At 30.4% G+C, this 57,671-nt stretch carries 41 protein-coding genes and 2 pseudogenes (2 of these 43 only partly in view); 9 read left to right on the top strand and 34 right to left on the bottom strand.

The features are described from left to right. From MOV50_RS12260 to glyS, 13 genes are all read right to left on the bottom strand, one after another. Window positions 1-6,600 carry the 5' portion of a hemagglutinin repeat-containing protein gene (locus tag MOV50_RS12260; RefSeq protein WP_321778186.1) on the bottom strand. It extends 1,500 nt beyond the left edge of the window, so 6,600 of the gene's 8,100 nt are visible here — the first part of the coding sequence; it begins with the start codon at window positions 6,598-6,600; the stop codon falls past the left edge of the window. A 23-nt stretch (window positions 6,601-6,623) separates the two neighbouring features. Next, window positions 6,624-6,980 carry a DUF86 domain-containing protein gene (locus tag MOV50_RS12255; protein WP_321778185.1) on the bottom strand — a complete coding sequence of 119 codons (357 nt, stop codon included), beginning with the start codon at window positions 6,978-6,980 and terminating at the stop codon, window positions 6,624-6,626. Further along, a complete protein-coding gene (locus MOV50_RS12250; protein ID WP_321778184.1) occupies window positions 6,970-7,272 on the bottom strand; it encodes a nucleotidyltransferase family protein in 303 nt (100 codons plus the stop codon). The genes MOV50_RS12255 and MOV50_RS12250 overlap by 11 nt, the downstream gene beginning before the upstream one ends. A gap of 54 nt (window positions 7,273-7,326) precedes the next feature. After that, on the bottom strand, window positions 7,327-7,686 hold the full coding sequence (locus MOV50_RS12245) for a hypothetical protein (RefSeq protein WP_321778183.1): 360 nt from the start codon (window positions 7,684-7,686) through the stop codon (window positions 7,327-7,329). Further along, window positions 7,676-9,697 (bottom strand): hemagglutinin repeat-containing protein, encoded by a 2,022-nt coding sequence (locus MOV50_RS12240; RefSeq protein ID WP_321778182.1) that lies wholly within the window; start codon window positions 9,695-9,697, stop codon window positions 7,676-7,678. Before MOV50_RS12240 ends, MOV50_RS12245 begins: the two co-directional genes overlap by 11 nt. A 33-nt stretch (window positions 9,698-9,730) precedes the next feature. Further along, window positions 9,731-10,936, bottom strand: coding sequence for an IS3 family transposase (locus MOV50_RS12235; RefSeq protein WP_321777475.1), 1,206 nt, complete (start codon window positions 10,934-10,936; stop codon window positions 9,731-9,733). A 72-nt stretch (window positions 10,937-11,008) separates the two neighbouring features. Then, window positions 11,009-11,440, bottom strand: coding sequence for a hypothetical protein (locus MOV50_RS12230; protein ID WP_321778181.1), 432 nt, complete (start codon window positions 11,438-11,440; stop codon window positions 11,009-11,011). Between the two features lie 48 nt (window positions 11,441-11,488). Beyond that, the gene (locus tag MOV50_RS12225; protein WP_321778180.1) at window positions 11,489-12,016 is read right to left on the bottom strand and encodes a hypothetical protein; all 528 of its coding nucleotides are present in this window, start codon (window positions 12,014-12,016) and stop codon (window positions 11,489-11,491) included. Continuing rightward, a complete protein-coding gene (locus MOV50_RS12220) occupies window positions 12,003-19,130 on the bottom strand; it encodes a hemagglutinin repeat-containing protein (protein WP_321778179.1) in 7,128 nt (2,375 codons plus the stop codon). The genes MOV50_RS12225 and MOV50_RS12220 overlap by 14 nt, the downstream gene beginning before the upstream one ends. A gap of 8 nt (window positions 19,131-19,138) precedes the next feature. After that, window positions 19,139-20,674: a ShlB/FhaC/HecB family hemolysin secretion/activation protein gene (locus MOV50_RS12215; RefSeq protein WP_321778178.1), complete on the bottom strand. Its 1,536-nt coding sequence runs from the start codon at window positions 20,672-20,674 to the stop codon at window positions 19,139-19,141. 133 nt (window positions 20,675-20,807) lie between these two features. Then, the gene (locus tag MOV50_RS12210) at window positions 20,808-21,929 is read right to left on the bottom strand and encodes an FAD-dependent oxidoreductase (protein ID WP_321778177.1); all 1,122 of its coding nucleotides are present in this window, start codon (window positions 21,927-21,929) and stop codon (window positions 20,808-20,810) included. Next, window positions 21,922-23,016, bottom strand: a complete 1,095-nt coding sequence (locus MOV50_RS12205; RefSeq protein ID WP_321778176.1) for an FkbM family methyltransferase — start codon at window positions 23,014-23,016, stop codon at window positions 21,922-21,924. The genes MOV50_RS12210 and MOV50_RS12205 overlap by 8 nt, the downstream gene beginning before the upstream one ends. After that, the gene (glyS, locus tag MOV50_RS12200) at window positions 23,009-25,027 is read right to left on the bottom strand and encodes a glycine--tRNA ligase subunit beta (protein WP_321778175.1); all 2,019 of its coding nucleotides are present in this window, start codon (window positions 25,025-25,027) and stop codon (window positions 23,009-23,011) included. Before glyS ends, MOV50_RS12205 begins: the two co-directional genes overlap by 8 nt. A 162-nt stretch (window positions 25,028-25,189) precedes the next feature. On the opposite strand from glyS, the gene MOV50_RS12195 reads away from it, so the two are divergent. Next, window positions 25,190-25,576 carry a class II SORL domain-containing protein gene (locus MOV50_RS12195; RefSeq protein WP_321778174.1) on the top strand — a complete coding sequence of 129 codons (387 nt, stop codon included), beginning with the start codon at window positions 25,190-25,192 and terminating at the stop codon, window positions 25,574-25,576. Between the two features lie 29 nt (window positions 25,577-25,605). On the opposite strand, the gene MOV50_RS12190 is transcribed toward MOV50_RS12195, so the two are convergent. From MOV50_RS12190 to MOV50_RS12180, 3 genes are read right to left on the bottom strand one after another with little or no spacing between them, the layout of a single operon-like run. Next, entirely contained in the window at window positions 25,606-27,333 is a 1,728-nt protein-coding gene (locus tag MOV50_RS12190; protein ID WP_321778173.1) for an EAL domain-containing protein, read from the bottom strand. A 2-nt stretch (window positions 27,334-27,335) separates the two neighbouring features. After that, the gene (locus tag MOV50_RS12185; RefSeq protein WP_321778172.1) at window positions 27,336-30,110 is read right to left on the bottom strand and encodes a methyl-accepting chemotaxis protein; all 2,775 of its coding nucleotides are present in this window, start codon (window positions 30,108-30,110) and stop codon (window positions 27,336-27,338) included. Between the two features lie 59 nt (window positions 30,111-30,169). Continuing rightward, entirely contained in the window at window positions 30,170-31,735 is a 1,566-nt protein-coding gene (locus tag MOV50_RS12180; RefSeq protein WP_321778171.1) for a GGDEF domain-containing phosphodiesterase, read from the bottom strand. 105 nt (window positions 31,736-31,840) lie between these two features. Between MOV50_RS12180 and MOV50_RS12175 the strand changes: the two genes are divergently transcribed. The 3 genes from MOV50_RS12175 to MOV50_RS12165 all read left to right on the top strand — a co-directional run bounded on the left by MOV50_RS12175 (window position 31,841) and on the right by MOV50_RS12165 (window position 33,755). Then, on the top strand, window positions 31,841-32,497 hold the full coding sequence (locus tag MOV50_RS12175) for a uracil-DNA glycosylase (RefSeq protein WP_321778170.1): 657 nt from the start codon (window positions 31,841-31,843) through the stop codon (window positions 32,495-32,497). After that, window positions 32,494-33,138, top strand: a complete 645-nt coding sequence (locus tag MOV50_RS12170) for a hypothetical protein (protein ID WP_321778169.1) — start codon at window positions 32,494-32,496, stop codon at window positions 33,136-33,138. Before MOV50_RS12175 ends, MOV50_RS12170 begins: the two co-directional genes overlap by 4 nt. A gap of 77 nt (window positions 33,139-33,215) precedes the next feature. Further along, complete coding sequence (locus MOV50_RS12165) at window positions 33,216-33,755, top strand: hypothetical protein (RefSeq protein WP_321778168.1); 540 nt, start codon at window positions 33,216-33,218, stop codon at window positions 33,753-33,755. On the opposite strand, the gene MOV50_RS12160 is transcribed toward MOV50_RS12165, so the two are convergent. From MOV50_RS12160 to MOV50_RS12125, 8 genes are all read right to left on the bottom strand, one after another. Continuing rightward, a complete protein-coding gene (locus tag MOV50_RS12160; RefSeq protein WP_321778167.1) occupies window positions 33,741-34,118 on the bottom strand; it encodes a YbgC/FadM family acyl-CoA thioesterase in 378 nt (125 codons plus the stop codon). The genes MOV50_RS12165 and MOV50_RS12160 overlap by 15 nt on opposite strands. A 97-nt stretch (window positions 34,119-34,215) precedes the next feature. Then, a complete protein-coding gene (locus MOV50_RS12155; RefSeq protein ID WP_321778166.1) occupies window positions 34,216-35,289 on the bottom strand; it encodes a type II secretion system F family protein in 1,074 nt (357 codons plus the stop codon). Continuing rightward, window positions 35,286-36,941 (bottom strand): GspE/PulE family protein, encoded by a 1,656-nt coding sequence (locus MOV50_RS12150; RefSeq protein ID WP_321778165.1) that lies wholly within the window; start codon window positions 36,939-36,941, stop codon window positions 35,286-35,288. The genes MOV50_RS12155 and MOV50_RS12150 overlap by 4 nt, the downstream gene beginning before the upstream one ends. Before the next feature lie 5 nt (window positions 36,942-36,946). Then, complete coding sequence (locus MOV50_RS12145) at window positions 36,947-37,348, bottom strand: SH3 domain-containing protein (protein ID WP_321778164.1); 402 nt, start codon at window positions 37,346-37,348, stop codon at window positions 36,947-36,949. After that, the gene (locus tag MOV50_RS12140) at window positions 37,345-39,102 is read right to left on the bottom strand and encodes a FecR domain-containing protein (RefSeq protein ID WP_321778163.1); all 1,758 of its coding nucleotides are present in this window, start codon (window positions 39,100-39,102) and stop codon (window positions 37,345-37,347) included. Before MOV50_RS12140 ends, MOV50_RS12145 begins: the two co-directional genes overlap by 4 nt. After that, window positions 39,089-39,451 carry a hypothetical protein gene (locus MOV50_RS12135; RefSeq protein WP_321778162.1) on the bottom strand — a complete coding sequence of 121 codons (363 nt, stop codon included), beginning with the start codon at window positions 39,449-39,451 and terminating at the stop codon, window positions 39,089-39,091. The genes MOV50_RS12140 and MOV50_RS12135 overlap by 14 nt, the downstream gene beginning before the upstream one ends. A 3-nt stretch (window positions 39,452-39,454) precedes the next feature. After that, window positions 39,455-40,000 (bottom strand): hypothetical protein, encoded by a 546-nt coding sequence (locus tag MOV50_RS12130; protein ID WP_321778161.1) that lies wholly within the window; start codon window positions 39,998-40,000, stop codon window positions 39,455-39,457. Then, window positions 39,997-41,805, bottom strand: coding sequence for a hypothetical protein (locus MOV50_RS12125; RefSeq protein ID WP_321778160.1), 1,809 nt, complete (start codon window positions 41,803-41,805; stop codon window positions 39,997-39,999). Before MOV50_RS12125 ends, MOV50_RS12130 begins: the two co-directional genes overlap by 4 nt. Window positions 41,806-42,210: 405 nt before the next feature. Between MOV50_RS12125 and MOV50_RS12115 the strand changes: the two are divergent. Together MOV50_RS12115 and MOV50_RS12110 are read left to right on the top strand one after the other, a co-directional pair. Next, a pseudogene (locus MOV50_RS12115) lies at window positions 42,211-43,417 on the top strand (IS3 family transposase). Between the two features lie 115 nt (window positions 43,418-43,532). Next, window positions 43,533-44,400, top strand: a pseudogene (locus MOV50_RS12110) (IS30 family transposase). Between the two features lie 90 nt (window positions 44,401-44,490). Here MOV50_RS12110 and MOV50_RS12105 read toward each other — a convergent pair. The 9 genes from MOV50_RS12105 to MOV50_RS12065 form a co-directional block, all read right to left on the bottom strand. Then, window positions 44,491-45,708, bottom strand: coding sequence for a hypothetical protein (locus tag MOV50_RS12105; protein WP_321778157.1), 1,218 nt, complete (start codon window positions 45,706-45,708; stop codon window positions 44,491-44,493). A 48-nt stretch (window positions 45,709-45,756) separates the two neighbouring features. Next, on the bottom strand, window positions 45,757-46,386 hold the full coding sequence (locus tag MOV50_RS12100; RefSeq protein ID WP_321778156.1) for an HAD family hydrolase: 630 nt from the start codon (window positions 46,384-46,386) through the stop codon (window positions 45,757-45,759). Then, complete coding sequence (locus MOV50_RS12095) at window positions 46,387-46,815, bottom strand: hypothetical protein (RefSeq protein ID WP_321778155.1); 429 nt, start codon at window positions 46,813-46,815, stop codon at window positions 46,387-46,389. It lies immediately after the preceding gene. A gap of 21 nt (window positions 46,816-46,836) precedes the next feature. Continuing rightward, window positions 46,837-47,784 carry a ferrochelatase gene (gene hemH, locus MOV50_RS12090; RefSeq protein WP_321778154.1) on the bottom strand — a complete coding sequence of 316 codons (948 nt, stop codon included), beginning with the start codon at window positions 47,782-47,784 and terminating at the stop codon, window positions 46,837-46,839. A 19-nt stretch (window positions 47,785-47,803) separates the two neighbouring features. Then, a complete protein-coding gene (locus MOV50_RS12085) occupies window positions 47,804-48,781 on the bottom strand; it encodes a DarT ssDNA thymidine ADP-ribosyltransferase family protein (RefSeq protein ID WP_321778153.1) in 978 nt (325 codons plus the stop codon). Further along, window positions 48,778-49,680, bottom strand: coding sequence for a macro domain-containing protein (locus MOV50_RS12080; protein WP_321778152.1), 903 nt, complete (start codon window positions 49,678-49,680; stop codon window positions 48,778-48,780). Before MOV50_RS12080 ends, MOV50_RS12085 begins: the two co-directional genes overlap by 4 nt. A gap of 32 nt (window positions 49,681-49,712) precedes the next feature. Beyond that, window positions 49,713-50,417, bottom strand: a complete 705-nt coding sequence (locus MOV50_RS12075) for a DUF2461 domain-containing protein (protein ID WP_321778151.1) — start codon at window positions 50,415-50,417, stop codon at window positions 49,713-49,715. Between the two features lie 10 nt (window positions 50,418-50,427). After that, complete coding sequence (ccsA, locus tag MOV50_RS12070) at window positions 50,428-53,550, bottom strand: cytochrome c biogenesis protein (RefSeq protein WP_321778150.1); 3,123 nt, start codon at window positions 53,548-53,550, stop codon at window positions 50,428-50,430. Between the two features lie 61 nt (window positions 53,551-53,611). Next, entirely contained in the window at window positions 53,612-54,319 is a 708-nt protein-coding gene (locus tag MOV50_RS12065) for an SIR2 family NAD-dependent protein deacylase (RefSeq protein ID WP_321778149.1), read from the bottom strand. Window positions 54,320-54,481: 162 nt separating this feature from the next. On the opposite strand from MOV50_RS12065, the gene MOV50_RS12060 reads away from it, so the two are divergent. From MOV50_RS12060 to MOV50_RS12050, 3 genes are read left to right on the top strand one after another with little or no spacing between them, the layout of a single operon-like run. Beyond that, window positions 54,482-55,765 (top strand): diguanylate cyclase, encoded by a 1,284-nt coding sequence (locus MOV50_RS12060; RefSeq protein WP_321778148.1) that lies wholly within the window; start codon window positions 54,482-54,484, stop codon window positions 55,763-55,765. Beyond that, on the top strand, window positions 55,762-56,061 hold the full coding sequence (locus tag MOV50_RS12055) for a hypothetical protein (RefSeq protein ID WP_321778147.1): 300 nt from the start codon (window positions 55,762-55,764) through the stop codon (window positions 56,059-56,061). Before MOV50_RS12060 ends, MOV50_RS12055 begins: the two co-directional genes overlap by 4 nt. 4 nt (window positions 56,062-56,065) lie before the next feature. Continuing rightward, complete coding sequence (locus MOV50_RS12050) at window positions 56,066-57,526, top strand: sensor histidine kinase (protein WP_321778146.1); 1,461 nt, start codon at window positions 56,066-56,068, stop codon at window positions 57,524-57,526. On the opposite strand, the gene MOV50_RS12045 is transcribed toward MOV50_RS12050, so the two are convergent. Further along, window positions 57,510-57,671, bottom strand: partial view of a DUF2249 domain-containing protein gene (locus MOV50_RS12045; RefSeq protein WP_321778145.1) — the 3' portion only. It continues 126 nt past the right edge of the window; 162 of the gene's 288 nt are visible here — the last part of the coding sequence; its start codon lies off the right edge, out of view; its stop codon occupies window positions 57,510-57,512. The two genes, MOV50_RS12050 and MOV50_RS12045, sit on opposite strands and share 17 nt — an antisense overlap.

The raw sequence follows: 57,671 nt of genomic DNA, 5'->3' as shown, positions 1-57,671 counted from the left end.
TGCAAAGTCTGATGTCTCATTTCCTACTGAGTTTACTAGGTCTGAACTTGTATCGTTAATATTATCAGCGACATACATCTTATTTGTTTGCTCTGATGTAAAACCTTTGTAAGATGCATCTAGCATTAGTTTTACTTCACCTGCATCTAGTCCCATCTCATCTGTTAGATAGTTACTTAGTGATGTTAAGGCTTGTTCTTTTTGAGTTTGTGTAGCATTTGGGTTTCTTAATATATCTACATTCTCTTTATTTTTTTCATCATTTACGAACTTCTTTGTTCCGCTGTAGTAGTCTAGTTTATTAGTGAGGTTTTGCAGTAGTGAAGTTTCTCCGTTTGAACTATCTCCTGTTAGTGATACAGACTCTTTTGTAGCTATATCAGTTATAGATTTACCTGCTAAAATACTGATATCTATATCTTCTTTTATCTCCTTCCTACCCTCACTAGTAACAAGCCTAGTATCAAGTTCCCCCTTAAGACCTTTATGACTAGAGATGTTGTAAATATCTACTTCATTGTTACTTGCATCTCTGTTTAGCATTTTTGTATCAGAATCTTCTTTGTTTGCTATTTGTATATTTCCACTTCCTAGAGTTGCAAGTGTTTTTGTTTTTGAGTTGGTTCTGTTGTTTGAGTAGTCTAGTGCTATTGTACTTACTCCATCTATCTCTGTTGTTCCACCTTCTATACCTTTGTTTATATTTTTAGAATTACTTGTTGTTACTCCTGATTGTATTCCTATAGACATACTTTTAGAGTTGTATGTGTTATTAAGGCTAGATGCTGTTAGAGTTTCTGTTTTTAGGTTTAAGTTACCGTTGTCATTTCCTTGTGCATCTAGTGCTGCTATAGTTGCACCTTTTAGTTTAGTGTTTTTTGCTGTAGTTATATCTACCTTGTTACCTGTTAAGCTTGTAAGTACTGTTTGTTTAGATCTAGAGTTAGCTTTACTTTGGTTTGCTCCTAAGCTACTTAGACTTCCCCCTCCATATCCTGCACTTACTCCTATGGAGTGACTTCTTGTTTTAGCTGTGTTTTGGACAGAAGCTACTTCTAGGTTTTTAGTGTTTATAACTAGAGTGTCTTTTGCTTTTACCTCGGCACCTTTTATGCTTGTTTTTTCTTTAGTGTTTATATTTATGTTATTTGCTTGAAGGTTTGAGTTTGTTTGAGTTGCTTGTTCATTTGTAGTCTCTGAGTTATCTACACTACCGCTCATGCTAAAGCCTGAACTTCCTATGCTTATGTTTAGGTGTTGGTGCTGTGTGTCTTTGCTTTTATCATAGTTGTCTTTAGATGCTAGTATATCTGTTGAAGTGGCATCTATGTTTATGTTGTTTTTTGCTTGTAGAGTACTTCCTTGTACTGTTGCTTTATTTTTTGCTCTTAGTGTGATGCTCTCACCCATTACACCAGAAGCTATGCTTTTTTGAGCATATTCTTCTAGTTGTGTTTGTACAGCATCTATATCTAGTTCTATAGATGCACTTAGTGCTGTACCGTATGTTTGAGAAGCAGCGGTTGCTGTTTTTGTGATTTGGACTACAAGGGCTAGTTGTTTGGTAGTGAATGTTACTATGGCTAGGGCTATATTTGCTTTATAGTATTTATCATCTTCTTTTAGGTCATCTAGTAGTTCTTCAAACTCTTCTACATCTACTAGTTCTATATAGCCTACATTGTTTTTGTAATCTTGTTTTACTTTAGCAAATAAACCCTCTTGTTTTTTTACTTCATCTTTATAATCATCATAATTATCTTTTGCATTATCTATTGTCTTTTTTGCTTCTTGGACTGCTAATATTGCTTTATGAAGTGCAACATATTCTGTTTTTATTACAAACTTTGCTACTGCTACTCCATGTATCTCATCTGACTCTATCTCACTTGTTTCTTTGGTTTCTTTTATTGTTATGTCTTCACTCGCTGTTAGGACTACATCTTTTTTAGCTTCTAGGTCTGAGCCTTCTACTAATATACTTTTTTCACTTGTTAGGTCTATATCTTTATCCGAGGAAATATTTGACTTAGTAGCGGTTGTATCTATGGTTGTCTTTTTTATTTTATCTAGGGTTGCACGACCAAGCTCTACTTCTAGTTGTCCATCTCCTAGTTCTAGTTCTGGTATTCCTCCAGAATATATATGTATATTTAGGTTATCTACTGACTTTGTGCTTGTGTTTTTAGCGGCTGCTATTTTTAACTCACCGTCTGTTTGCATAGTAGTACTTCCACCACTACTTAAATCACTTCCTATGATATTTGTATCATTTTTACTTTTTAGAATTAAGTTTGCGTTTGATGATATAGTAGAGCCTATAGCATTTGAAAAGTCTTCTTGTTCATCTTTTAGAGTTAGGTCTATCTCTGTTTCTAGTCCTTCATCTGATGTTATTTTTAGCTCTAGATAACCGCTTGTTTCTTTATAGCTGTGGTTGTCTTTGTTATAGGCTGATAATATATTTATGTTGTTACTTGCTTCTAGGCTTGTACTTCCTCCTGAAGCTAGGTTTGAACCTTTTATATTTATGTCACCACTATTTGCTTTTAGTGAGAGGTTCTCTTTTGCTTTTAGATTTGAAGCTACATTGTTTATAGAGTTGGTTTGGTCTTGTGTCTTAGAGTAAGAAGCTTTTATGTTTATGATATCATCATCATCTTCACTCGAACCTGCCTGACCTAGTGTAGCCATACTTAAACCAAGGTTACCAATCCCTTCTACAGCTTGGTTAAATGTTAAAGATATTTTTTCATGTTGTTCCCATGTTTTATGTTCTTCTTTAGCTGTTTGTATGTTTATCTCACTAGCATCTATATCTATACTTTTTTGAGCTTCTAAGTTTGAACCTTCTATGTTTGCAGTGTTTGATTTTAGAGTTATGTTTGAAGCTTTTAAGTTTGAAGACTGGGCTGTTTTATCAAGTGCACCTATGTTGTCCATGCTAGTACTAAAAATATCACTGCCACTAAGCATACTTGTTTTTATAGTTTTAGAATCTTTATAGTCTATGTTGTAACCAGCTTTTATATTTATATCTTTTGCGCTATCTAAGGCAAGAGTTTCTTTAGCATCTAGGTTTGAACCAACTACAGCTATATCATCTTTAGTAGTTGTTAAATTTACATTAGTTGCATTTAATGATGCAGCAACATTTCTAGAAGTAGACTTTTTATTTGTAGTAGAACTTGAACTTAAAAAGCCTTCAGTTGTCTCTTTTGTTTCTTTGTATGTAAAGTTATTAACAGCTAAAACATCTATTTTTTTTGCTTTAATATTTAAGTTATCACTTGTATTTATATTTGAGCCTTTGATACTTGTCATATCTTTAGAGTTTATATTTATATTTTTAGCATTTATGTTAGATGCTAAGTGTGTCGTAGACTTTTCTTTGACATAGTTTTTAGAGTTTCCTGCTGAAAAGTCCTTTTTATCTACAGTTGTTACTATCTCAACATCTTTAGCTTCAATATTTATATCTTTAGCTTCTAACTTACTACCTTGAATTAATACTTTATCCTTAGCTTCTATATTTAAAGAGTTTGATGCTTGTATACTTGAAGCTTCACCAATCAGAACTTTATTATCTGTACCATTTAGTCTACTGTAAGAAACATTTTTGGTATAGCGTTTGTTTATAATAGAGCCATCGGTAGAAGCTAAGTTTATATTTTTAGCTTTTATATTTGCACTTATATTTGATATATCATTAGTTGCTTTTAGAGTTATATCTTCATTTGCTTTTATATTTCCATCTATATTTGTAATACTATCTGATGCCTCTATATTTAAACTTTTTCCAGCTTCAAGTCTTCCTGAATTTTTAAGAGTTGCTACTTTTAAGTTTAGACTATCTCCTGCAATTATTTGAGAACCTTGAAGTTTGAAATTATTTGCATTTGCTATATATACAACTGGAACGAGTACTTTTTCTCCTTGTACTATTTGTTCCTCCATCCAGACTATATCTTGTGTAAGTGCATTTATCTGAGCTTTACTTAGTGATATTCCTGGGCTTAGTTCTAGTGACTTATTTGCTTGTATTGCATTATCCATCAAGTATTTAAATTGCTCATTATCATTTTTAATATCACTGTTTAGAAACCTTCTTCCTGTTTGAGCAAATATACTCTTTCTTATAAGAGTATTTTCATAAAGAGCATCTCCTAGTCGTTTAGTTGTAGCTTCTGAATCATACTCAATATGACTCATAATATAATCACTACTAATAAAGTTTTCATAGAGTGCAAATTCTGGGTTTGTTTCTATTAAAAAAGTAGATAAAGGATTTTTAGTTTTTACAAATAAACCAAACTTATCTTTTGGAATAGATATGATAGTAGTTCCATCTGAATTCTTATAAGTAATATCATTCTCGTCTTCATTTACATCTGTGGAACTAGGAATGACTGCATTTTCTTTATAGCCGTTGCTGACTGTTCCTGAACTTCCTGTTATATTTTTACCTGCTTGTATCGTTGAAAATATTTTTTCAAGTACTTTTGATGATTTATCTGTTGGAAGTGCTGCCCATTTATATTTTGATTTTGGAAACAATCCTCCAGATTTCCCCCACTCATAATAATACTCTCCTGTTTTAGTATTGTGTCTATATAGTGTTTCTGAGAGATTATCTATAGTTCCAGTTGGGTTTAAAAAGTTTATATCTTCTGATGCTGATATTTCACTATAGTAGTTTTTTAAATTATCAACATTTATATTTAAGTTTTTTCCTGATGCGAGTTTTGAGAACTTCTTAGGAGAAGAGATAAGTTCATCTTCTGTAATTGTATTTGTGAATTTTCTTTGAGTTTCCTTTGGAAGACTTGTCTGTTGCAGAGTGAAATAACTAAGACCCAATAAAGATGTGTTTTTTTGAACATTAAGATTAAATTGTTTGTAAATTTTGTTTAACTTTGAATGAACATCATTATCATCATAATAATAACCTATAGGTTTCTTTTTATCATTATTTGCAAAATTTAATCCACTCCTATCTTTGTATGTGAAGAATGTCTGATGTAAATAAAGGTTCTTGGTTCTAATGAGTTCAGATTCTGGATAAAATATCCCATTTATCAGCAATCCTCTTGGTCCCACAGGTGTTCCGTAGTATGTATGTTCATCATCATAGAATAGTCTTCCACTAGCATATTTCCATTCATCTTTTACAGTGTTATAGTACTTACCCTCATTTTTTAATTCGTTATAAACATCAGAAGTATATTTTAAAGTGTATATTGTTCTAGAGCCTCCTTGCCCATCATCTTGATAGTAAAGATGGTCATAATATTCATTATTATTTCCATTTAAAAACAGTTCTATATCATAACTACCAATACTCTTAGTTCCTATTACAGCTTTCTCACCACTATTCTCAAAAGTATTTGCGTATAGATTCATATCACCATTAAGTGTCTGAATAGAAGCTCTGTCATTTATAATTTTAACTGTTTTTTCATCTAAAATATTTGCTGACATTGTTAAGTTATTTACAGCAAATATATTTGCATCTTCATTATTTAAAAGAGTATCTTTAGTATAAAGAAACATATCATTCCCACTAAACATAGTTCTATTATTTGTTAAATTATCAGAAGTTATAGTTAAATCGTTTGAGCTGTTTATGAGAGCGTTGTTTGAGATGTTTTTTGCTTTTAGTGTTATATCTACACCTGATTTTATTGTATCTTCTATTGTTATATCTGCATCTTTAGCATCTATATTCATATCTGTTTTTGCTTTTACATTTTGTAGTTTTATATCTCCATCATTGGTGATATATATCTCACCAGTAGATGCCAAGACTTCAGGTGGTAGGTTTACTCCTAAACCTTTATCTGTTCCTACAAGAGAGATTCTGTTTGCGTACATTCCACCTAGTGTAGATGAATCTAGTAGAAATAAAGTCACTTCATTACTATTTGTAGAAGATATGATTTGTTTAGTATTAGCATCTATACTATTTTTACCTAGTTTAATTTCTAAGTTTTTTGCATGTATATCAGCATTTAGTTTTAGAAAGTGAGTATATATATAAGTGCTATCTGAACCCATGGCATCTAGTCCACTACCTTCTATACTTATATCTCCTCCAAGTATGTTAAAAGATTCTAAATTTCCTCTGTTTATAATAGGGGTTCCTGTACTAAGAGTTACACTAGAGGTATTTATAAATCCTGCTCCATTTATACTAATTCCATTTGGATTTGCTATGACTAGGTCTGCTCTTTTTCCTGCTACTTCGGTATAACCATTTAGTCTACTTCTAGAGGTACTTGTTACTTCATTTAGTATTACTTTTGCATTTGAAGTTAGGTTTTTATTACCAAATATAAAACCACCTAGTTGAGTATTTACAGTTGTATCTCTGGAGTTATTTAGGATAAGACCTTGCGTCTGGACATTGTACTCTCTAAACTTATTGTGAGAGAGTCCTGATGCATTAGGATTTGCTATATTTACTACAGGTACATTATTTCTTGCTTTGTCAAGTGTGGTGTTTGTACTTCCATCTGTTTGGATAGAAGCAGCGTGTAGTGGTAAGAAGATTAAAGTGTATGAGATTAGTAGTGATATGGTTTGGGTTAGTTTTTTCATTTTATGAGTTTATCTTTTTAGATTTACCATTTAGTAGGTTCAAACTCTTCACTAAGAAGGGTTATTTTTTCCTTTAAAGGTAATATTTTATTTTTAATAATATCCCATATTTCGTCAGCATCTATACCAAAATAGTCATGTGCAATTATATTTCTAAAGTCTTTTATTTTTTGCCAAGGAATTTCATTATGTTTAGTCTTAAATCTTTTGTCTAGTCTGTTAATAGACTCCCCTATAATAACAAATTGCATCATGGAGGCATCAAAACTTTTCTGATCATGATAAAAATCATCTGCATTAGAAAAATCCTGAGAATATAACTCTACTTTTTCAATAGCTTCAACAAGTGATAAAAGTTCAAATTTTACTTTAATAGACATAAATAGTATCTTTCAAAATTTCATTTTTAGCATAAGGTTTTAAGTACTTTTCTCGTGCTATATCAACATTTCTATCAAATGCTTTCGTAAGGTATTTTGAAAGAGATTTTTTTAAATCATAAATATTTTTTGCGTCTTGTTCAATCTCTATTAACAGGTCAATATCACTATCAATTTTTTGCTCATTTCTAGCAAACGAACCAAACAAACCTATTTTTGTAAGAGAATAATGTTTTTTAATATATAATTGATTTAATTTTAAAAAATCTAGAATTTCTTGTCTTGTATTCATATGATTATTTTATCATAATTAATACTATTAGCAAAATATAAATTAAATCTATATTTAAATATCATCCAATTCTTCTGGATACTTTTTATAATATTCGTCTATTTCTATTGTCTTTATATTGCAAGTTGGACAGATGCCATCTTTTAGTGTTTCGTATCGGTAGCTTATTTTGCAGTTTTGGCATTTGGAGAATTCTATGTTTTGTTTATACTTTGTGTGGCTCTTAAAAGTTGTATAAAACCAAATAAGTCCAAAAAGTATTAAACTTGCACTTACAATAATATATAAATTGTATTGACTAAAGTCATACACGCGAAAAGCATCTTTCGCTTGTCTATCTATATATATAATAACCCCCAATATTATAGACATAAAGCTAAAAATATAATCAAAAAGTTTTGAACTATTTTTCATTTTCGTTCTCTGAATTTAATACTTCTATTGTCTTATCATATATTTTACTACCTAGTAAAGTTCCATAACCAACCTTACTAGCCGATGGTACTCCTGGCAAATAACTCTCAACAGCATCAAGCCCACCTTTAGTATACTTTGTTGGGTTTTCTAAAAATTTATTGGAAATTTTGTAGTATCCATTTTTAATAACAGGAATCACTTTGTTTTTGATTAGATTATCCACTTTTATTCCAACTTCTAAATCTAACTTATGTACTTCTTTGATAATTTTCTTACTAATAACTGTTGTTCCACCTACAGCTGTCACAACCTCTAAAAACTCTAAATTACCATCATCAATTTTATTATTAAAATTTTGTATATTGTTTGCGACTTCTTCTCTTGTTACTCCATAATGTATTAACTCTTTAGTATCTTTTTTAATGGTATTTACTAGCTTTAGAGCTTCTTGAGAGTCTGATTTTCCTTGTTTAGTTAAAGTTTCTAATCTCTCTATATTCCTTTCATTATTTTTTTGAAATCTATCATAATCACCTATTGATAATGTAGAAAACTCAACATTATTAGAATCAGTTATTACTCTTTTTATAAACTTAGCATTATTACTACTCAACAACTTCTTATCCTTAGCCGTCTGAACATGCTTATTTGTATTAAGTTTTGAGTTTAGATTTATACTGTTGTATGTACTTGAACTAAACTCCATTCCATCAGCAGAATAGCTTCCCATTGTATCTGCATATGCTTCATTTAGTTTTTCAGTTCCTCTATCTCTTGTTGTACCTTGAGATATTCTAGCATGTGTTACTTCATGTCCCATAGTTTTTGCGTAGTCTGTTGCATTTCTTTGAGCATTATCATTTATATCTATTGTTGATTTTTTACCATCACTTGAGTACTGAGAAGCTTTTACGAACTTATTGGTAGCAATTATATTTGCTTCTTCTATGTTTATACCATAAGTATCAGCATAGATTTTTGCGTATTGTTTTATAGCTTCTTGTTTTTGCTCTATTGTAGAACCTTCACCTTTTAGTGTTTCTATACCTTTACCATCGTTTTGAAGTGCAAACTGTTTTTGAATCTCAAGGTCTTTTAGAACTTCATCCAAGTGCTGAACTGTATCTTTTAACTCAAACTCATCTTTAGTAGCAACATCAGCTAAAGATTGTCCTGTTCTTTTTGTTTTTTCTAGGTCTTCTTTTATACTATTTAGTCCATCTTTTGTAAGAAGCCTAGTATCCAACTCCCCCTTAAGACCTTTATGACTAGAGATGTTGTAAATATCTACTTCATTGTTACTTGCATCTCTGTTTAGCATTTTTGTATCAGAATCTTCTTTGTTTGCTATTTGTATATTTCCACTTCCTAGAGTTGCAAGTGTTTTTGTTTTTGAGTTGGTTCTGTTGTTTGAGTAGTCTAGTGCTATTGTACTTACTCCATCTATCTCTGTTGTTCCACCTTCTATACCTTTGTTTATATTTTTAGAATTACTTGTTGTTACTCCTGATTGTATTCCTATAGACATACTTTTAGAGTTGTATGTGTTATTAAGGCTAGATGCTGTTAGAGTTTCTGTTTTTAGGTTTAAGTTACCGTTGTCATTTCCTTGTGCATCTAGTGCTGCTATAGTTGCACCTTTTAGTTTAGTGTTTTTTGCTGTAGTTATATCTACCTTGTTTCCTGTTAAGCTTGTAAGTATTGTCTGTTTAGATCTAGAGTTAGCTTTACTTTGGTTTGCTCCTAAGCTACTTAGACTTCCTCCTCCATATCCTGCACTTACTCCTATAGAGTGACTTCTTGTTTTAGCTGTGTCTTGTACAGATGCTACCTCTAGGTTTTTAGTGTTTATAACTAGAGAGTCTTTTGCTTTTACCTCGGCACCTTTTATGCTTGTTTTTTCTTTAGTGTTTATATTTATGTTATTTGCTTGAAGGTTTGAGTTTGTTTGAGTTGCTTGTTCATTTGTAGTCTCTGAGTTATCTACTATAATGGTTCCCTTTTTCAAGACCAGTAAAACAAGTTTTCTTATTTTACCTCTTTACGATACCAGTGGTAACAGTTTTGCTCCTTTAGGATCTAAATTATTGACAGCTTTATAATAAACTTCATTTGGAGTTTTATATCCAATCGCCGAATGTAATCTTTTTTTGTTGTAAGAGTTCATATATATTTTTATTGCTCGATTGAGAGATTTTATATTCTTATATTCATTCAGATAAATTTCTTCATACTTAATACTTCGCCAGAATCTTTCGATGCAAATATTATCAGTAGCTCTACCTTTTCCATCCATTGAAATTTTAATGTTGTGTTTTTTGAGAATATCAACATGAACTTTTGAAGTATATTGACTTCCCTGGTCTGTGTTAAATATCTCTGGTTTAGGATAAAATGCGAGTGCTTCATTTAACACACTTTTAACTAAGGAAATATCCATTGTGTTAGAAAGTTTCCATGAGAGTATTTTTTTACTATGCCAATCTATTATTGCGGCTAAATATACAAAGCCTTTTTCCAGTTTGATATAAGTAATATCTGTACTCCAGACTTGATTAGTTTTTTCAATTACAACACGTCCAGCATAATCTCTAAAATCTTTTAGGAGATATGGATACTTATAATGTTCTTTGTTTGCTGTAGTGGTCTTAGGCTTAGGATACAAGGCTTCTATACCCATATACTTCATAGCTTTCTTAACGAACTTTTTCCCTATGCTATACCCATCTCTTAAAAGTTGAGCATGAATTCTTCTACTTCCATATGATGGAAAGTCTGAATATATATTATTTATAGCATCTAATATTTTCAAGTCTTTACCTCTACTAAACGGTTTAGTTGGAGTATAGTACAAACTCGACTTACTTACCTGTAGCAATTGACACTGCTTATTCTGTGATAATTTATGCTTAGCATCAAGTAGAGTTTTTCTCTCTTTAGATGAGGCCAAGCTTTTTAGCTTTTCCACAAGAAAATCCTTCTCAACAATTGTCTCTCCAAGTTTTTTTGCAATTGCATCTTTTTCATATTTAAGAGTATCAATTTCATCTTTGTATTCTTTTACAACAGTACTTTTATCAAATGCTAATGACATATTCTCAAGAAACTGTTTTTTCCAATTTCTTAAACTTAGAGGTAGGACTTCATATCCACTAGCTATTTCATTAACAGTTTTTTCACCCTCTAAAACTTCCAGTACTACTTTTGCTTTAAAATTTGCACTATAACTTTTTCTTTTTGCATTCATATTTAATTCCTATATTCTCTATTTCAATTTTATCATTTTTGAAATAAGAAAACAAATTTTACTGGTTCAGTTTTAGGGGTTCATTATAATATTTGCTTTATAGTATTTATCATCTTCTTTTAGGTCATCTAGTAGTTCTTCAAACTCTTCTACATCTACTAGTTCTATATAGCCTACATTGTTTTTGTAATCTTGTTTTACTTTAGCAAATAAACCCTCTTGTTTTTTTACTTCATCTTTATAATCATCATAATTATCTTTTGCATTATCTATTGTCTTTTTTGCTTCTTGGACTGCTAATATTGCTTTATGAAGTGCAACATATTCTGTTTTTATTACAAACTTTGCTACTGCTACTCCATGTATCTCATCTGACTCTATCTCACTTGTTTCTTTAGTTTCTTTTATTGTTATGTTGGAGGTAGCATCTAGGTTTGGTAGGTATGCGTAGCAGTAGTTGTTTAAAAGGAAAAGTATTATTAATGCTGTTTTTAGTGGTTGCATTTTTTAAGTTTTTCCCTTTATTTATTTTTTTTAAAAGTGGAGATTCACTCACTGTGCCGAATCTTGTGATGTATTTTCAACTCCATTATAAATCTCATTAAATTTATCATTACCACCTTTAATTAATTCTCTAAATTCCATATTGTTTTTCAATCTATCAAATATTTTTTCTGTATTTAATCCCATATTTTTTAAAATAATAATTTTGTTTTCAATATTTGCATATTTATAATTATTCATTTGTTCTTCTGTTTGAAAAATGGAGTGTTGTTTAAGTGTAGTATTCATATCATTTCCATTCTTTTTAGAATCATTATTAAATATTATTGGTATAGAAAAAATGATAAATCCCACTAGGAATAAAGAACTATATTCAAATGTTATTTTAAAAACATGTATAGTAAAGAAAAAAAGTACTAAAAAAACTATAACATATAAACTAATAATAATATATACATTTGTAATATTATTTTCATCGCACAAAGAAAAAACTACTAAACTAAGTAAGCCAGCAAGAACGACAAAAAAGATACCTTTTGATATTTCAAAAAGTGTTTTTAAATTAATTTGTTCCATCATCATCCTTTTTAGATAAATTAGTATTTATAACTTCTTCAATTATATCTTTAGGTTGACTATTTAAAACTTGTTTTATAATTATAGGCGTGCCATATATTATTGTTCTATCAATTACTTTATCAGTTTTTTCATCCAATCGTTTAGTTAATTTTTTAATTTTGCTTTTACTTTTACTATTTGACTTAACATCATCTAATTGTTTTTTTACTGTTTCTCTAGCTTTTATTTTTCCTTTCAAATTATTCATATTTGTTGATGTTTTTGTACCAGTAGAACCTACACCAGCTGATACAGCAGTTTGAACTAAATCAATATTATTGTAAATCTTTTTCATGGTTTCTTCTGGATTGTTTTTATATTCTTCTAAAAGTTGTGGATTTTCTACAACTTGAGTTATTACCTGTCTTGTCAGGTCAACACTAGCAGTCCAGCTAGCGTTTTTAATAGAAAATGCTAATGATTTTTTAGTAATAGATTCTATGACATTTTTAACTACTTCTCTTCCACCTAAAGCTAGTTCACTAGCTTGTAAAGCATTTACCGTATTATCAACAATATTGTTAACCTTATCAACCTTATTTTTCTGCTCAGCATAAACAGTATCAAACTTTTTATCTCCATTTTTTAAAAGGGCTTTAAAGTCTGAATTGTTACCAAGACTTTTTTTAATTTCTTTTGGTGTTAATCCTACAGCTACAAGAGCATTTATTTTTTCCTCTATTGGAGTTTTTGGATTACTTAATATATTCATTCTATCAACATCACTTAGTGACCAATAAGCTTCAAAATCAACCTTATCTCCATTTTCTTTTACTCTATTTTTAAAGTTAGTATTATTTGTATTTAACACTACTTTATCCTTAGCCGTCTGAACATGCTTATTTGTATTAAGTTTTGAGTTTAGATTTATACTGTTGTATGTACTTGAACTAAACTCCATTCCATCAGCAGAGTAGCTTCCCATAGTATTAGCATAAGCTTCGTTTAGTTTATCATCTTTTCTATCTCTTGTAGTTCCTTGTGATATTCTAGCATGTGTTACTTCATGTCCCATAGTTTTTGCGTAGTCTTTTGCATTTCTTTGAGCATTGTCATTTATATCTATTGTTGATTTTTTACCATCATTTGAGTAGTGAGTACCTTTTATGAGCTTATTGGTAGCAATTATATTTGCTTCTTCTATATTTATACCGTAAGTATCAGCATAGATTTTTGCATATTGTTTTATAGCTTCTTGTTTTTGCTCTATTGTAGAGTTCTCTCCTTGGAGTGTCTCTATACCTTTGCCATCGTTTTGAAGTGCAAACTGTTTTTGAATTTCAAGGTCTTTTAGAACTTCATCCAAGTGTTGAACTGTATCTTTTAATTTAAACTCATCTTTTGTAGCAACATCAGCTAAAGATTGTCCTGTTCTTTTTGTTTTTTCTAGGTCTTCTTTTATACTGTTTCGCCCATCTTTTGTAAGAAGCCTAGTATCCAACTCCCCCTTAAGACCTTTATGACTAGAGATGTTGTAAATATCTACTTCATTGTTACTTGCATCTCTGTTTAGCATTTTTGTATCAGAATCTTCTTTGTTTGCTATTTGTATATTTCCACTTCCTAGAGTTGCAAGTGTTTTTGTTTTTGAGTTGGTTCTGTTGTTTGAGTAGTCTAGTGCTATTGTACTTACTCCATCTATCTCTGTTGTTCCACCTTCTATACCTTTGTTTATATTTTTAGAATTACTTGTTGTTACTCCTGATTGTATTCCTATAGACATACTTTTAGAGTTGTATGTGTTATTAAGGCTAGATGCTGTTAGAGTTTCTGTTTTTAGGTTTAAGTTACCGTTGTCATTTCCTTGTGCATCTAGTGCTGCTATAGTTGCACCTTTTAGTTTAGTGTTTTTTGCTGTAGTTATATCTACCTTGTTTCCTGTTAAGCTTGTAAGTATTGTCTGTTTAGATCTAGAGTTAGCTTTACTTTGGTTTGCTCCTAAGCTACTTAGACTTCCTCCTCCATATCCTGCACTTACTCCTATAGAGTGACTTCTTGTTTTAGCTGTGTCTTGTACAGATGCTACCTCTAGGTTTTTAGTGTTTATAACTAGAGAGTCTTTTGCTTTTACCTCGGCACCTTTTATGCTTGTTTTTTCTTTAGTGTTTATATTTATGTTATTTGCTTGAAGGTTTGAGTTTGTTTGAGTTGCTTGTTCATTTGTAGTCTCTGAGTTATCTACACTACCGCTCATGCTAAAGCCTGAACTTCCTATGCTTATGTTTAGGTGTTGGTGCTGTGTGTCTTTGCTTTTATCATAGTTGTCTTTAGATGCTAGTATATCTGTTGAAGTGGCATCTATGTTTATGTTGTTTTTTGCTTGTAGAGTACTTCCTTGTACTGTTGCTTTATTTTTTGCTCTTAGTGTGATGCTCTCACCCATTACACCAGAAGCTATGCTTTTTTGAGCATATTCTTCTAGTTGTGTTTGTACAGCATCTATATCTAGTTCTATAGATGCACTTAGTGCTGTACCGTATGTTTGAGAAGCAGCGGTTGCTGTTTTTGTGATTTGGACTACAAGGGCTAGTTGTTTGGTAGTGAATGTTACTATGGCTAGGGCTATATTTGCTTTATAGTATTTATCATCTTCTTTTAGGTCATCTAGTAGTTCTTCAAACTCTTCTACATCTACTAGTTCTATATAGCCTACATTGTTTTTGTAATCTTGTTTTACTTTAGCAAATAAACCCTCTTGTTTTTTTACTTCATCTTTATAATCATCATAATTATCTTTTGCATTATCTATTGTCTTTTTTGCTTCTTGGACTGCTAATATTGCTTTATGAAGTGCAACATATTCTGTTTTTATTACAAACTTTGCTACTGCTACTCCATGTATCTCATCTGACTCTATCTCACTTGTTTCTTTGGTTTCTTTTATTGTTATGTCTTCACTCGCTGTTAGGACTACATCTTTTTTAGCTTCTAGGTCTGAGCCTTCTACTAATATACTTTTTTCACTTGTTAGGTCTATATCTTTATCCGAGGAAATATTTGACTTAGTAGCGGTTGTATCTATGGTTGTCTTTTTTATTTTATCTAGGGTTGCACGACCAAGCTCTACTTCTAGTTGTCCATCTCCTAGTTCTAGTTCTGGTATTCCTCCAGAATATATATGTATATTTAGGTTATCTACTGACTTTGTGCTTGTGTTTTTAGCGGCTGCTATTTTTAACTCACCGTCTGTTTGCATAGTAGTACTTCCACCACTACTTAAATCACTTCCTATGATATTTGTATCATTTTTACTTTTTAGAATTAAGTTTGCGTTTGATGATATAGTAGAGCCTATAGCATTTGAAAAGTCTTCTTGTTCATCTTTTAGAGTTAGGTCTATCTCTGTTTCTAGTCCTTCATCTGATGTTATTTTTAGCTCTAGATAACCGCTTGTTTCTTTATAGCTGTGGTTGTCTTTGTTATAGGCTGATAATATATTTATGTTGTTACTTGCTTCTAGGCTTGTACTTCCTCCTGAAGCTAGGTTTGAACCTTTTATATTTATGTCACCACTATTTGCTTTTAGTGAGAGGTTCTCTTTTGCTTTTAGATTTGAAGCTACATTGTTTATAGAGTTGGTTTGGTCTTGTGTCTTAGAGTAAGAAGCTTTTATGTTTATGATATCATCATCATCTTCACTCGAACCTGCCTGACCTAGTGTAGCCATACTTAAACCAAGGTTACCAATCCCTTCTACAGCTTGGTTAAATGTTAAAGATATTTTTTCATGTTGTTCCCATGTTTTATGTTCTTCTTTAGCTGTTTGTATGTTTATCTCACTAGCATCTATATCTATACTTTTTTGAGCTTCTAAGTTTGAACCTTCTATGTTTGCAGTGTTTGATTTTAGAGTTATGTTTGAAGCTTTTAAGTTTGAAGACTGGGCTGTTTTATCAAGTGCACCTATGTTGTCCATGCTAGTACTAAAAATATCACTGCCACTAAGCATACTTGTTTTTATAGTTTTAGAATCTTTATAGTCTATGTTGTAACCAGCTTTTATATTTATATACCCCAGAGCACCCTCTCTGGCTTCGCCATTCACCTTGTCTTTTGCGCTATCTAAGGCAAGAGTTTCTTTAGCATCTAGGTTTGAACCTATAATATTTATACCATCTCCCGTTGCCGTTAGTGTTACATTAGCTCCGCTAAGATTTGAGGCTTGGTTTCTTGAAGTTGCTTTTTTAGTTGTGGTTGATTCAGAGCTAAAAAAACCTTTTGATGACGATTTAGTCTCTTCATAAGTTGAGTTATTAACAGCTAGTACATCTATCTTTTTAGCTTTTACATTTAAGTCATTAGTTGCATTTAGGTTTGAGCCTTTTATGCTTGAGGTTTCTTTTGCTACTATATTTATGTTGTCCGCATTTATATTTGAAGCTAGGTGTGTAGTAGATTTTTCTTTTATGGAATAATTTGAACCTTTAAGAAAAAAATCTTTTTTATTTACTGTTGTAACTATATCTACATTTTTAGCTTCAATATTTATATCTTTAGCTTCTAACTTACTACCTTGAACTAATACTTTATCCTTAGCTTCTATATTTAAAGAGTTTGATGCTTGTATACTTGAAGAAGCTCCTATGAGATTTTTAGTGTAGCGTTTGTTTATAATAGACCCATCGGCAGAAGCTAAGTTTATATTTTTAGCTTTTATATTTGCACTTATATTTGATATATCATTAGTTGCTTTTAGAGTTATATCTTCATTTGCTTTTATATTTCCATCTATATTTGTAATACTATCTGATGCCTCTATATTTAAACTTTTTCCAGCTTCAAGTCTTCCTGAATTTTTAAGAGTTGCTACTTTTAAGTTTAGACTATCTCCTGCAATTATTTGAGAACCTTGGAGTTTAAAGTTATTTGCATTTGCTATATATACAACTGGAACAAGAACCTTTTCTCCTTGTACTATTTGTTCTTCCATCCAGACTATATCTTGTGTAAGTGCATTTATCTGAGCTTTACTTAGTGATATTCCTGGGCTTAGTTCTAGTGACTTATTTGCTTGTATTGCATTATCCATCAAGTATTTAAATTGCTCGTTATCATTTTTAATATCACTGTTTAGAAACCTTCTTCCTGTTTGAGCAAATATACTCTTTCTTATAAGAGTATTTTCATAAAGAGCATCTCCTATTTTTTTACTTGTTGCTTGTGAATCATAGTTAATATGACTCATCATATAGTCACTACTAATGAAGTTTTCATAAAGAGCAAACTCTGGGTTAGTTTCTATTAAAACTTTTGAAGCTGGGTCTGTAGTTTTTACAAACAGACCATGATTGTCTTTTGGGATAGAGATTATCTGAGTATTGTCTTTTGAGTTTGTATATGTTATGCTCTCTCCATCTTCACTTACGATTGTTGAACTGGGGATAACCGCATCTTCCTTAAAGCCATTATTAAGTGTATCAGCGACACCGGTAATCTTTTCACCTGCTTGAATGGTTGAAAAGATTGTATCAATTGTATTTATTGATGTATTTTTTACATCATAATAAACAGTTTTATACTTATCTTTTTTTACCGGCCAACAACCACCCCAACCACATTTAACACCCCAAGAATAGCCATCTTTTACTCGTTTGCTTTTAGTAGTTGTTGTTACTGTTTTTTCAAATAAATCTACACTACTATTGTTTAATGTATTAGTATTAAAATTTATATCGTTACTTGCATAAATTAGAGAATAATCATTCAATAAATTATTAACATCTAAATTTAGGTTATGTCCACTTAATATTTCTGCCTGAATATTTTCACTATCTAAAGAATCTATCCAGGTTTCAACATTGGTATTTTTACTATACTCCGTTTTTATTGTTGGCTCATCAGTTATATTTTCTAAAGATTCTGAGTGTATATTTATATCACCTTCTAAAGTAAATATATTCGCTTTATAGTTTTTCACTAAGTGTGTTTTATTATTTGAGTCATCTTTTGCTATTTTTAGATTATTTACAGCAAATATATTTGCATCTTCATTATTTAAAAGAGTATCTTTAGTATAAAGAAACATATCATTCCCACTAAACATAGTTCTATTATTTGTTAAATTATCAGAAGTTATAGTTAAATCGTTTGAGCTGTTTATGAGAGCGTTGTTTGAGATGTTTTTTGCTTTTAGTGTTATATCTACACCTGATTTTATTGTATCTTCTATTGTTATATCTGCATCTTTAGCATCTATATTCATATCTGTTTTTGCTTTTACATTTTGTAGTTTTATATCTCCATCATTGGTGATATATATCTCACCAGTAGATGCCAAGACTTCAGGTGGTAGGTTTACTCCTAGACCTTTATCTGTTCCCACAAGAGAGATTCTGTTTGCGTACATTCCACCTAGTGTAGATGAATCTAGTAGAAATAAAGTCACTTCATTACTATTTGTAGAAGATGTTATTTGTTTAGTATTAGCATCTATACTATTTTTACCTAGTTTAATTTCTAAGTTTTTTGCATGTATATCAGCGTTTAGTTTTAAAAAGTGAGTATATATATAAGTGCTATCTGAACCCATGGAATCTAGTCCACTACCTTCTATACTTATATCTCCTCCAAGTATGTTAAAAGATTCTAAATTTCCTCTGTTTATAATAGGGGTTCCTGTACTAAGAGTTACACTAGAGGTATTTATAAATCCTGCTCCATTTATACTAATTCCATTTGGATTTGCTATGACTAGGTCTGCTCTTTTTCCTGCTACTTCGGTATAACCATTTAGTCTACTTCTAGAGGTACTTGTTACTTCATTTAGTATTACTTTTGCATTTGAAGTTAGGTTTTTATTACCAAATATAAAACCACCTAGTTGAGTATTTACAGTTGTATCTCTGGAGTTATTTAGGATAAGACCTTGCGTCTGGACATTGTACTCTCTAAACTTATTGTGAGAGAGTCCTGATGCATTAGGATTTGCTATATTTACTACAGGTACATCATTTCTTGCTTTGTCAAGTGTGGTGTTTGTACTTCCATCTGTTTGGATAGAAGCAGCGTGTAGTGGTAAGAAGATTAAAGTGTATGAGATTAGTAGTGATATGGTTTGGGTTAGTTTTTTCATTTATTTTCCTAAAATTTTAGTGTTAAGTTATAACGAAATAGTGTTTCTATCTCTGAATTTTTAACTTTTTTCAAAGCTCTACTCCAAGTAAAGTCTGTACTTATTTTCTGTGAATATGTTTTAAATCCTATGGCAGCACCTATTAACTTACCACAGGCTATATTGTTATCTCTACACTCTACATAACCATAATCAACCCCGATGAAAGGTGAAATAGTTGTTACATAAAGAGGATATAAATCTGGGCGGAATGTTTTAAGTAAATCATTTTTAATGTAACCCCCACTATCTCCATAGTAAGATGATGAATAACCTCTTACTGTATAGTAACTTCCAACTCTTAGCTTGTTGTTATCATAAAGATAATCTCCTGAGTATTGTAGATGAAGATTTGAGTTTATTTGGTAAGTTGTATTTGAGATGTTATAGTACAAGTATGTACTCAAAGTATGTTTGGAGAATTGAAGTTTTGCTTTTTCATTACCTGTAAAGTAGTTGTCATTTCTAGCCCCAAACCAGTCTGTGCCTCTGTAAAAACTATATGTATTTATAAGCTGTCCCCAGTTTTGAACATAAGTATGTGTCAAGTCAATCTGAGCAAGAGTTGTTTTATAACTTGAAACTTCTATAAGTTCATCAGAGAAATAGTTTTTAGTATTTTTGTGCCCTAGAGATAGTGCAAGTTTTAACTTATTATTTTTATTTCTAAAAATAAGTTTACTTACTTTAAGAGTAAAACCAATAGTATTACCATCAGAAACATAAGTGTCATTTAGACCTAAAACACTTTGGGAATATAAAAAATCATACCAAATATACTCCATCAAATAACTACCTAGTGCAAAAGAATAGTTTAACTCTTTACCTGAAGAACTTTGATAATCTTGTTGAATACGACTACCGTTATATGTGAACTTTAAAATATCATTAATATTAAAAGGATTATCTATTGATATGTTTGCTGTTAGGTATGGATTGTCATCAACTAGATTTTTTTCTCCTGTAACACCTATCTCTAGATGATATGGAGTTGTTTCTTTAGTTTTTATGACAACTATACTTGAACTTCGTTTTTTCCCTGGTTTTATCTCAAACTTAGCATCTGTAGATGGAACTCTATTTATCATCTCTAAAGAAGTTTCTAAATCTCTTAAGTTTAAAGCATTACCTTTTTGAAATATAAAAGCTGTTTTTATTTTAGCATTTGAACTGCTTGTATTAGCATCTACTATATCTTCGATTATACCCTTTGAAACAGATATCTTTATCTCTCCATCAAGTATATTTTGAGGTGGCAAGTATGGTTTGGTTGTGATATATCCATGGTCTAGGTAATATTTGGAAGTGGTGTTTAAGATACTTTTTATTATATTGGCATCTATACATTTACCAATATGACTTTTAAAAAGTTTATTTTTAGCTTCTAAATCTAAAATTTCTTTTTCATCTATATTTATCGTTTTTAGTTCTACACACTCTTTAGCATAGGAGATAGTAGAAAAAACAAGTAAAATTGACAGACAAAAAGTAGCTTTAAAATACACCTTAGATATTCCTATAAATTACCAAATATTCACAGTTATGTTATGCTCTGATAATTTAGAATATTATATTTAGTTATTTTTAAGACATAAGATATTGAGTATATTCTTAAGAACTCATTAAGTTTGAAAAAAGTTAAAATGATTTTTTAGCCCATCTAGTAAAAAATCTATCTGGGCTTAATCTTTTACTTATCTCTTTAGCATCTAAGATATGCTCTTTTAAAATTTTTGCTATATATGGACCTAACACAAAACCATATCCACCGCTTCCATTTATCATATAAAGATTTGGATAGTAAGTATAACTTGAAGTATTTGAGCTTTCTATTTCATACCGTATATTTTTACTCGCAAGTGTTTCTTTTGAAATAACTAAACTTCCTATAATAGGCATATAGTCAGTAGAGCCTGAACGCAAACCTGTAAAGTCTTTCACGATTTCTACATCTTGGAGTTTTATAGTTTTTTCTGCTTTAGCAAGTAATTCTATTCTGCCTTTTTTTGGGTCATAAGCAGTAGTAGTTCTTTGTGGATGATAGTGAACATCATGCGTTGCACCGATAGCTATTACTCCATCAAAACTCGGAGATATTGAAATATCTCTATGGATACTATATAAATTTTTTGTAGAAGTTTTTATATCAATCCGATGTCCCCAAACACCACTTAGCTTTATATATGGTTCTTTTATAACTGCGTCATAAGCACCTGTTGCAAGTAAAATATTTTTAGCACTATATACCTCATTTACTACCCAGTAATCATCTTCAAATATTAAAGATTTTACTTTTTGCTCTATATATTTAGCATTTTTACACAGTGCCCTACACATTGCGTGAGCGTTAACTATTCCAGCATCTATACATATATGTGCATATTCTTTTGCGCTAGGGCTTAAAGTATTTAAAAAATCCTCAGATACTTTTTTCATTTTTAATGGAGTATTTTTTTTATATGCCTCAAGTGTTTTAGATGATTCTTCGTCTGTTGTACTATGAAAAAGTTTTATTTTTTTTAGAAGATGTGGAAAATTTTGCTCATAAAACTTCATACTATAAATAAAAGCATCATTTAAAAGTTCTTTTAACTCCCCCTCTTTAGAGAATTTTGGTGCAATAAAAGCACCAGCAGCACCACTTCCTCCACTAGCAACTCCATCCATATCAAAGATGATAACCTTTTTACCAGCCTTGGCAAATTCATAAGCTACACTTGTTCCATTTATTCCAGCACCTATTATCGCTAAATCATACATATTTGTTTTCCTTTTTCGGTATAAAATAAAGAACACTCTCAAATATTCCTTCCATATAATGACGCAAATAAACTTTATAATCACTATTCATTTCTAGTAGCATCTGAGGAATTTTATACCAATCTTGTGCCTTATGATAGATGCAAATCGCTAAAACTGGTTTATACTTTTTTATAGTTTTTTTTGCGCCTTGGATTGCATCTTGTTCTGCACCTTCAATGTCCAGTTTTATAAAATCTACTTTTTCTTTTATGATGTTATCTAACTTATCAACCTCTACACTTTGAGTTCCATTTCCATAGATGCTAGAGAAAGATTTTTCTTCATTAAAGTGTAAGGTAGTTTTTTTGTTTGAGAGTCCAAGAGGAATAAACTCTATGTTTTTAAATTCTGCTAAATCCCTAGATGCTATTGCTAAATTTTCACTTATTGGTTCAATAAGATATATCTTTTTAAAATCAGAATGATTTTTGATTACCCTCGCAGCGGTATCGCCAACATATCCACCACCATCTACAAAGGTTATATTTTTTATATCTGGAACTATCTCTTTGTCAAAATATTGACCTTCATGGTCATTTGTAAATCCATTCATAAACTCTAAATCAAAACTAATCTTAAAATTTATAACTTTTGTAAAAACTTCTTTTGATTTTTCATCTTCAAGTAAATTATACATATCTTCGTATCGTTTTTTATTTTTTAAAAAGTCTTCTTTAAAATCAAGCATAAAAGGTGGAGGGACAAGAGGAAGGTTTGAATATCTAAAAAACGAAAGATAATTAAAATTTAAAAAGCCCATCGCATCTAGTTTAGATTTTACTTCAAGTGGACTACCTGTTGACACTGATAAGATAACCGCACCTTTTGGCACATCTTCTATCTTTAGTATCTCTTTTTTTCTTGAACTCTGAACTCTAGTAAAGTCATCTATAATACCATCTACTTTTATATGTTTTAAGATAGATTTTGTGAGTTTATTTATGCCTAGAATGTATTTTTTTTTGGGAGTAGAGGAAGATAAAAAAAGCTCTGTTAGTTTTTTATCTTCTTCATTTATATAGTTAAAATCTACTAAATTAAACACTTACTTCTTTGATATCTGCTATATTTAATATACTTTTATATATAGATGCTACTAATGATTTTCTATTGTTTTTTATAGCTTCATCGTCAACATTTACCATAACATCATCAAAGAACTTATCAAGATTTGGTTTTAAACCTAAAAGAGCATCTAGTTCTTCTTCATAAGAGTTATATTTTGCAGATGAAATTTCACTGTATTTTGCATACAAGTCTTCTTCTGCTTTTTCTTCAAAGAGTTTTACATCTACTGATAACTCTTGTGTTAAATCAATATCTTTAGTTATGTTTGCAACTCGTTTAAAGGTTGAAAACGCCTCAGAGAAACCTTCACTATTTACGATAGCATCTAGTGCCTCTATCTTTTGTGAAATTGCGACTAACTCTCTTTCTTTAGATGCTAAAACTGCTTCAACAACAGATGGGTTCACTTTATAGTATTGTTTCACTCGCTCCAAGAAAAAACTTTCTAATTTTTGCATATCAATAGATGCATATCCAGATGCCAACTCTTTTAATGTTTTTGATATATCAAATTCTAAGTTATGCTTTGCCGTAATTCTTATGATTCCATTTACTGCGCGACGAAGAGCAAAAGGGTCACGAGAACCTGTCGGAATTTGATTTACACTAAACAAAGCTAAAAGGGTATCAAGCTTTATGCTCATTGCAACTATGGCACTAAGAGGAGTTGAAGGAAGTGCGCTATCTTCTCCATCTGGTAAATATTGCTCTTTTATAGCGGTTACAACAGCTTCACTCTCTCCCGCTTTTTGTGCGTAGTATGACCCCATAAGACCTTGAAGTTCTGTAAACTCATAAACCATCTCACTCATCAAGTCAGCTTTTGCTAAGTTTACCGCTGTGTCTAGGTCTTCTTTTTTAGCATCTATCTTATACATATCAAAAAGAGTGTTTGCTATTTTAGCTTCTCTAATCATCTTATCTTTAACACTTCCAAGACCTTTAAAAAATGCAACTTTTTCTAGTCCATCTGTGCTAAGTCCATTTTTTAAATCATTATCAAAAAAGAAAAGTCCATCTGCTAAACGAGGACGAAGAACTCTTTCATTTCCTTGGATAACTTTTGAAAAATCATCTGTAAGTGCATTTGAAACTACTACAAACTTGTTTATAAGTTTACCGTCTTTAAAAACTGGAAAATATCTCTGATGTTCCTTCATAGAAGTGATGATAACCTCAGGAGGAAGTCTTAAAAACTCCTCATCAAACGAGCCTAAAAGTGCTGTCGGATTTTCTGTAATGGCTATAACTTCATTAAGTAAATCATCATCAACTTCAATATTCACCCCATTACTAACCTCAATGGCTTTAAAATCATTTAATATCTTTAGCATTCTATCTTCACTAAAAAGTGTAACACCACCATCTTTTAATATTTCAAAATACTCTTTTGAACCTTTAACTTCAAGTGCTTCAAAATTACTAATACGATGAACAAAAGTGATTTTAGAAGATTTAACGCCAAAAAGTTCTATATTTACAAGTTTATCATCAAGCATAACATTTACCCATCGAATAGGTCTTATAAAACTCTCATTAAGACTTCCCCACCTCATAGACTTACCAAAACTAAGACTTTTTATCCACTCACTTATGATGCCTTCTAAAAGCTGAGTAGAGTCTTTACCTTTAACATCTTTTTTGTAGTAAAGAACATCTTTATTGCCCTTTTGTGCTACACCTATTTCACTAAGCTGGACTCCACATTTTTTAGCAAAACCATTTGCAGCAGGTGTAGGTTCTCCATCTTTATAGGCAACAGCAATAGGAGCTCCAAAAAACTCTTCAACGCTATCTTCTTGCGCACTTTTAAACTCTCTATGCCAGACAACTAAACGGCGAGGAGTATAGTAAAATTCAAACTCACAAAGTAATGAATTTTTTTCTAAAATATCAGCATATTTTTTTTCAATATTCTTAAGTTCTTTTAAAAGTGGAACAGCAGGTAGTTCTTCAACACCTATCTCAATTAGTAGCGTTTTTAGCATATTTTTACTCTTTTTTTAAATTATTTGGATTTTACCTATTTTTTGGTTAAAAAGTGCTTTTATAAAATATTTCTTAAATAAGACAAATAAACTCTGATTTATGCTTTACTAAATGCTTATGAAGTTACAATACTATACAAATTAAAAACACAAGGAAATAAAATGCCAAAGATTAACAAATATGTTGATATAGATACAGTAGAAAGAGAAGCTAAAAAAGATTTGATTGACCGTCACTCTCCATTTATTACAGTTGATGGTGCAGCTAAAAAAGGTGAAATCCTTTCAGTTAATGTAAAAATGGGAAATGAATATACTCACCCAGATGATTTTGATCACTTCATCGAAAGTATCACTCTTTTTAATGGTGACACTAAATTAGCTGCGGCTTCTTTTATTCCTGGAACTTTAGGAAACGAAAAATCTCACGCGCAAGTAACTTTTAACATCAGACCAATGGGTAAAAAACTAAACCTTATTGCTCACGGTTACTGTACAAAACACGGCATCTGGGAGTCAACTCCACTAGAAGTTGCAGTAGCTCAGTAGCTATTTAAGCCCTATTTTTAGGGCTTTAGTTAAAAAAGAACTTTTAATAATTCTTCTTTAGGCACAGGTTTTGAATATAAATATCCTTGAGATAAATTACATCCAATTTTCAAGAGTTCGTCTTGTTGTTTCTGCGTTTGAATCCCTTCAGCTATAACATCTAATTTCAAACTCTTCGAGATTAATACAAAAGCATTTACAATAGATTTATCATCATCACTTTTTTCAATATCATCAACAAAAAGCTTATCAATTTTTAATTTACTTATAGGAAGTTTTTTAATATATGACAAAGAAGAATAACCTGTTCCAAAATCATCAATCGAAAGACTAAAACCTAAGTCAACAATCTCATTTAGTAAAAGCACACTAGATTCAAAATTATTCATTGTATAACTTTCTGTAATTTCAAACTCAACCCACTCTGCTTTACATCCAGTAGCTTTTAATGCTTGAATTAGAATTAAAATCAAATGCTCATCACTCAATTGTCTTGTGGATAAATTTATCGATATTTTGTCTATTTTTACTGAGTTTTTTTTCCACTGAGAAATATCTTTCATAGCTTCAAAAATCACCCATTTTCCTAAATCTACTATCTGTCCTGATGATTCAGCTATATGGATAAACTCAATCGGATAGATAAGCCCCCTTGTTGGATGAATCCACCTGACTAAAGCTTCAGCTCCTACAACTTTATTTTCTTTTGCATCTACTTGTATTTGATAGTATAATACAAACTCTTTATTCTTGATTGCTTTTCGTAAATCATTAATTATTGAAACTTTTTTCATAAGACTTTTTGAAAGATTTTCATTATAAAACTTATAGTTATCTTTACCACTATTTTTAGCATGATACATGGCACTATCAGCATATTTTAAAAGTTCTTCTACTGAACTTGAATCATTTGGATATACAGATATTCCTACGCTTGATGTTATAAAAAATTCATGTTCTTTTATATAAAAAGGTCTCCTTAAAATAGTAATAATTTTTTTAGCAACTTCGATATCTCTTGAATTGTTTTGTGTATTTTGAAGAAATATAGTAAATTCATCTCCCCCAAATCTTGCTAAAATATCATCTTTTTCAATTATTTTTTCAAGTCTTCTTGAAACTGAAATTAAAATTTCATCTCCAATATTATGTCCCATAGAGTCGTTAATTTCTTTAAATTTATCTAAATCTATAAATAACAAAGAATGCTTTATACTTTTTTCTTTTTTTTCTAAAATAATATGCAATTCATTCATCATTGCATTTCTATTCTTTAAGTCAGTTAAAGTATCGTATTGAGAAAGTTTTTCTAGTTCTTTTTCTTTTATAGTTATCTCGTTAATATCTTTTGAAACACCTAAAACACCAATAATATTTCCATCTTCATCTTTCATAGGAGCTTTAGTAGTTTCAAAATATCCTTGAAACGAACCATCTGCAGCACTTAGATATTCTTTAACTACAATCGGGTTATTTCCGTACATTGCTTTTTTATCTATCTCTAAAAAATAGTCTGCTCTATCCTTCTCAAATAAATCATAATCCGTTTTTCCAATTATTTGAGAAATTTGTAAACCGATAAGTCGCGCTGCATTTTCATTACATTTTAAAAATACACCGTCTATATCTTTTAACCAAACTAAATCTCCCAAAAGATTAAATGCACTATGATAATATCTTTTATCTTCATCTAACTTTTGATAGTTTTTTAATAACACATCATATAATTTTAAATTATTATCATCAAGATGAAGCATATTTACCTCGTTTTAAACTCATCTAGTAGTGATTTAAGTTCAGTTGTTAATTTGTTTAGATGCGAAGATGCTATTGCTATTTCACCCACACTATTTAGATTTTGACCTGAAATATCGTTGATATTTGAAATATCGTTTGCTATCTCAGAAGTTTCATCTGAAAGAAGCTGTGAGTCTTGCATCATTTTTGAAGATGTACTTAAGGCTTCTTGCATAATATTGTTAGAATCTTGGATTGCACTCTCTACATCATTTGAAACATCAACAAGTTCTATAACTGTTTTTGCATTTTCATTCATCTGCCCACTAGCATCTAAGATAGACTGAACTATAACGCTTATAGACGCGTTTATCTCAAAGAGTGATTTTTGAGTATTTTCTGCAAGTTTTCTAACTTCATCAGCAACTACAGCAAACCCTCGCCCATGTTCTCCTGCTCTTGCCGCTTCTATAGCAGCATTTAAAGCTAGTAAATTTGTTTGGTCTGCAATATCGCCAATAACACTTAGAACCTCTCTAACATCTGTCGCATTTTTACTTAACTCTTCTAGTTTTACTGCCAATTCTTGTTCTGTTTCACTTGTTTTATTTATCTTTTGACTTAACTCTTGAATCTTAACATTAGCTTCCACTAAGTCTGTACTTGCTTTTTTCATTTGCTCATAGTTAGATTTTGCATCAGTTACGCTTCCTTGAAGGTTTGAACTAATTTTAACAACATCTTTTGTAGCTTTTTGGACTATCTTACTTTCATGCTCGATATTGCCTTTAACACTCTCGCTAGACCCTTGGAGTTGCTCAGATATAGATGCATTTTCCATACTTCCTTGCTTAACCAAATCAACTGTTGTTTGCACCTTATGTATAAACTTGTTTATCTCTTTAGCTACATCACCAATTTCATCTTCTGATGTAATTTCAAGTCTTTTTGTTAAATCTCCATCTCCACTACTTAAATCTTTTGCAGCATTTAAGATACTTGTTAATGACTTAGTTATAAATGTAGCAATCATAAAAGCAAAAAATGCTGATATTAAAATCGAAATAATACCAAAAGCTATCAGCATTACTAAACTTCTTGATTCACTATCTTTTATCTCATTTATATGTTTTATCAAATCAAGAGAAAGCTTATCTTCAACTTTTTTAAGTAGATTTATCTTTTTTGTAATTGTACTAAACCAAGTAGATGCTTCAACTCCAAAACCACCAACTGATGATGTACTTAACGCGATATCTCTCATAGCCTGAACATCTTTAAAAACTTTTGAAGATGTATGTTTGTTGTAAAATCCTAAAACATCAGCATTTGCATTTGCTTTAAAAGTATCTAGGTAAGTTGACTGTTGTGTTACAAGTTTAACAAACTTTACTTTCATGCCATCTGCAAACTGGTTTTTTGAAAATGCTGCTGCTAAAACTGCTCTTTCTATTCCAGCTCTTTCTTTTAACATTATAAATGCGTAGTAAGTATTTAAATATTCAACACTTTTTGCTTTAGTTGCTGAGCGAATAAGACCCGCTGTCACATCTAACATAGCGTTATTTGAATTTGTATAAAATAAGATAGCACTTTTAAGTGAAATACTTTGTGCTTTAACATCTTTTCTTATTTTTTTAATAGATGCCAGATTTTTAAGTGTTTTTTTGATTGAATTTTTAAAAAGTTTTGTGTGCTTTGAGATGTCTAAATTTCTTAGTTTTGATTTAAAAACCTTTATCTTGCTATCTGTTTGTTCTTTTTGCTTGATTAACACATCTGCGAACTTTGATCCTTTACTTGCCAAATATACTGCCGTCGCACCTCTTTCTTTTTGAGATTCGTGAAGGACATTATTTAAAGCTATCAAAAGATTTGTAGAGTCTTTAAGCATCTTAGAGCTTGGTGTAAACTGAGTAGTTATATAGTCTTCAATCTTTTTTAGTTTAGTGATTTTTTTGCTAATAGTATCAAACCAAAGTGACGCATCTACATTAAACCCACCTATATCTTTAGCATTTAGTAAAATATCTCTCATTTTTTGCACATCATCTATAACTTTGCCACGCATAGTTTGTTCATAAAATGAAACTTCTTCTTCACTCGCTAAAACTTTAAAACTTTTTATATAACTGTTTTGTTCTGCAATAAGATTGTTAAACTTTATACGAGCAGGTGAGGAGATGCTATCGCTTGAAAATGCTGCTGCACCTACTGCTCTCTCTACTCCAGCTTTTTCTTTTGAGTATAAAAAATTCACATAAGAGTTTAGCTCTTTTACTATCGCAGAGTCATTTGAAAACTTTGCTAAATTACCAATAGAGTCTAAAAATAAAGCATTTGACTTTGTATAAAAAGATATAGCTTGAGCCTTATCCATAGATAAAGAACTAACTTGACTTCTAATACTTGCAATGGAACTTATATTTGATAAGGCATGTTTTAAGTCGTTTATGTATAGAGAAGGTAAAGCATCTAAATCAGACGATTCCAAAAGATTTTTTAGCTCTTGAAGCTTTGCATCTGTAGAGACTCTTTGTAACTTTAGTTTTGCACCAAACTTCTTACCATTTGAACTCAGATATCCAGCAGTTGCACCTCTTTCTTTTTGTATCTCATGAACAAAAGAACTAACCTTAGTAACAATTCCAACTGAAATGGATAAAATATTTTCTTCATTAATGATACTTTTTTTATCTATTATTGCTGAAGTAATTTGAAAAGTAAGAGCTACGACAGGGATAATAAAAATCAAAAAAAGTTTGATTTTTATACTTAAGTTATTGAATTTTTCCATTACAAACACCTCGAAATATTAATGTTTAAAATTATGACAAAAAAATCTTTAAAGTTTCATTATCTTATTCTTACAAGTGGCTCATCAATATAATAACCTTGAGAATAATCAATGTTTAGCTCTTTAATTGTATCTAAAACCGTACTTGAGTGTACATATTCAGCAATGGTTTTTATGCCTAGTTTATTTGCAAAATCCACTATTGTTTCCACAACTAAAAGTGAACTTTTATCTATATCTATATCTTTGATAAGTGAGCCATCTATTTTTAAATAATCTACTTTCATGCGAGTTAGGTACGAAAAGTTCGAGTAACCATCTCCAAAATCATCTATGGCTACTTTTGCTCCATATCTTTTTATCTCGTTTATGAACCGTGCGATTTTATCAAAATCTTGTATGGCTTCTGATTCTACTATCTCAAATATTACTCTTTTTGAAGCGTTGCTTGATTTTAATTTTTGCATGATAAATTTAAATATACCACTATTTAAAATATCTTCCATTGAGAGATTTATACTAAATTCATACTCATTTTTCTCAAAAACATCAAAGGCTTTTTCTATGATAGTTTTAGTAATATAGTTATAAACTTTTATGCGCTTTGAGATTGGTATAAACATAGTGGGTGACATAATTTTACCATTTTCATCAATCAAACGAGCAAGACACTCATACTTTGAAACCTTCATGGTTTTATTATCCATAATTGGCTGAAAATATGGAACAATTTTAGACTCTTGAACTGCTTTACGAACAATATTTGAAATACTTAAGTTTTTTTCATACTCGTTTTCAAAGTTCATTCTATCTTCATAAATCCAAAAAGGCATTCTTTTGTCTTTTGCGTATTTTAAAGCCATAGAAACTTTTGAAAAAAGATTATCTTGATTGTAGTTTGCGCACGAAGCAAGAGTTAAACTTACATTTATATCTTGACCTTGATATAAAACTAAAATATTACTAACTTTTTCATATAATTTAATCAGGTAATCTTTTAAATCATAAAAACCTAAATCTTCTTCTAAATAAAGAGTAAACTCTGTTCCCGATACCCTATAGATGCGTTCATCAACATTCTGGACAAGATAGTTTCCAACTTGCTCAATTATGTAATCTCCAACCATGTAACCGTAAAAATTATTAATCGTTGCAAAGTCATCTATAGCAATAGAAACAAGAGCATATTTTTCATTATCATGTAAATCTTTTCTAAGTTGATACATATTTGGAAAACTTGTTAAATGGTCTGTAAAATATCTACTAAGTAATTGTCTTTTTGATTCTTTTAAATCATGTGTTTTTTCGTTATCTAAAATCTGAATTTCTTTTAATATTTCATCACTGATATTTTGAGAATCTTGCAGATTATCTAAACTATAAACAACCAAAGAAGTCTGAGTTTTATTTTCATGTTTTAGCATAATTAATTTAGCATCTGGAAGTACTTTTTCAAGCTCTAGCTTTAAATTTTGCACTAAAACAGTGTTATGCATAAAAGCCGAAACATGAATTAGTATATTTTTATAATTAAATTCTGTAATTTTTCTAACAACGCCACTAACCTCTCTTGAAGAGCTTAATAAAAAACTATTAATATTTAATTTGTTTTGTTTGTGATTCAAACATATCCTTTTGTTGCGGACATTCTAGCATAAAATAAATATAAAGTATGATTTAATCACTCTTTAACTATACTCACACTCATTATTTAAGCTCAAAGGTAGCAAATGAAGTCTTTTCAAAATTTACTTCTTCTTCAAAATCTTTATCGTCAGAAAGCTCTTGGATTTGAGTATATTGACCCATTTTCCATAAATATAAAAACTTCAAATATAGAGCCAAAAACATTAGATGAACTAATACAAAATATATCAACTTGTCATCTATGTGATTTAAGTAAATCAAGAAAACAAAGTATGTGTGGCTTTGGCAATTCAAACGCAAAACTAATGATAGTTGATTTTAGTGTTTCCCAAAATGAAGACTCTAACAACTCTTACTATATCGGTAGAAGTGGAGATAGTTTAAGCAACATGATAAAAAATGTTTTAGAACTAAATACCAATGATGTTTACTTTACACACGCCATAAAATGTAAACCATTAAACTCAAATACTCCCTCATCATCTGAGTGGGACTCATGTAAATCTTACCTATTTTCTCAAATAGATTTTATAAAACCAAAAATAATTGTTACTCTTGGTGAAGAAGCTTACTATAAACTAACAAATGAGGACAAAGACTTCCAAAGTGTAAGAGGACATGTGATAGACTTTCAAGGGTATAAGCTTATACCAATGTATCATCCTCAGTATCTACTGAGAAATCCAGAATTAAAAAAAATCACACTAAATGATTTAAAAACTATAAAGAGTTGTTTATGAAAAAAATATTTTTACTTACTATTTTACTTCCTCTTGGAATATTTGCACAGAGTTACCTTATATCAAATATACCTTTACCAAAAACATATATTCAAGACTTAGACCCTTATGATTGTTCTGAGAGTTGTATGCAAGAGTATCTTGATAACGATATGATTTTTTCTTTTCTTTCTCATGCTCAATCAAAGCTTCAAAACCCTGAACAAGATGAAATACGAATGATGAATATTTCCATCTTAAATCTTGGTTCACAAATCATAAATGATAAGATTCGTGTTGCCCTACTTTTACCTTACAAAATCATAGGTAGATATGCTTCTTCAACAACAAATGCTTCCTTTGCTTATCTCATCTCAAAAAACCACTCTTTTGAGTTGAAAAGTTATAAAATCCAAAGCGAAAGTGAAGAAGATATAAAAGAAGCCCTTCTAAAAATTAGTAATGACGAATTTCATTATGTTATCGCTCCTTTAACACTTCAAGGCGCTAACACTTTAGCAGAAATCAACCCCCAAATAAATATATTTTTCCCAACTATCAATAAAAAAGATGTTACTGCAACTTCTTCATATTTAAGCTATGGTGGTATAGATTACAAAGCACAGAGTGACCTATTACTAAAGAAGCGGTTTCACCTTTAGTTATCTTTTATGACCGTTCAAAAATTGGTAAAGAGTTAAGCGTCTATGAAAAAGATAGATTTATAAATGGTGAAGCAATGGACAATAACTTAAGTATTGAAGAAGCTGAGGCTCAAATCTTAGATGCTAACAGAAGTGTTGTAAAATTTTCTATACCAAAGAGAACAACTAACTTAGAAATATATTTGAGTGAAAATAAAGATATTGTAGAAGGTTCATTTTTTATAAATACACCTATTGTTAAAACTGGTATGATTATGTCACAACTCACACTTTACGATACAAATGCAACAAATATTTTATCTACCCAAATAAATTATGACCCACTTATACTCTCTATTACACAATATCAAGATAGAAAAAATATGATAGTCGCAAACTCTATAACAAATAACAATAATATTCTTATAGAAGCTAATTCTCTTTTGGGAAATGATATTGTTTATGATTGGATTAACTATACAACAACTGTTGGAGTTGACTACTTCTTTTCTTTAGCAACAAGAGAGGATAGAGAGTATAAAATAGCTATAGAAGACAATCAAATGATTTATCCTATTGAGCTACTTAAACCTGTGAAATATAGATTTGTTAAATATACCTCATTCAAAGAGTGATATAACTAAATCTTTAGTATCCGCGTCAAGCTTTTGAGGTTTTCCTTCAAAAGTGATGTAAGCTAAAGTTATATCTAACTCAAATATTTTTTGTGAATCTTTATATATAGTTTGTAGTATCTCAAAAGAGGCTGCTTTCATTTTTTTTAATTCATTTTTTACTTCTAAAACATCGCCTAATTTAGCACTTTTATAATACTGTGCTGTTAATTTTCTTGCAACAAAATGGCCATTTTCAAGCTCTGGTGTCATTCCAATATTGAAAAAAGCCTCACTTCTAGCTCTTTCACAAAAGTTAAGATAGTTAGAATGATACACTACTCCACCTGTGTCAGTATCTTCATAATAAACTTTTATTTGCATTATTATACCACCTTGCTTACTATTCATCTTATTTTAACTTATAATTGTTTAAATTTAGGTTACCACTCTATAATGATATAATTTACAAGTTATATTATTATGTATCCCAAAGTGATACCATACCTAGGACTAAGCTTGCTGCAACTACACCTACAATAACTCCAATAAGTATTGTCATCACTGGTTGAATCATCGATTCTAATATTTCTACCTTATAGTCTGTTTCTTCTTGATATATATATGCCAAGTGTTCAAAGGCATCATCAAGATTACCGCTCTCTTCCCCGGCTTGTACCAAGTCATTAAATATTGGCGGTATTAAGCGATCTTGTGCAAATGCTACCGACATATGCCTTCCTGATATAACATTACCTACTACTTTATCTACTATTTTTTTAAATGGCAATAAGCCATCAGAACCATTAGCAATAGTGATACTCTCAATAACCCCTATCCCTGAACCAAGTAGTTTAGACATATTATTTGAAAAATTAGAAAGTGTACTAAAAAGTATAATTGGTCCTATAACAGGTATATATAAAAACAGATAATGCATACCATATTTAAACGGTTTAATAACTGAGTAGATTGTAATAAATGAAAAAATAAAACCAAAAGAGTATATTAAAATATTTTCCCACTCTTTTATAATAATATTTGATGTATCTACAACAAACTTTGTTAATGGTGGTAAACCAGATCCCATCCCTTCTAAAAAAGTGGAGAAAGCGGGAATTACATATAGTGCCATAAAAAATATCACTCCTATTGCAATGATTAAGGTAGCAAGAGGCATTATCATAGCCCCTTTTATTTTACGCTTAAATTTATAGGAACGCTGTAGGTTGATATAAATTTGTTGCATCACTTCAGGAAGCGTCCCTGTTTCTTCACCTGCTTTAAGCATACTAGCTATTGTTCTATCATAAAACTTGACATAATATTCACTAATTTTTGACAATTCATTTCCCTGCTCAATTAGTTGTATCATATCGCAAACCATCTGTTTAATTGGACCTTTTGCGGAGCGTCTCATCATTTTTAGTGCATCTAATAATGTGATTCCGGCATGAGTTAATATGGACATTTGTCTAAAAAAGTTAATGCGATTTTTAGCAGAAACACTTCTTACATTGTTTCGAATAAAATGGGCAAGTGGTGTTTTTTTCATTCAGAAGCCACTTTTATCAACTCTTCATAAGAAGTATCACCACTCAGCATTAATTTTTTTGCAGATTCAAGAATTGTTGGCATACCATATGTTTTAATAGCATAGTTACGAATCTCAATATCGCTAGTTTTATTATTTATCATTTTTTTTATATGATCATCAAAAATTAAAAACTCATAGATACCTTGACGTGAAACATAACCGCTATTATGACACTTGCGGCAGCCTTTTGCTTTATAAACAACTGTTTCTTTACTTATACTAAGTCTTTGACACTCTATAAAACCTAGAGTATGTTCCTGTTTGCACTCAGGGCACAAAATACGCACAAGTCTCTGCGCAAGCACCCCTACAAGTGAAGATGCGACTAAGAATGGTTCAACTCCCATATCTATTAATCTAGTAACAACACTAGCAGCATCATTAGTATGAATTGTTGAAAAGACCAAGTGCCCAGTAAGTGAAGCACGAAGAGCTATCTCGGCTGTTTCATAATCACGTATTTCTCCAATCATTATTACATCTGGATCCTGTCTAAGAATAGAGCGCAAAGCGGTAGCAAAAGAAACTTTGTATGAATTTATTTGTACCTGATTTACACCTGGAATTTTAAACTCCACAGGATCTTCAACTGTTGTAATATTAATATTTGAATGATTTATCTCGTTTAATGCGGCAAAAAGTGTTGTTGACTTTCCACTTCCCGTAGGTCCTGAAATCAAAATAATTCCATAGGGATTCTTAATTGCTTTCTTCCAATACATAGATATATCATCACCCATTTTCAAATCATCAAGTCTTATCACTTCATCGCCTCCACTTAAGCGTCTAAGTACAATTTTTTCGCCATATATAGTAGGCATAACTGATATACGAAAAGGAACATCAACCTCTTTATCATTCTCTATTGCCTTAAAAACCAATGCTCCATCTTGAGTATCTCTTTTCTCTGCAATATTTAAACCACTCAGTAGTTTTAAGCGAGAACTCACTAATGGAAAAAATTCTTTCTCATACTCACCAAACTCCTGCAACATACCGTTGATACGAAAACGCACACGAAATCCATCTTTTTTTGGTTCTATATGAACATCAGAGGCTTTTGTTTCTAATGTTTTTTGGAGTAGCTCATCTGCAAATAGAATAGCAACTTTATCTTCTGGAAGAGAGTGTAACTGCTCATTGCTAGTAATCGCATGATTTTTTTTATATTCAATATTTTTTTTAATATCTTCACTAATGCGTTCATAAGTATCTAATGTGACTATAAATCTTACACAGTTCTTTTGTAATGTAGATTCTATACTACTCCAAGATGCATCAAAGATAGGCTCAAAAAGATAGAACTCTGCTTGAGTATCATCTATTTTGCCAAGAACAGCACCATGCTCTTTAAACAAGCTATCTGCTACTAAAGAGTCATTAACAACTATAGTATCTTCGTTATCAAGTATAGTAGCATCATAAAGTCTAGCCAATATTTCAAGCAAGCTTTGAGTTTCTATCTCTTTTGAGTTTGCAATATTTTGCAGTAGAGGAGTTTTTTTGACTATCCTCTCTCTTAAGAGACGGTTACGCTCTTTTTTATCAATGATATTTTTATCTATTAATTCCTTTAAAAGTTCATCTTCAAATATTTTTAAATTTCTCATTTTAACTACTTGTTATTATTGTTTATAATAATCCATTTGGCATAAGCCCAGCCTTCTTGATTATTTTTATAGATTTTATACCATGTTCGGTGTGTTGAATCAACAACTAAAACTTTTTCTCCTTTTTTTAATGAAGTAATTATCCTATAGTTGAATCCTGGACCAGAGCGAATATTTAAAACTTTTGCCCCTATATGTGCCTTATATGATTTAAAGGATAAGTTTTTGGAACTTATTAATTTATCTATCTGCTGCTGTAAAGCTTCAATCTGTTTTTTTTGTGAATGTAGTTGTGATTGAATCTTTTTATTTTCATCAATCAACTTTGTAACAGCACGAGTAACAAGACTAGATTCTTCTCCCCATAAAAGCACTATAGAAAAAAAAGCGATTATCATAATCTTCATAAGTTATCCTCTTGTAAGAAATTTTGAATTTTTATCTCACTTGGAGTAAGAACTTTTTTCTTTTTATCTTTTTTTGCTTTTACTGGATTTAAATCTTTATTAATCTCTAAAGTATCCCTGTCAAGCACATTATCTATAATTTTTTTACTGTCTAGTTTAACTTCATCGTCTTTTAAAATATTGTGATCTTTTTTTATATCATCTTTTACAGCATCTAGCATTTCTTGAGTAGTTTGATTATTTAAATCAACAATATATGGAGTTAGAATAACTATAGTTTCACTTTTTTTTTCTACATCTTCAACATCTTTAAAGAAAAATCCAAGTCCAGGAATATCTCCTAATATAGGTACTTTACTCTCTATTTTTTTTATACTTTCATTAATTAAACCACCTAACACTATTCCTTGCCCATGCTTTGTGATAAGCGTAGTCTCTATAACATTTACATTTACACCATCAAATTTTTCAGGCTTAAAACTACCATCTGCCTGTGCCACTAGCATATTTTGTGAACCAGGTTTTACTGTAGAAGTCTCTATCCTAATTTTAAGCAATATTCTCCCGTCATCGTTTATTGAAGGAATTAGCTGAAAGCTTGTTCCAATCTTTTCGGTTTTATATATGGGTGTTGGTTGTATAACAACATTTCCACCACCTCCTGTTCCACCTTGAGAAACACTTCCTGCAGTCCAACCCTTAAGAATAGACACCTCTTCTATAAGGTCTAGTTTTGCTGTAGTACGATTAGTTGCAAGTAACATTGGAGATGCTATAGTTTTTGCCTTGTTATCTGTTTGCAATATTTCAATATTTGCACTGGTTAATGAGTTTAAAAAAGAATACTGAACATTTCCAGCAGAAATCATACTATTTGCTACGGGTGTTGAAACATCAGAAGATTGAGTTATAAAGTCAAAAGCTGATGTAAATTCATCTCCTATATCTACACTAATAATTTTACCTTGTATAAGCACCTCTTTAATTGGTTGATCAACCTCAAGAATATAGCCCTTTGCCTTATCTATTAAATCTTTGTCTTTAGATATAAGATATATAATATTTTCATTGATAAACGGTACAACATACAGGAGGCGGCTAGGAAGAACCTTATCTTCATCTGCTATTATTATTTTACCACTCATTTTCTCTAATTTATCAGTATCTATCTGTTTAGGAGTATCACTACTAGAGCTCCCACCTGCACTTTCCGGTTGGGGTAACATATTATTCTCCCCAGAATCTTCAAACTTCCAAGTTTCAAGTTTCGGTGATGCGTCAAAGAGTCCACTGTATGGTTTATTCTCTGTATTACTCCTTACTACAACTGTTCCATGCATTACATCCTTTAGAAGCAGCACTACATCTATTATTGAAGCATATTGTATCTTTACACTTCTAGTAGTATAATTTTGTTCATTGTAATTATCAGCATGATATTTTTTACGACTAGAGATATGATAAGTTTGATTTTTTTTCATATAATGAAGATTATGCTCTTTAGTTACTATTTTAAGGATATCCTCTATAGTAACTTTTTTCAATCGTAAACTAGTCGTATAGTAGCGTAGCATAGGCTCTTCTAAGACAATATTTACATCATATCGTGATGAAAGGTAATCAAAAAGATTTTCAAGTGTAATCTTTTTAAATTGAATAAAAGAGATTTTTTCCTCTTTTACTTCGCTAAGTGATGATGCAAGAAGTGTGCTTAAACTCAATAGCACAACAAAAACTACTCTATTTAATTTCATAGCGAATATCCTCCCCACCGTTTAATGATATCTCGACGAAATATTCATTAATTTTTGTCACCCTTATCCAACTCTCAATATCGGGTGTATTAATCTTAATTTTTTGCTTTAACTTTACCTTGCGAATACCTTCAAATTCAATATTGAGTATCGCTTCTTTAGTTTTATCTATATGAGCAATTCCAAGAAGTTTAATGCTAAATGGAATATAGTTGTTTTTTGGTTCAAGATAACTTTTTTTAGTTTTTTCTATATAAGCATTACTTACGGTAAATGGGTTTCGCTTAATATTCCAGTTTTTTGCTTCAAGAAGCAAAGATAACATTATTAAAATTACTATTTTAATCATTTATTAAATCCTTATTGGTGAAACTTCAATAGTTAAAGAGATAACCATCATCTTTTCTTTTGATAGAGTAATTTTATATTGGCTAACTACAACCTTAGCCGGTATAGTTCCCAAAAAGTCTATAAATCGAATAAGATTTTGATAAGAACCTTCTAGGGTAACATCCATCTTTTTAAAATCTTTATCTAGCTTATAATCATGGATATTAAAAGCATATGCATTTATTTTTTTAAGAATATTAGTAATTATTGGATAGTGAGTTTGATAAATCTTTCCTTCTAGTTTTTTAAAAATTACCTGCTGCTCTTTATATTGTGCAATTAATCCTTGCTTCTTCTCTTGACTTTTTTTGATTTGTTTTTTTATCTCGGCAAGGTTGGTAGTTTTGATACTATTTTCTATCGCTTTCTTATTTTGAATTATTTTACTAATATATATAGTATAAGCACCAAATATGATTATAAGACTAATAAATAGAGCAAAAAGAAACTGATATACTTTATTATAAATCAAATTTTTAATAAGCTCTCCAAAATGTTGTTTATTCATCGTATCTCCAAGGTAAAACTATTATTTAAGGTATCTGAGTATTGAACTGTTGTCCCTGTTGGGCGAGGGATATTATAATTTTGTGAAACTTTGCCTTTTCCCCCCTCTTTTTGCTCTTCTTGTTGCTTTTTTTGTTGCTCTGTGATATAACGCAAATTTGCCTCTTCATGTGATTCAAATCTTGTTTTTTTACTATCTTTCATACTCATAAGATAGACAGATCGACCCTTAATTTCTAGTCTCTTAATAAATTTCAACAAGGAACTCTCCAAATAACATTTGCCTTTAATTGTTATAACTCCATTTTTCTTTTGAATCTCTGTTAAAATCATATCAATAGGTAATTTATTTGCTATTTTGTATAAAACAAAAGCGTCTTGAATTTCAACTTTATTTTTCATTATTTTTTTAACAGTTGTGATTTTATTTTTTGTTGTGCTAATATTATTTTGATATCGTGATAGTTCGCTGTTAAGTGATTTTTCTTGCTGAAAATAACGACTGTATTCTTTGTTTATCTTTTTAAGCGAATCTAGTTCCATCTTTTCATAATAAAACCAGCCTGTTGCCCCCAAAAGAAATAAAATAATCATCATAATAGGTAATATATTTAGATTAACTGCTATAAACTCATAAAAAGATAGTTTTACCCCAATTCCAAGACGAACCAAAGCTAAACGCATATTGAAAAGCTCATAATAAGAAGTAGAGATTAGATTTGCATAACGGCCATCCAAGAGGGTCTCTTGTTCGGTACGAATGATACAAGACTCTAAATCATATCCATAATTCCACCAGCGTACAGCGATACCTTCTTGAAGAAAACTACTCTTTAGCATCTCATAGTAATCACCATATCCACTAAGTATAACCTCTTGCATCTGAGATACTATAAGTTCTAAATCTTCATACTCCTCTTTAATATCATATCTTCTATATTCAAAAATTTCATTCTTTATTTTATACAAGCTGTAGGCGTAAAAATCTTGAACATGTATTCGCATTGTAGCGTCACGATCTTTTAATGAAAAAGAGGCATACAAAGAGGACTGGATAGAGTGTAATTTTTTAAGCTCAAACCCTGCCTTATTTACATAATCATCTACCGATTCAAAATATATTTTTTCACTCCATGAGATTAAAAATCCTATAGCACGGTCACCCTTTTTAAAAAGTTTTTTGATGTTAGAGTATATAATCTCATCTTCACTATAACCGGTTTCAATAGCTAATTCACGAAGCATTAAATCATTAATATTAGCATCGTTACTAAAGCGTCCAGTCGATATAGTTAGTTCTTTTAAATCACTGTTGGAATTTTCAATAATAACAATTTTCTTGGGTAAAGCGTAAACAACATCATATGCTACTATAGAGATAATGTTCTCTATAGAGTTACTTATTTCTTCTAGTGTATCGGTTGAATCTGGAACAATCTGAAAATAAATATCTTTTAAATTCTCATAACTATAACTCTTTAAAAAACCAATATCTAAAAATACACCTTTACGAGATACAATAGCAGCATTTACAACATCATCTAAAATCTCAACTACAAAAATCGTATGTTTATTAAATGAAGTTCGTTGTGTTTCTAAAAACTCAGCTAAATTCAAAAAAGGATATTTTTTTATCTGTGCTAATACTCCTGTTGATGTTTCTTCAAATACATCATCAAGTATAGGAACTAATCTTGAGCCACCACTCTCTTTAGTTTTAGAGCTTTCTTTTCCTAAAATATCTGCAAAATATGCGCGTTGCTTCTCTTTTTTTCTAAAAAAGTTTAAAATATTTTTAAAAGCCATTAGTTAGCTGCATTTTTAATGGTGTTATTAGTATTAGGCTTAAAATCTTGTGCGAATGATTCTTGTTTCTTCCAACCACTGCCATTGTTATCCCATATAGAGATGATTTTAGTTCCAGCGTACATATAAAAAGGGTTACTCTTATCTTTATCAATAGAACTATAACTGGTGTTATTTATATCAACAACGATATTTCCAAAAAAGATTGAATCGGTGATATTATGATCTCCATTACTGCTGTTAAAATCATAAGCATTAGTATTAGTATTAATGTCTTTAATGCCATTTTGGTTTATAAATAATCTACTCTGATTTTTTATAATGAACCCCTAAAACTGAACCAGTAAAATTTGTTTTCTTATTTCAAAAATGATAAAATTGAAATAGAGAATATAGGAATTAAATATGAGTGCAAAAAGAAAAAGTTATAGTGCAAATTTTAAAGCAAAAGTAGTACTGGAAGTTTTAGAGGGTGAAAAAACTGTTAATGAAATAGCTAGTGGATATGAAGTCCTACCTCTAAGTTTAAGAAATTGGAAAAAAACAGTTTCTTGAGAATATGTCATTAGCATTTGATAAAAGTACTGTTGTAAAAGAATACAAAGATGAAATTGATACTCTTAAATATGAAAAAGATGCAATTGCAAAAAAACTTGGAGAGACAATTGTTGAGAAGGATTTTCTTGTGGAAAAGCTAAAAAGCTTGGCCTCATCTAAAGAGAGAAAAACTCTACTTGATGCTAAGCATAAATTATCACAGAATAAGCAGTGTCAATTGCTACAGGTAAGTAAGTCGAGTTTGTACTATACTCCAACTAAACCGTTTAGTAGAGGTAAAGACTTGAAAATATTAGATGCTATAAATAATATATATTCAGACTTTCCATCATATGGAAGTAGAAGAATTCATGCTCAACTTTTAAGAGATGGGTATAGCATAGGGAAAAAGTTCGTTAAGAAAGCTATGAAGTATATGGGTATAGAAGCCTTGTATCCTAAGCCTAAGACCACTACAGCAAACAAAGAACATTATAAGTATCCATATCTCCTAAAAGATTTTAGAGATTATGCTGGACGTGTTGTAATTGAAAAAACTAATCAAGTCTGGAGTACAGATATTACTTATATCAAACTGGAAAAAGGCTTTGTATATTTAGCCGCAATAATAGATTGGCATAGTAAAAAAATACTCTCATGGAAACTTTCTAACACAATGGATATTTCCTTAGTTAAAAGTGTGTTAAATGAAGCACTCGCATTTTATCCTAAACCAGAGATATTTAACACAGACCAGGGAAGTCAATATACTTCAAAAGTTCATGTTGATATTCTCAAAAAACACAACATTAAAATTTCAATGGATGGAAAAGGTAGAGCTACTGATAATATTTGCATCGAAAGATTCTGGCGAAGTATTAAGTATGAAGAAATTTATCTGAATGAATATAAGAATATAAAATCTCTCAATCGAGCAATAAAAATATATATGAACTCTTACAACAAAAAAAGATTACATTCGGCGATTGGATATAAAACTCCAAATGAAGTTTATTATAAAGCTGTCAATAATTTAGATCCTAAAGGAGCAAAACTGTTACCACTGGTATCGTAAAGAGGTAAAATAAGAAAACTTGTTTTACTGGTCTTGAAAAAGGGAACCATTATAGATAAAAGAAGAGGTTAGCTGAGATAAAATAAGATTCCAATCCACCAAGATAGGGAAACTTATGAGATATAAACAACTAACCATGATGCAACGATACCAAATCGAAGCTTTGAAAAAAGAGGGCTTAAGTCAAAGAGCCATTGCAAATAACATTTGTGTTCATCACTCAACTATAAGCAGGGAGCTAAAAAGAAACTCTCTTGATAATGATGAATACAATGCTGTTAATGCAACAGTAAGTGTAAGACTGAGGTATCAGTATAAAACAAAGAACAGAAGACTTACAAAGAAGCATACCAGTTATATAAAAAAGTCTATGAAAGAAGGTTGGTCTCCTGAGCAGATAAGTGGACGAATGGCTCTTGAAGATTTAAGACCTGTAAGCCATGAAACGATATACAGATATATCTATCATAATAAACGAAGTGTTGGCAGACTATATTTATACCTTAGACACAAGAACAAGAAGTACACCAAAAGGTCAGCTACCTATCGTAGTCGTGGACAAATAAAGAACCGCATATCTATAGAATTCAGACCATTTGTTGTTGAAGATAAATCCAGCTAAACAAGCAAGAGTTGTTACAGATGCAATGATACATTTACTCAAACCAGTACAAGCTCACACACTTACGATTACAAGTGATAATGGTAAAGAGTTTTCATATCATGAAGAAGTAGCTAAAGTACTTGATACAGATTTCTACTTTGCTAACCCATATCAATCTTGGCAACGAGGGCTTAACGAACACACTAATGGGTTAATTAGAGAATATTTTCCAAAAAAGATGCACTTTATTAACATCACAGATGAGCAAATAGTTGAAGTTCAAAACAAACTAAACAATAGACCAAGAAAGATACTCGGGTACAAAACACCCGCAGAAGTTTTTTTCGATACAATTACTTCATCTTATGTAGCAGTTTAATCAGGTGTTGCACTTACTATTTGAATTGGCGTTTTATCATCTGATATAAGAATGTTGTATTAAGTGGTTTGTTTTTCTGGGGACATTATATTAATCAGTGTAACCTTTTTTTAGTTGTGCTTTTTTTGATAATATCTGTACACTTTGAGTTATATCATCAGATGCTATGTGGTAGTGATCATGTAATTTTTCCAAGGAGTCATCTATTTTTTTGCTTAGAGTTTCGATTAAAGAGCCTATCTGCTGTTCTTGTGATGAATTTAACTCTTTTGCAATCAAACTAAGTTGTGATTGAGATTTAACATAGTCTGATTTAATGATTTCAACTTCTTTTACTAAACTTTTAATAGTTGTATAAAGGTTGTGTAAACCACTATTTTGCGATTCTAAATCATTCATTTTTTTAGATGATAAAATCATTTGTTTCATTATCATTTCACTTTGATCTCTAATTGAGCCCAACTTATTTTCACTTTCATATAAAGAGGTGCTTAAGCTTTCTGTATGTGATTTCAAAGCTACTATCTGTTGCTCAAACGCATTTGTTACGCCTGAAAGTTCTGTGATAGTTTCTTTGACGATAGCTTGAGCAACTGTATCGGCTATTGATTTCATGCTAGTTAAACTATCTTTTAATTCATCCATATCTTCAGAAATATCATGCCTACTATCTACTGCTTTATCCAAAGTTACTTTTATTTGGTTGTAGTGGTCTTGTTCTGCCACTCGTAAGATATCTATATGTTTATGAACAACATTATCAAGTTCTGGTAGCTGTATATTTGTAAAATTATCAAAAGATTTTGTAACACCTTTATGCCAAGAGTCCATCTCATCAAACTTGCCTAAAAATTTGTTTTGATTTGTTTTGATTGCATCTAGAGATTTTATATCTTGTTTAAACTTTTCGCGAACTTCTTCTTGAATATTTCTGTCTTCTTGATGAGATAAAATCATTCTTGTTTCTAACTCAATTATAAACTCTTTTAACTCACTCATTTGAGTAGTTATAATTTTTGAAAATTCATCTTGTGCTCTTGCGCTTTGAGTTTGTTGTGTTTGATGTAAAATATTCATAACTATGTAGAGTAAAAGAGCTACCAACAGCGGTAAAAAAGACTCTCTTAAAAGCAAAATAACATCTGTGATATCAGGGTGAATTATAAAATGAACAACACTACTAATAGCACCTATACCTATCATAAGAGGTGCATAATTTATTTTGTTTGGTTGTTTAAGTATAGATATTTGTCTTAAAAACAGAATCGCCATAAATCCAAAGGCTAGAAGTAAATCACTATCAAACACCGTAAACCCCTTTACTTGAATAAATAAGAGTTATTCTATCATAAATTTTTATAAAACAATATCTAAGATTTCTTTTGGCTTACTTATCACGACATCATGTTCTGATTCTTTAGAAAAACCCCAAGTTACAAACATAGAGCTTATTCCAGCATTTAAGGCACCATCAGTATCTTTGGAACTATCACCAATCATCCATGCTTCATCTGTGTTTTTATCAAAATTATAGTGATTTAAGATTTCATTTATCATCTGTGGGTCAGGCTTTGAAATCTTTACTTTATCAGCACCTATAATAACATCAAACATTTCTTCTACTCCTAAATGCTTTAACATTCTTAAAGCAAAAGGGGTTGGAGCATTTGTAGCTAAAGATATTTTTACTCCTGAGTTTACAAGGTTTTTTAGCATCTCTAAAATTCCATCATAAAGATATGGATTTTGAGTGCATTGAATCCCATAGTGAACTTCAAAAACATCTCTATCTTTTTCATGATAAAGCTCTGTTTCATAAAAAAGTTTTGGCAAGTTTCTTTCACGCATATTTATAGCTTTTACAACAAACTCTTCACTAAGTGGAGCAAGATTATAATGCAAAGCTCTTATATAGTTTACAGATATTGTTATATCTTTTTTTGAGTCTATAAGAGTTCCATCCATATCAAAGATAACAATTTTCATTTAGTAATATCTTCTTTGTCTTCGAGCTGGATTATACATTCTTCTTCGGTAAGGCATAGTTGTATTGTAGTAGGCATCTTCTTCCTCTTTACTTTGAAAAATAGGTGTTATGACTTTAGAAGAACTATTTTTATTTATAGTTTTTTCATCAACATAGGAGCTTGTTTTACTAGATGCCATTAAAGTTATAGGTCCTCTATTGTACTCATCTTCTGTTATCGTAAAACTTCCTTCTAACTCAACTTTACCTATAAATGTTATGTTTACATCTGTCGCATTTATAGTTTTCCATCTAATTTTATAAGACCTTTTATCATTTACTAAAAGGCTTTGTGTATCAAAAACAACTATTTCAGGTTGATTATTTTTTGGAAGTTTTAACTCTGGCAATTCATAAGCAAACAAAAAAAGCGTCATTGAAAAGTACATTATTATCTTTAGCATCTCTTGCTAGCTCATTTTTTTATATATTTGTTCTAGTGCATCTACAAAAAGTTCACTATCATTTGGGCATCTACAGACTCTATACTCTTTAAAACCAAGTGCTTCTGCTATCTCTCTATACTCAATTTTCAGTTCATAATCTGTCTCAGAATTATCTATAGTAAAGGCTAGAGGAAACACAACAACGCCCCTATTTCTAACTGTTTTTAGTTTATCTTCTAGAGATGGTTTTAACCATTCCATAGGCCCTAGCTTCGACTGATAAGCCAAGTGAACTTTGTGAAAGTCCATCTCCTCATCTTGAAGTTTTTGCTTTAAAATTTCTACATGTTTTTCGATATAACGCTGATAAGAATCTCCAGCATCTACAATCTTTTGAGGAAGCCCATGAGCCGAGAATATAATGTCAAAATCTTCATACTTTGTTTCTTGCATCTGCTCTTGAATTCTTTGAATAATTGCTTTGTTATAGTTTTCATTTTCAAAGAAGTGTTTTATCTCTACCAAAATAGCATCTGCACCACTGTCATGATAGTGTTCTTCAAAATCTTCTAATGATGACTTTGTTGTTGTTGTCGAGTATTGTGGATAAAGAGGAATCAAGTATATTTTTTCTATATCTTCTTTGTTGATTTTTTCTATTACTTCACTCGCAAATGGCGGAGTATATCTCATAACAAAATCAACAATAACATCCTTACCAAGTCTTACCTGCAATTTATTAACTAAGTTTTTAGTATGTCCGACTATAGGTGATTTTCCACCTATTTGTTTATATATATCTTGTGATTTTTCACATCTTGTAAAAGTAATCATACCACCTACAAACTTTCTTAAAAGGTCACTTTTCATTGTTAATATGTTTTTATCGGAAAACATGTTTTTTAAAAACATCTCAACTTCATCAAGATTATTTGGTCCACCCATATTTAGTAGTATTACTGCTTCTTTCAACTGTTTTCCTCTTTAACTCTCAAACTAAAACTTCATTAATATTAAATAAAACATTATCATATACTTTATTTTCATCAATACTTAAGATAAAATGAATACCCATAGAAACATCTAATTCATCCAATTTAAAGTATATATTTGAGTTTATATTAAATACTTGTGATTTATCTAGTTCTTTACCTGTTGCCAAACTTTTTGCTATACCATTTAACATAAACTCTTGATTATTAAAATTTGTAAAATTAATATTGATTTGTTGTTCTTTTAATATCACTTCATTAATAAACAATCTTTTATTATGAAACAATCCATCAGAAGTAAATATTTTAATCTTATCTTTTATTATTTCTTTTGTAGTTTCATCTACTAAATTAAGTAAAGTATCTTTATCTGCTTTTGACCTAACGCAAATCCATTTTAGTGAGTCATAAATACTTAATTCATCTTTAACTAAAACTTCTGCATTTCTACAATAATTTATGTGTCGTGAATATCCAGACTGTTCAAGTGGTTCTCTATGATATATATATTTCCATTCTAATTTTTCTAAATTATTTATATCATTATATACTTCAGGATTAGTTGCACTCATATTTCCATTACTAAACCAGATATTATCCATAGATAATATTTTAATAAAATCAAATAGTAAAAAGATAGGAACTGGACAATGTGCATTATCTCTAATTTTATCTTTAGGAATTAAGCCCTCATTCCAATATAAAGTAGGTGTCCTTGCCCCAAAATAGAATCTTGCATACTTATCTACTTTAGAATCGGTATGCTTTATAACATCATCATTTGCAATATCAGTTTTTAAAATATTTAAACTTTTAGTTTTATTTCGACTATAAAGTTTACCACTATTTAAAATTGATACAATATTATGAATATCATTATAATGAAATACAAACTGCGTCCACCACTTTTGATAACCACCTTTATATTTCAATTCTTGTCTAGTTTGAAAATCTTTTAAAAACTCTTCTTTTGTCATGCTACAAAGAACTCTTCTTCTTTATTTATTATTTTTGGTTGCTTAAATGCTAATATTCTCACAGCTACATCTTCATTATCAAGTTGAGTTAATGTGATATATTCAAGTTGAGATAAAAATAACATTACCATATCTGATGATTGAGCTAGTTCTTGAGATAACATATCTTTTTGCAGTACACCACCATTTTTAAGAGTTTGCCAAATATTACTCAACACACTATAAGTTATATAAATTTTAGTCTGCTTAGATGTTATACAAAATACATCTTCTTCACCCATCTGCTCTTGTGTTATTTCTATAGTTAACTTTAATTTTTTATTTGAATATGAATTAATCAGTTGAGAAGACAGTTGCTTTAAATTTGTTATAAATTCAATGCTAGATAAATAAGATGGCTCATTTTTCAACCAACTATCTATCATTTTTTGATTTTTATGTTCTGGAGTAAATTTATCAATCTCAGCTGTATGTATAAATATATCTATCGGTAAATTTTTAAGATATTTATACATTAGTGGTTTCACAACATTTTCCCAGTCTAAACCACCATTTCCACAGCCAAGCATAGGAAATGATACTGATTTTATACCTTGTATTTGATATTGTTCTACAAACTTCTGAAGCCCTAATTCTACATATTCAACTGTTGAAGCATTTCTCCAATTTTCTTTTGTAGGAAAATTCATTACCCACTTATTTGATGTTTTATAAATCTGTAATTTACCTATAGTAAATATACCATTTTCGCAATATTTTTGATAACTATCAAACATATCGGGATAAATTCTCTTAAACTCTTTAGCCAAGCCCTTACCCATAACACCAACAGTATTTACAGTATTTACTAATACTTGTGCATTGGATTCAAATATATTTGTTCTTGTATATATTATCATTCAACTTTCCTCATTCCTACATTCTAACATAATTAATTATTTTCCTTTTTCACTCTCAAGCTTATCTCATAAACAACTTGCTGTAACTCTAACATATCTTCATAGATGCTATAAAGTGTATTTATAAACTTTTTTCCATCTATTATGAGTTTTGGGTCTAGTATTTTATATGTTGCCATACCTTTGTACAGACTAAGATTAGCATCTGGCATCTGTGCATTAAAACCTCTTGGGTATCTTTTATAGCCCTTTTCTATGCACTTGTAACCTTTAGCATCAAGGCTTTGAAGTAACTGTGCTAGACGCTCTCTTCTTTTGTCATCTTTTATATACTCTCGGTAAGCATCTAGCATAGGCTTTTCAAACCATCTAACACCAACTGCTACAAAAAGTTCATCAGGGGAAAAGTGAAGGTAAAAATGTGAACTCTGCATTCTGCTTCCGTTTCCTTGCCAAAAAATCATGCCAATGCGATGTTTTAAAGGCACTTTTATAGCACCCATTCTTCTACTATCTCGATAGATGCGAAAGAGAGATTTGTTTATTTTAGGTGAAAAGTTTATAGTTGGTTCTAGGGCTTGTAGATGTTCACCAAACTCCTCTACAAAAGCTCTTGAAGGATTTAAGATGAACTCTTCATACTCACTTCTATGAGCTTCAAACCACTCTTTGTTGTTGTTTTTACGGATAGACTCTAAAAAGGGAAGAGTTTTTTTACTAAAACCTTTAAAGTCCATTTTTCTTAACCTAAGCTATCTTTCTATTTCTAAACGCTACTAAAACGAAAACAAAAATAATTGCGTAAGTTATAGGAACAAAATCAGGAACAGGAACTGGGTCACCTTTTGCGTAAGAGTGAAGTCCAGCAAGATAATAGTTCACTCCGAAATAAGTCATAATCACTGAAGAGTACGATAAAAGAGAAATAACTGCAAAGTTAAACTCACTATATATAGACTTTATAAACCTTAGATGCACAACAACAGCGTAAACTAAAATCGTTACAAGTGCCCATGTTTCTTTTGGATCCCAACCCCAGTATCTACCCCAAGATTCATTTGCCCAAACACCACCTAAAAAGTTTCCGATGGTAAGTAAAACAAGACCCGCCATCAAGCTCATCTCATTTATAGCATTTAACTCTTTGATTGATAAACCTATATGTTTTTGGTTATTATCTGTCTTAATCATAAATAATAAAATAACGATAAAGCCTAAAAGAGCACCAAGACCTAAGAAACCATAACTAGCAGTAATTACAGCAACATGTATGCTTAACCAGTACGAATTTAAAACAGGAACAATATTTGTAACTTGAGGATCCATCCAGTTTAGATGTGCCACAAATAAAATCAAACCTGTTAAAATAGCAGTAGATGCCATAGTCATAGATGAGCGTTTTGAGAAGATGAAACCTGCTAAAAGTGTTGCCCAACCTATATATATCATAGACTCATAACCATTTGACCAAGGAGCGTGACCAGAGATATACCATCTCAAACCAAGACCAAAAGTATGTGCTGCAAAAAATACAATCAATAAACCTAGAGTTATTTTTGAGTAAATTGCCAAGTTAAACTTTGGTCTTATGATTTTTACAAAACTAAGAACTAAAAGGATGAACCCTAGTAAAAGATAAAAAGGATAAAGTGATTCAAAGATATGCGCTTTGTTGTAAAAAACCTCTGCTTTTATTCTATCTTGAGATGGGTAAACTTGTGCTCCATAAAATTTTTGATATTTCTCTAGTTTTAAAATAGCCTCATTTGCCTCACTCCAATCTCCACTACCCAAAGCTTTATCAATAGCTGTAAAATACTCAACAGCAACACCTCTTAGTCGTTCTCCATCAGCAGAAGTAAAAGTTTGAAGTGCTTCTATGGTTGGGTACCATTTGTTACTTTCATCATTTGGTTTTGGCCAGATTCTCATCAAAGCACCAGTGTAAACAGAGTAAGAAATATTTACTCTTTCATCAATTTTTAAAACAGCTTTATCTAACATATTTCTATATTTTGGCTCTTTCCTAACCGCTTCATCAACAATTTGAGCTAGTTTATAACCTTTCATTTTATCGGGGTTCATAAAAAACTGAGCAAAAGAAGCATACTTAGCATCTTCACTTGTACCGATAAGTTTATTTATATCTTTGTTTTTTGTATAGATGATTTTTATATCGCGATAGGCATCTGGCTTTACCATCATCCCAAGTATAACTTGATTTGAATCTAGTTTATACTTTCCAACACTAATATTTGAACCTCTATAAATTTTTGCTAATATTTCAGTTGAAAGTGTATCCATTGGCTTCATTCTACCGCCACTATCTTGTATTACAAGTTCACCAAATTTTTCAGCATGTGCTTTATCAAAAGAGATAATTGTTTTTATAGTTGGGTTTAAATCATCTGCAAAAGATGGAGAGATGCTAAAGAGTAAAGCAAAAGCCATCAAACTTCCAAGTGCTTTTTCATCAGCCGCTTTTTTAGCTCGTTTTGCTAACTGTGCAAATCTATTTTTCTTAGAAAACAAAGACCAAAGCATACCTAATGCTAAAAGAAAATAACCTATATATGAAGGAAGCGTTCCCGGGTCGTTGTTTACTGAAAGAACTGTTCCTTTTTCATCTCTATCATAAGATGATTGGAAAAATCTAAAACCACGATGCTCCAAAATATTATTCATATAAATTCTATATGGCATCTCTATATTTTGCTCTTTATCTATAAGAACGACTTCACTAGCATAAGATGCTGGACTCATAGACCCAGGGTATCTGTCTAACTCAAAGTCTAAAAGTTTTACTTCAAAAGGAATAGTTAGTTTTTTTGAGCCATATGAAAGATGGACATCAACGCCATTTATCTCATTATGATACTCTTTTGCCATTCTTCCAGATTGTCCATATATAAGAACATCTTGTGAAACATCTCCAACTTTTATATTAAACCTAAGTGCATCTATACCTGGTCTTTGTGCAGACGCATTTGGATTTGAAACGATTTTTCTCTGTGCATGAACATAAAAGTTACGAAGGACAAAACCTCCACCAGCAGTAGAAAACAGCGTTCTAGTTGTAAAAGGCTGCTTTTCATTAGCATCTAAAACACCTTTTGAATTATCATCCATCTTTAAAAATGTAAGTGGCATGTTATGTTTCATAAAAAATTTATCATCTTGAACAAAAACAGATATTGTCATTTTATCAAATGATTTTCCTGAGCCAAAATCTAAAATAAAGTTTTCACTCTCGTAAAACTGACCTTCGATAAGCGTAATTGGCTCACCTTTTCCACTTCCTGTTACCATCATAGATGCCATTGCTTTGCCAGTTTTAGACTCAACTGTTGTTTCAACCGCATCTGGAATATACTCTATCATTTCAACGCTAACTTTTTTACCTTCTATTTCAAGTGAAGCATTTACATTATTTGTAAGTCGTTTTGAAAGGTACAAAGTTTGTTGTGATATCACATGTTTATCTCCCACTTTAGCATCTACTGTAAAGTAAGTATCTGAACTTATCATAGTCGAAGAAGTAGCACCTTCACGAATATGCATAGTTCCCTCATATCCAACATAACGAGTAACCGCAGCACCAATTATAATGATAATAAAAGAGATATGAAAAATAAAAATAGAAGCTTTTTTAAGAGTGTACATTTTATAGTTATATATATTTAACATAAGGTTCATCGTTAAAAACAACATTAATATTTCAAACCATCTAGCATTATAAACATCTGCTTTGGCAGTTATTGTTCCGTAATCATTCTCAATAAATGTTGCATAACCAATAGCAAAAGCAAAGAGTGACATAAGAACTGCCATTGTTTTCATAGATCCAAAAAAAGATAAAAGTTTTTTCATAAATATAGCCTTTAAATAAAAAAGCTATTTTAGTGAAAATAAGCTAATAGAGGCTTAATAATTACAACTCTTCTAAAAATTCTTCTATATATTCAGCTATCTCAGCTATTGCATCTGTTGCTTTTGCGTAATATACTTTAGTAAAATAACTATCATCTATTGCTAGACTTTTTTCTAGGTTATTTAATATTGATTTGTCTGTAAGTTGTGCAAAGTATGTCACATCTAAAACATTTCCACTTGTTCCAATTATTACTATTAATTCACACTCATTTAGTTTTTGAGTAAGTATCTGATATTTTGGTGCCGCTTCTCCAAAAAACACGATATTTGGTCTTAGTTTTGAGCCACACGATGGACAAACAAGAGAAAATGAGTCTTGAGTTTTATAGCCAATATCAAATATCTCATCACAATCTCGACATCTAAGCTCTTTTAAAAAACCATGAAGATGTATAATTTCATCACTTTTCATACCAGCCTTTTCAAACAAATCATCTACATTTTGAGTAAGTACTGCTATATCCTTGGGGTATTTTTGTTTTAACTCTACTATAAGTTGGTGAGCATAGTTTGGTTTTTTATCTTTTATATCTTCTCGTCTTTCATCATAAAACTTTTTTGTACCTTCTTCATTGGTATCTAAGCAACCTGTTGTACAAACATCTTCTATGCGGTGATTTTCCCACAGTCCATCGCTATCTCTAAAAGTAGAGATGCCAGACTCAGCACTTATTCCAGCACCTGATAAAATTAAAACTTTACTCATAAAAAATCCTTTAAACAATATAACTAATTAACTTTAAAATAGATTTAGAATCATTTTCATTTCGATACTTTTAATAATAAAGATAGATAAAAATTAATTTTAATAAATTAATTTTATTTATAGTTAAAAATAGTTAATGTAAGATAAGTAATAGGAAGTATTATGGACAGTTACAAAGAAAAAATAACAATTCTTTATGTTGAAGATGAAAAAGATATTTTAGAAGGTTATGCAAAAGCACTTAGTAGAGTTTCAGACACTCTTTATACTGCTCAAAATGGACTTGAAGGCTTAGAGCTTTTCAAAAAGCATCTACCAAATATAGTTATCACTGATATTAAGATGCCTATTATGGACGGTTTAGAGATGGCAAAAGAAATCAAAAAGATAGATGCAGATGTAAATATAGTCTTTACTACTGCTCATAGCGAAAGTGCTTATCTTTTAGAAGCTATAGAGCTTCATGCAGAAGGGTATTTACTTAAGCCTGTACAAAAAAAATCACTTCAATCTTTAGTGCAAAAACTCTCTAAAAGAATTATGCTAGAAAAAGAAAACAAAGAACAAAGAGATATACTTCAACACATCATAGACTCAGAAAATAGTATGACAGTTATCACTAACACTACTAATGTTTCATTTGCAAGCACCTCTTTTTTAAACTTTTTTTGTGTTTCGGGCATGGATGAATTTCAAAGTAAAATTCATACTTTTTTAGATATATTTAGTGATGAAAATCAAATCATAAACAAAAATAATATTTTAGCAAGTTCACAAAACAACATAGATTTTTATAAATTTATTCAAAAAATTGATGAAACATCAAGAATAGTAAAATTAAAAAATTGTAAAAATAATATTAAATCATTTTTTATAAATATATCCAAAATTAATGATATAAATTATTTGATAAACTTTACTGATATAACAAAATTAAGCCAAGAAAAAGAAGCTACTGAAAAAAAAGTATACAAAGATTCTCTTACGGGTGTAAGTAATAGAGAAAAATTTGAAGAAGTTTTTGAATATGAACTTACTCAATCAAAAAGGTACAATAGAGAATTATCTCTTGCAGTTTTGGATATAGATTATTTTAAAAACTTTAATGATAAGTTTGGTCATCTTGTAGGTGATGAAATATTAACAATGCTCAGTCAAAATATAGAAAAAAACAAAAGAGAAAGCGACTTCTTTGCAAGATGGGGAGGAGAAGAGTTTGTTATACTTTTCACAAGTACGAACTTAGAAATTGCTACAAACCTTACTGAAAATTTTAGAAAAATAATACAAAATATGAAACACAAATCAGCAGGTGAAGTAACAGCTAGTTTTGGACTAAGTTCATACAAAGAAGGTGATACCAAAGAGTCTATATTTAAAAGAGCAGATGACGCACTTTATGAAGCAAAGCATAGTGGTAGAAACTGCTTAAGAAGTATCGTTTGATACTAAAATTAAAATTTGTTTTAGTTTTTATTGTTTTAATATTTTCAATATATTATATAAATACTCTTAATCGTGAAACTCTTATAAAAAATGAACTAAATGAAGCTTTAAAAGTACTCCAAACTAACTTTGACATTACCCTAAACCATAACACAATAGATGTTAATGCCATGGATTATCTTTTCAAACGCAATCCAAAAATTATTGATATAATGTCTAAAGCGACAACGGCTAATGAAGAGCAAAGAGCAAAATTAAGAAAAAATTCTTTACAATTATCTATATATAAAATATGAAGCTATGAAAATGAAAGGTGTTCTTCAGTTTCAGTTCACACTTCCAGATAATACGACATTTTTAAGAATGCACAGAGTTGATAAGTTTGGAGATAATCTTAGCCAAGTTAGATACACTTTAGTTTATACTAACAAAACATACAAGGCAAGTTCTGGGTTTGAACAAGGGAAAACTGCACACTCTTTTAGAAATGTTTTTCCTCTTTTTGATGCAAACAAAAGATATATAGGGTGTTATGAGATATCTTTTAGTTCTAGAGTAATGCAAAATAACTTAACAAATGTAAATAAAATATACTCTCACTTTCTTATAAAAAAAGATATGTATAATACTAAAACATTGAGTAAAAAATATCTACTTTTAGACTATAAACAAAGTATAGAAAATGATGGTTATATGTTTACATCTACACACAATGAAGATAAAATAGATACAGATGACTTAGCAGAATATATAATTAAACCTAATAAAAAATTAATCAAAAAAAATATGAATAATCAGAAAAAATTTGCATATTTTAGTGTATATAAAGATAAAGCACAAATTTTAGCATTTTTACCTATTCAAAGTATAAAAAATAAAAATACATCAGCATATATAGTTTCATATACTGATTCAAAACATATCATAAATATTCTTTTACAATATAAGCTTATTAACTTTTTTTCATTCATTATTTTCTCAATAATACTATTTTTATTGTATAGGATTATAATAACAAAAGTTTATCTTCAAGAAGAAGTAAAGAAACAAACAAATGAACTTATAAAAAAAGATAAAATCATGCAAGAACAATCAAAACTTGCTGCGATGGGAGAGATGGTTGGAGCTATCGCACACCAATGGCGACAACCTTTAAACTCTTTAAATATACATATACAAAACTTAGATGATGATTATGCAGATGGGCTAATAGATGCTGAGTTTTTAGACTCTTTTATACTTAAGCAAACAAAAACAATGAACTTTATGAGTAAAACAATAGATGATTTTAGAAACTTTTTTAGAATAGATAAAATTAAAAAGACATTCAGTGTTAAAGAAGCTATTTTTACTACAATTTCAATTCAATCCGCTCAACTAAATAATTCAAATATAACTATAAAAGTTTTAGGAGAAGATTTTAAATTAACTACTATTGAGAGTGAATTTTTACAAGTTATATTGAACTTAATAACAAATGCCAAAGATGCTTTGATAGAGAAAAAAATAGTTCAAGGAAAAATATTTGTCTTTTTAAACAAAAACAAGATAATTATTAGTGATAATGCAGGTGGAATCGATAAAAAAATAATTGAAAGAATTTTTGAACCATACTTTACAACCAAAGAGCAAGGCAAAGGAACAGGAATGGGACTTTATATGTCAAAAATGATAGTTGAGCAAACAATAGATGGTGTTCTTAGTGCCTCAAACAATAAAGAAGGAGCAGAGTTTACAATAGTGTTTAACTCTCTATCTTAAAAGTAATTTTAAACTCTCCATCTTCTAGTTCCTCTGCTTCATGCGATATAGTAAGTGGGATTCTTTGGTAAAGTGGAAAAGGCTCATGAAAGAAAAAACCTACAAGTCTATCTGTTTTACTTTTTAAAAGACTCAAACCTCTAAT

The sequence above is a fragment of the Sulfurimonas sp. genome (assembly GCF_029027585.1).
GTDB lineage: Bacteria > Campylobacterota > Campylobacteria > Campylobacterales > Sulfurimonadaceae > Sulfurimonas.
This window is presented reverse-complemented; position numbering and strand designations above follow the sequence as displayed.

What these genes read in the sequence shown, in the direction of transcription:
- MOV50_RS12135 (WP_321778162.1), bottom strand. Translation starts at nt 39,451, where the DNA reads ATGATTAAAATAGTAATTTTAATAATGTTATCTTTGCTTCTTGAAGCA.
- MOV50_RS12065 (WP_321778149.1), bottom strand. Translation starts at nt 54,319, where the DNA reads ATGAGTAAAGTTTTAATTTTATCAGGTGCTGGAATAAGTGCTGAGTCT.
- MOV50_RS12255 (WP_321778185.1), bottom strand. Translation starts at nt 6,980, where the DNA reads ATGTCTATTAAAGTAAAATTTGAACTTTTATCACTTGTTGAAGCTATT.
- MOV50_RS12140 (WP_321778163.1), bottom strand. Translation starts at nt 39,102, where the DNA reads ATGAAATTAAATAGAGTAGTTTTTGTTGTGCTATTGAGTTTAAGCACA.
- MOV50_RS12235 (WP_321777475.1), bottom strand. Translation starts at nt 10,936, where the DNA reads ATGAATGCAAAAAGAAAAAGTTATAGTGCAAATTTTAAAGCAAAAGTA.
- MOV50_RS12150 (WP_321778165.1), bottom strand. Translation starts at nt 36,941, where the DNA reads ATGAGAAATTTAAAAATATTTGAAGATGAACTTTTAAAGGAATTAATA.
- MOV50_RS12155 (WP_321778166.1), bottom strand. Translation starts at nt 35,289, where the DNA reads ATGAAAAAAACACCACTTGCCCATTTTATTCGAAACAATGTAAGAAGT.
- MOV50_RS12050 (WP_321778146.1), top strand. Translation starts at nt 56,066, where the DNA reads ATGAAAATGAAAGGTGTTCTTCAGTTTCAGTTCACACTTCCAGATAAT.
- MOV50_RS12160 (WP_321778167.1), bottom strand. Translation starts at nt 34,118, where the DNA reads ATGCAAATAAAAGTTTATTATGAAGATACTGACACAGGTGGAGTAGTG.
- MOV50_RS12060 (WP_321778148.1), top strand. Translation starts at nt 54,482, where the DNA reads ATGGACAGTTACAAAGAAAAAATAACAATTCTTTATGTTGAAGATGAA.
- MOV50_RS12100 (WP_321778156.1), bottom strand. Translation starts at nt 46,386, where the DNA reads ATGAAAATTGTTATCTTTGATATGGATGGAACTCTTATAGACTCAAAA.
- MOV50_RS12190 (WP_321778173.1), bottom strand. Translation starts at nt 27,333, where the DNA reads ATGCTTCATCTTGATGATAATAATTTAAAATTATATGATGTGTTATTA.
- MOV50_RS12170 (WP_321778169.1), top strand. Translation starts at nt 32,494, where the DNA reads ATGAAAAAAATATTTTTACTTACTATTTTACTTCCTCTTGGAATATTT.
- MOV50_RS12250 (WP_321778184.1), bottom strand. Translation starts at nt 7,272, where the DNA reads ATGAATACAAGACAAGAAATTCTAGATTTTTTAAAATTAAATCAATTA.
- MOV50_RS12085 (WP_321778153.1), bottom strand. Translation starts at nt 48,781, where the DNA reads ATGACAAAAGAAGAGTTTTTAAAAGATTTTCAAACTAGACAAGAATTG.
- MOV50_RS12195 (WP_321778174.1), top strand. Translation starts at nt 25,190, where the DNA reads ATGCCAAAGATTAACAAATATGTTGATATAGATACAGTAGAAAGAGAA.
- MOV50_RS12245 (WP_321778183.1), bottom strand. Translation starts at nt 7,686, where the DNA reads ATGAAAAATAGTTCAAAACTTTTTGATTATATTTTTAGCTTTATGTCT.
- MOV50_RS12165 (WP_321778168.1), top strand. Translation starts at nt 33,216, where the DNA reads ATGGACAATAACTTAAGTATTGAAGAAGCTGAGGCTCAAATCTTAGAT.
- MOV50_RS12080 (WP_321778152.1), bottom strand. Translation starts at nt 49,680, where the DNA reads ATGATAATATATACAAGAACAAATATATTTGAATCCAATGCACAAGTA.
- MOV50_RS12225 (WP_321778180.1), bottom strand. Translation starts at nt 12,016, where the DNA reads ATGGAACAAATTAATTTAAAAACACTTTTTGAAATATCAAAAGGTATC.
- MOV50_RS12185 (WP_321778172.1), bottom strand. Translation starts at nt 30,110, where the DNA reads ATGGAAAAATTCAATAACTTAAGTATAAAAATCAAACTTTTTTTGATT.
- MOV50_RS12095 (WP_321778155.1), bottom strand. Translation starts at nt 46,815, where the DNA reads ATGTACTTTTCAATGACGCTTTTTTTGTTTGCTTATGAATTGCCAGAG.
- MOV50_RS12175 (WP_321778170.1), top strand. Translation starts at nt 31,841, where the DNA reads ATGAAGTCTTTTCAAAATTTACTTCTTCTTCAAAATCTTTATCGTCAG.
- MOV50_RS12210 (WP_321778177.1), bottom strand. Translation starts at nt 21,929, where the DNA reads ATGTATGATTTAGCGATAATAGGTGCTGGAATAAATGGAACAAGTGTA.
- MOV50_RS12230 (WP_321778181.1), bottom strand. Translation starts at nt 11,440, where the DNA reads ATGCAACCACTAAAAACAGCATTAATAATACTTTTCCTTTTAAACAAC.
- MOV50_RS12075 (WP_321778151.1), bottom strand. Translation starts at nt 50,417, where the DNA reads ATGGACTTTAAAGGTTTTAGTAAAAAAACTCTTCCCTTTTTAGAGTCT.
- MOV50_RS12220 (WP_321778179.1), bottom strand. Translation starts at nt 19,130, where the DNA reads ATGAAAAAACTAACCCAAACCATATCACTACTAATCTCATACACTTTA.
- glyS (WP_321778175.1), bottom strand. Translation starts at nt 25,027, where the DNA reads ATGCTAAAAACGCTACTAATTGAGATAGGTGTTGAAGAACTACCTGCT.
- MOV50_RS12125 (WP_321778160.1), bottom strand. Translation starts at nt 41,805, where the DNA reads ATGGCTTTTAAAAATATTTTAAACTTTTTTAGAAAAAAAGAGAAGCAA.
- MOV50_RS12130 (WP_321778161.1), bottom strand. Translation starts at nt 40,000, where the DNA reads ATGAATAAACAACATTTTGGAGAGCTTATTAAAAATTTGATTTATAAT.
- ccsA (WP_321778150.1), bottom strand. Translation starts at nt 53,550, where the DNA reads ATGAAAAAACTTTTATCTTTTTTTGGATCTATGAAAACAATGGCAGTT.
- MOV50_RS12145 (WP_321778164.1), bottom strand. Translation starts at nt 37,348, where the DNA reads ATGAAGATTATGATAATCGCTTTTTTTTCTATAGTGCTTTTATGGGGA.